This window comes from Rhodanobacter sp. OK091, from assembly GCF_900142825.1.
In the GTDB taxonomy this organism is placed as follows: domain Bacteria; phylum Pseudomonadota; class Gammaproteobacteria; order Xanthomonadales; family Rhodanobacteraceae; genus Rhodanobacter.
The window spans coordinates 1-56,631 of record NZ_FRCH01000003.1 but is presented as its reverse complement, the minus strand read 5'-3'; the positions used below and the strand labels follow the sequence as shown (position 1 = coordinate 56,631).

Here is a 56,631-nt window from a genome sequence, read left to right as displayed (position 1 = left end):
TCGTCGAGGTACACGCCGACGCTCGGCTGGGATCCGGAATGGTTGGTGTTGCCGCCGCTGGCCACGCCACGCATGTAGATGGTGGCGAAGCCGGGACCGGTGGCGATGCCGCCGCCGCCCTGCTGGAAGGTGACGCTGGGCAGATACTTCACGTAGTCGTTGAAGTTCTGCACATGAAGCGCCTCGAGCTGGTCCGTCTCCAGCACGTTGATGCTGATCGGCACCTTCTGCAGATTCTCGGTGCGTTTCTGCGCGGTCACGTTCACCACGCTCAGCGTCGTGGTCTTCGATTTTGTCGCCGGTGTCGCGGTCGATGCTCCGGCCTGCCCCGCATCCTGCGCTAAGGCCGGCGCGGCCATGGCCAGACAGATCGCCGCCGCAAGCGGCAACCTGGCCAACCTGACCCGTTGCGCCCCCGTGATCTGTTTGAATCTATTCGTGTGCATAAGCCCTCCCCTCTAAAGTCCACGACTATCCATCGGATTCCGCCATTACTCCAATACCGGCACCTCCGGGTAGCTCTCCAGCACGGGCCCCAACGCCGATGCCAGAGGTCCCAACCATGGTGCGTAATGACGCCAGTGATCCACTCCCTCGCGGTAGATCGGCTGGCGCACCTGTTCCGAGCTGGCCGTGCGTACCGGCCGCGGATTCTGGAAGAACCGCAGGCACGACTCCTCGAACGGCAAGCCACAATACTCAAGCAGGCGACGCACCTCGCCCTCGGTGTCGTCGACCATGCGCTCATACACGACGCGGTGGACGCGCCCGGGCAGCACGGCGTCGAAATGCGCCATCAGCGCCACGTAGTCGCGGTAGTAGCGCCCTACGTCCTGCAAGTCGTAGCTGAAGCTCTGCCCGCGCGCGAAATGCTGCTTGAAGGCCGAAAAGCAGCAGGCCAGCGGGTGGCGGCGCGCATCGATGATCTTCGCGTTCGGCAGCATCAGATGGATCAGGCCGACGTGCATGAAGTTGTTCGGCATCTTGTCGATGAACAGCGGCGCCGAGGTCTTGCGCTGGATCCGGGTGTGAGCGAGGTAGCGTTCGCCCAGCGCGCGCAGGGCATCGGCATCGAGCGCCTCCAGCGCGCCGTGGTAGGGCATGGCGCTGTCGGCGTCGCCCTGCATGCGCAGCAGACGCGTGATCGAGGTGACCTCGGGCAGCTCCATCGTGCCCTCGACCTGGCTGTGGCTGGACAGGATCTGCTCGATCAAGGTGGAGCCGGCACGCGGCAGCCCGACCACGAAGATCGGATCATGCGCCGGACTGCCGGCACCCGCACGGGCGGCAAAAAAGTCGGAGGTGTAGTGCGCGCGGATGTAGCGCACCCGCGCACTGGTGTCATCGGCGCTGTAGTGCAATTGCCCATGGCGGATCGCATTGCCCTGGGCGTAATGCCGGAAGGACGGCTCGTACTCGCCGGCGTCTTCCAGCGCCTTGCCGACGGCAAACTCCAGATGCAGGCGATCATCTTCTGCCAGATCATCCTCAGCAAGATCCGCACGCGCCAGCTGCCGGCGCATCGCGGCAAGCTCGTCAGCGCTGAAGCGGAAGGTCTTCAGATTGGCCAGGCTCCACCAGACTTCGCCGAATGACGGCTCGAGCTCCAGGCTGCGGCGATAGGCGGCAATGGCGCGATCCGTGTGCCCGGCGGTTTTCAGCGCATGGCCATAGCTCACCCACACTTTCGCATTGCGCGGGTAGTGCTCCAGCAAGTCGGCATAGATGCGGATGGCGGGCTCGTAGTCGCCGATCCGGCACAACACCACCGCCTTGAGATTGCGGCAGCCCAGATGCCCCGGATCGGCCGCCAGCAATTGCTCGATCTGGACCAGCGCCTGTTCCGGCTGATTACTGCGATGCAAAACCAGTGCGTAGTTCTGGCGCGCTGCCTGGAAACTGGGAGCCAGTTCCAGGCAGCGCTCGAGCAGATGCAGCGCGTCCTCGTTGCGGCCCAGCCGGGCAGCGACCTCGGCGAACATGCGGATCGCCGCCACATCCGTCGGCGCCTGCTTCAGGTGCTCGCGCAACAAAGCCTCGGCCTCGGGGATGCGGTTCTCGACCAGGGCGACGGCAGCTGTCAGCAAGCGCGGATCGCGCGTGGAGTAACGCACGTGGCTGGCGTACGCCGCGTCCGCCGCTTCCTGTTCGCCGGCCGCCATCAGATGGTCGCCGAGCGCGCGCCAGGCTTGCGGCAGATCGGGCTTCAGCGCCACCGCACGGCGCAACGCCTGGATCGCTTCCTGCCCTCGCCCGCGGTCGCCCAGAGCCAGCCCCAGGTCGAAATGGATCATGGCCCAGTTCGGCTGGGCCTGCGCCAGGGGAATCAGGATGTCGAGCGCGCCCTGCATGTCTCCCTGCAGTGAGCGCGCGGCGGCCAGCAACTGCAGCGCGGCCGGATGACCCGGCGCCACCTGCAGAATCTCGTCCAGCTGTTCGACTGCCAGTACCGGATCCCGCTCCAGCAGGCGTGCCGCATGGGTCAGAGCCTGTTCCAGCGTGCCGCTGGCTGTCATCCCCGTCACGGCCGACCTCGCCGTGACAATGCGCCCTGCCCGTACGGATCGAGGCTGGTGCGGCACAACCGGGGCACAGCGCGTTGCATGGACGGCAGCAGCTCCTCACGGGGTATCGCCGCAATCTACAACTGAATCCGACCGGTAGATAGTAGGTGTCGGCAAAAGTGTCGGGCAAGCGCGCTCAGCCCGCCTCGACCACCTGCTGGATTCGCTGCGCGATCGACGCATCCAGCCGGGGCAACAGCTCCAGGGCATCCAGGTTCTGCTCCAATTGTTCGCGCCGGCTGGCACCCAGCATCACCGTGGAGACGTGCGGATTGAGCAGGCACCAGGCGATCGCCAGTTGCGCCAGGCTGGTGCCCAGCTCATCGGCGACCGGCTGCAGAGCGCGCACCTTGCCGATCCGCTCCTTGCTCAGCGCGCTCTCGCGCAGCCACTCGTAACCGGGCTGGGTCAGCCGTGAATCGGCCGGCACGCCGTCGTTGTACTTACCGCTCAGCAGCCCTGACGCCAGCGGCGACCAGATCGTGGTACCCATGCCGTAGGCCTCGTACAACGGCGCGTATTCCACTTCCACCCGTTCGCGGTGCAGCAGGTTGTACTCGGGCTGTTCCATCACCGGCGCGTACAGATGGTTCTCGCGCGCAATGCGATGCGCCTCGTGGATCGCCTCGGCCGGCCATTCGCTGGTGCCCCAGTACAGCACCTTGCCCTGGCGGATCAGCGTATCCATCGCCGCCACGGTTTCCTCGATCGGCGTGTCCGCATCGGCGCGATGGCAGAAATACAGGTCCAGATAGTCGACGCGCAGGCGCTGCAGCGCCTGCGTGCAAGCCTCCATCACATGCTTGCGCGACAGCCCGCGCTGGGTCGGCAGCGGCTTGTCGACCGCGCCAAAAAACACCTTGCTGGAGACGCAATAGCTGTCGCGCGGAAAGCGCAGGTCGGCCAGCACATCGCCCATCACCTGCTCGGCCACGCCATGGTTGTAGATCTCGGCGTTGTCGAAGAAGTTGACCCCGCGATCGTGCGCCAGCGCCAGCAGCTCGCGCGCCTGTGTGCGACCCACTTGTTTGCCGAAGGTGACCCAGGCGCCGAACGACAGCGCGGACAGTTGCAGGCCGGATTTTCCGAGGCGGCGATAAAGCATGGGGAGGCTCCGGTGGTGGGGAAGACCGGCAGCATGCCAACAGTCGTGCCGCCGCGTCCAATCCCTCGTCGAATTCTTGCGCAGCGGGCACCTGCCGTCATGCGCGCAACGGCGTAGTCTTGAGGTTCCCCTCTCGCCGGAGTCCGTCATGTCAACGATCAAAGGCTGGGCCGTCAATGCCGCCGGTCAACCCCTCGAACCGGCCACGTTCGACGTAGGCGCCCTCGGCGCCGAGGAAGTCGAAGTGACTGTGGACTACTGCGGCATCTGCCATTCGGATCTGTCGATGATCCACAACGAATGGGGCAACGCGCGCTATCCCTTCATCCCCGGCCACGAAGTGATCGGCCGGATCACCGCGCTGGGCGCGCAGGCGAAGGGGCTGAGCGTTGGCCAGCGTGTCGGCATCGGCTGGACCGCGGAAAGCTGCATGCACTGCCGCCCATGTTTGTCCGGCGACCAGAACCTGTGCGCGTCGTCGGTGGCGACCATCGGCGGCCACCACGGCGGTTTCGCCGACAAGGTGCGCGCGCATTGGGCGTGGACGATTCCGCTGCCCGACGGCATCGACCTGGCCAGCGCCGGTCCGCTGCTATGCGGCGGCATAACCGTACTCAAGCCGTTCCTGGCCTATGACATCAAGCCGACGGCGCGAGTCGGCGTGGTCGGCATCGGCGGTCTCGGCCACATGGCGATCAAGTTCGCCGCGGCATGGGGTTGCGAAGTCACCGCGTTCACCTCCACCGCAGCCAAGGCCGACGAGGCGCGCGGCTTCGGTGCGAACCATGTGGTGGCCAGCCGCGACTCCGATGCGATCAAGGCGATCGCCGGCACGCTCGACCTGCTGCTGATCACGGTGAACGTGCCGATGGACTGGAACGCGCTGCTCTGGACGCTGGCACCGAAGGGGCGCATGCATGTGGTCGGTGTGGTGCTGGAACCGATCCCGGTGCCCGCCTTCGCGCTGATCGCCGGCCAGCGGGATGTCTCCGGCTCGCCCAGCGGCTCGCCGGTCGATATCGCCCGCATGCTGGACTTCGCCGCCCGCCACGACATCCGCCCGCAGGTGGAGATGTTCCCGATGGCCAAGGTCAATGAGGCACTCAAGCACCTCGCGGATGGCAAGGCACGCTACCGCATCGTGCTGGAGGCTGAAGGCCGCTGATCAACGCCGGGATTGCAGCCCTGGCCCTCTTTAAGCCAGCCATCTTAAAGATCGAGCGCGGCGAGCCGATACGAGTAAGCGGTCATTGATTCCAATGGGCGCTTGCTCGGTAATTCGCTGCCATGATTTTACGTTTTCGTGATCTTCGCATCGCCGTCAGACTCGGTCTGCTCGGTGCACTCATGCTTGCTGCAACGATCATCGTGGCCGTGGGAGGTTGGCAGGGCCTGACCAAGACCCACGCACTCGAGCTCAGCTCGAGGCAGAAAATGGCCGCTTTCGCCACGGCGGTAGATACCGCGCGAGTGGCGCAGGTGGGCTTCAAGAAGCAGGTGCAGGAGTGGAAGGACCTCCTGCTGCGTGGCGGTGACCCTTCGTCCTTCCAGAAATACCGTAGTGCCTTCACCGACGACAGCGATAAGGTGAGCGCTGATCTTGCGGCTCTCAAAGATCAGATGGCGAAGCTCGGAATTTCCACGGCTGGAGTGGAAACTGCCATCGCCACACATGCCGATCTGCAGACCAAATATCTGGCGGCACTCGCACACTACGACACCAAGGATCCGGCCACGGCACATGTGGTCGATGGCCTCGTCAAAGGCATCGACCGCCCGCCGACCGCTGCCATCGACGATCTCGTGGCCGCGATGAAGAGGAGCTCTGCCGCGGCATCCGCTCTTGTCGATATTGAAAGCGACAAGACCGCGCGCGGTGCGCTCCGCCTTCTCGTTTCCGCTTCGGTGTGCGCGCTGCTCGCCGGCGCGCTCGCCACCTGGCTGTTGACGCACAGCATCACCGTGCCGATCGGCCGAGCGGTCAAGCTGGCGCAAGCCGTTGCACAAGGAAATTTGTCGGAGCAAACAGAGGCGTCCAGCTGCGACGAAACCGGCATGCTGCTGGCCGCCCTCGGCGAAATGAGCGACCAATTGCAGCGCGTAGTCGGCGCCATTCGAAAAGAATCGTCTGAAATATCCTCGTCGACGCAGCAGATCGCCAAAGGAAACCTCGACCTTTCGGCACGTACGAGCGAGCAGGCGGCCGCGCTGGAAGAAACCGCCGCCACGATGCAGGAATTCACGGAAAGCGTGAGCTTCAATGCCAAAGGCGCGCGGGAGGCAAGTGTCTTGGCGGAGTCGGCGTCGGAGACCGCTCGCCAGAGTAGCGGCGCCATGTCCGAGGCCGTCGCGGCGATGGCGCAGATTCGTGGCGTTTCAAGCCGGATCGCCGAGATCACCGAAATGATGGACCGGCTGGCCACCCAGACACATATTCTGGCGATCAACGCAGCGGTAGAAGCGGCACATGCCGGCGAGGCCGGTCGCGGTTTCGCCATCGTCGCGGGCGAAGTGCAGTCCCTTGCACGCAATTCGCGCGCGGCTTCCGGGCAGATTCGCTCACTCATCGACGAATCGGTCGCCATCGTCGCGAGCGGAACCCAGCGCATCGGTGACGCGGAGTCGATGGTCGGGCAGTTGCTGCGAGGCGTCGACGAGGTTGCCCGGACCGTGGGCGCCATCGCTCGGGGAAGCGTCGAACAAGCCTCGGGAATTCAGCAAGTCAACCGCGCGGTGAGCCAGATGGATCAGGTAACCCAGAATAACGCCGCCCTCGTGGAGGAGGCAGCGGCAGCCGCCGACGCCGTTCAACAGCGCGCGCTTTCTCTCGTGCACAGCGTCGAGTTCTTCAAACTGGCACCCGACGCGAAAGCTGCCTGACCGTATCGGGACTCAAGCACGGTTCGTGCGCAAGATGGGCTCCACCAACGCCCGGTATGCGCCATCCGCTTCGCCCGCACTCGGTGCTGGCCGGCATTGCAGCCACCAGTCGATGACCACGAGGAACGTGGTGACGAGGTGTTTCGCCAAAAGTTCGGGCGGCATGGCAGGCATGGCCTGATCGAGTGGCGCTCGCCGGATATCGGCTTCGACCTGTTCGATCAGCAACCTCTCAAGACGCCGATGAACCTGCCGAAGGCCAGGCCGCGGCGCATCGACCGGCACGTGCTGGAGGTGTGCCTCGATGTGCTGCAGCATGGGAAGGCTGAAACAAAGCAGCCTGTCGACCGTATCGGATAATTCAGGCAGCCGATCGCGCGCGGCGGCAAGCACATGCCGGATGCTGCTGAGCAGCAGCTCTTCCTTGCCGTCGAAATGCGCATAGAAGGTCGATCGCGCCACGTTCGCGCGCGCAAGAATTTCCTTCACCACGATGGCGTCATAACTCTTCTCGTGGATCAATGTCGCCAGTGATCGATGCAGCAGAAGCTTGGTCCTGCTTACTCGGGAATCGGTCTTTCGCATGTCGCTCATCGGAGTCTGCCTGTGCTGGTCCGAACTGTTCCGGTTCGAACATTTCCGGACACCGCGCGGCTTCTTGTCCGGAATAGAACAATCCAGCCGCCGCTGTCCTTCTCGTGTCGCCCAGTCGGTATCACATTAGCGCACCACCGCAGAAGCGGCGATCGCATGGCAGCTCGATCATGACCGAATCAACACCCGCCACGAAAGGGCTCGTCCTGCATTCTCACGCGCGCTACTACGACTTCGTCGTGCGCATGCTGACGCTCGGACATGGCGGCACGTTGCACGAACGGCTCGTCGAGCTCGCGAGACTGGCTCCCGGCGAGACCGTCCTCGATGTGGGCTGCGGAACGGGCTCTCTTGCCCTGGCCGCAAAGGCCCGCGTTCGAGCGGACGGCACTGTGCACGGTATCGATGCCTCGAAGGAAATGATCGAGCAGGCCTCCCGCAAGGCGCAAAGGCGCCGTACACCGGTGGATTTCCGGATCGCCACGGTGGAAGCGCTACCGTTTCCGGACCGCAGCGTCGACGTCGTGTTCAGCACCTTGATGCTCCACCATCTGCCGCGGCCGCTTCGGCGCGCATGTGCGGGCGAGATAGGGAGGGTACTCAGGCCCGGCGGGCGCGTTCTCATGGCGGACTTCCAGGCGCCGGCGCGCCAGCGCGGAGGGTGGCTGGGACGCCTTCATCGCCACGGCTCCGTCACGGTGGAGGAAGTGCGCGAGCTTCTCGTCAGCACCGGTTTCCGCGTGCTGGAAAGCGGTCCCGTCGGCGTGGGCGATCTGCATTTCACCCTGGCTACATGGGAGGAAAATCGATGAGCCATGGCCGCCGAAAACTTCCCAGCTGGCTGTTTGTCATCGGCATCGCCTTGGCGATTGCCGTACACGCCGCGCTGTTCCTTCGCCTGGGCACATACGTAACGACGGCGGGCGCGCTCGTCGCCGCCGCACTGGTTATCGTTGCCAAGCACCTCGGCCTGGCCCGATGGTCGCGTCGAAAAACGCAGCGCTCCGATAACGCAGCGATGCACGACGATGAAGCGTCGCCGTGACGGCTGTGCTGCCGCGGCTGGCGAAGCGCGGCAGTGCTGGAAGATCTGAGGACGCCCCGATCTATTCAACGCAGGCATCACCAGTTCTGTCTGCCCGCGGAGCAAGGTGCGTCGACGCACGCGGGAGCGGCCAGAGACGGGCGCAGCTTTAAGGAGCGAGGAAGATAGGTTGGCCGCCTGTCGAGGAGGTGCACTGCGGAGATATGCGTGGACAGAATCGGCCTCAACCGATTGAAAACAAATGATAAGCGATTCAGGGGCGGCTTCATCTAAAGGTTTAAAGCAGCCTGTCCATGCTGCTTGGAGGATCAAACGGCTGGGTGTCTGTGTGGCGTCCAGCCGTTTTTCGGCAGCGCTGGCGATGGGCCCTTCATCGGAAGAATCCCAAGGTTTCATTGGCCATTTCAATTTTCGAATCCGCAAACGTCTTAAGGAGACCACAGCAACCACGCGGATCGAGCGCCTTGAACGAACTGAACAACCAAGCCGGGGTCGAGGCCATCGAAGCCAGCGGCACTTTCGTAGCAAGCGGTTACATGAATGCCGTGTTGCGCGCATTCGATGGCGGCCTGGGCGCTGTCGTCGGCGCTCTCCGTGCCTTGATCGCCGGGCAGCTTGCCAGCTTGCGCGATCCGGATCGCTCCCAGGCGGTGGCGAACTTCCTGCGTTCGTTGCGCGATCGCATGGATTGGCGCGGCAGTCCGGCCACCCGCCGCAAGATGGCCGCCAAATACATCGTCCGCGTGCTAGGCATGCCACGACTGCATGGCCGATATCTGGGATGGGTGTACGGCCACCCTGGCATGTGCGCCTACCAGCGCCGCGATCCCCGCGTGCTGGAGCGCCATTTCCACCGCTACATCCATTTGCGGTGGGATCGGCGTTTACGCCTGCAAAGCATTCGGCAGCATTACCGATTCGCACTCGCCCGCTTGCCCAGTGTGTTGTTCGAGGCGATCTACATCTATGGGAACGCGACGCTGGGCAGTTTGACCTTGAAGGACGGTACCCAGCTGAAACTTTGCCTGCGGCCACCGATCTTCATGGGATGCGAGGGTGAGTTGTGCATACAACTCAGCGACGCCGACGATCATCCGGTCTACCGCCTCATCCTGAGTGTGATCGATGACCGGCCCACGATCGCGATCGGCTGCATCCAGGGACCAGATGGTGCGAACGGCAAGGACAGGGTTCGCGACCTGACACGGAATATGCATGGCATGCGACCGAAGCAGTTGATGCTTTCACTGGCTTATGCGCTGGCCCGGCACTGGGGCATCGAGCGTATTTTGGCCGTGAGCAATGCCGCGCACCCCTTGCGCCGGACCCGCGACAAATTCCAGGCCGATTACGACGCGTTCTGGCTGGAGCAGAAGGGCCGAGAGGTGGGAGATGGCTGGTTCCTGCTTCCGGAAACACTGAGCCGGAAATCCGAATCGGAGGTCCCAAGCCATCATCGCTCCGCGTTCCGGCGGCGCGAGACCATGCGCATCGAAGCCGAGAGATTGCTTGTCGATGCACTTGAAACAGGTCTCCCGAGACGAAGCGCGGCTCTCGTGGAGGAAGAGCTAGAATCAAGCAGGCTCTTTCAACATGGCAGCCTGGGATCATCGTGGATAGGTTAGGCAAGGCCGGCGATGCCGGTACCGATGTTGCGGGGTCACCTGCACATGCCGTGCAGGTTGCAGAGCTGTTCCGCGAGCACAATCGCGCATTGATCGCTTTCCTGCACTGCCGGCTCAATTCCCAATCCGATGCGCAGGAACTCGCACAGGAAGCATACCTGCGCATGCTCACGCTGGAGCATCCCGAACAGGTGGGCTCTTTGCGCGCCTACCTGTTCCGGATCGCGGCGAACCTCGCCGTCGACCGATTGCGCATGCGCAAGGTGCGAAATGACAAGGTACGAGACGATATGCTGATCGAACAATCGACTGAAGATCTACACCTCGCCCCTGTTCCCGAGCGGCATGTGTCGACCATCGAACAGTGGTGCGAGTTGCGCAGGGCGTTGCGTGAGTTGCCCGCGAAGACCAGTCAGGCCTTCGTGATGCATGTGATCGAAGGGCGCGACTTCAACGTCGTCGCGCAAACCATGAAACTGAGTGAGCGCATGGTGCGCTATCACGTCACCAACGCGCTGGCGCACTGCCGCACGCGGGTCGACGAACTGGAGATGCCGTGATGGACAAGAGCATGGATGAGAAAATCTTGCACACAGCCGCCGATTGGTGGACGCGCCTGCGCGATCCCAACGGCGCAGGCGCGACGATGGAACAATGGCTGGAATGGACCAGTGCCGACGAGCGCCACCTTGAGGCTTTCGAGCGTGTGACCGAACTCGGCAACCAGCTTGGAACGCTGGATGACGCCACGCGGCAGCAGTTTGTGCGCGAGTTTGCCCGGCCGGGTCCCGTGCGGCGGCGCTGGATTCCGCTTGCGGCCGCAGCTTCCGCCGCGCTGGCGCTGGTCGGGGGCTATTTTGCATGGAATGGATTTGCAGCCAATACGGCGCCGCAGGTCTATGTCAACGCGGTGGCCCAGAATCGGAACATCACGCTACCGGACGGTTCGACGGTCGCACTGGGTGGGGCCTCCACGCTGACCATGCGCTTCAGCCACGGCGAACGCCATGTCGAGCTGGGCGGTGGCGAAGCGTTTTTCCAGGTCGTGCACAACATGCAGCGCCCCTTCGTGGTCACGGCGGGCAAGGTGTCCATTCGTGATGTCGGTACGGCTTTTGACGTGCGTCGCACCGGGCAACGCGTGACTATTGCCGTGACCCAGGGCCGTGTGCAGATTGCCGACCACGGTGGTGCGCCGGGTTCGAATGCGACGGGCACGGGCAGCCTCGAAGCCGTCGCCGGTCAACTGGTGTCTTACGATCCGGCCACGTCCGCCATGAGCATCGGCAGCATCACGCCCGAGCAGGCCACCGCCTGGCGAAGTGACCGGCTGGAATTCATCAACGAGCCGCTCGGCGTGGTGATCGCCAACGTCAATCGCTACAGCACGCGCCCGGTGCACATCGCCGATGCCGATCTCGAAACGCTTACCTATACCGGTACCATCAAGACGGGCGCCATCGATAGCTGGCTGGATGCCTTGCCGCAGGTCTTCCCCTTGCGTGTCAGCGAGAATGCCGGCCAGGTGATTCTCGCCAACCCGGAACGCAAGTAGGGGCAATCATTCCCCGCAAGGTTCGCGAAGGCATGGGTTGGCCGATGGCATGCTGATCCAGACGACAGGTATGCCGTGTGCCATTTCCCTTGGACGCATGTCAGACTCGCCATTTTCGCTGGGGGAAAGCGACTGTCATGGGCCGGGTTGCGTTGCTGTTCGTCTGCGGCTGTGTGTGGGTATCGTCTGTCGCACTCGCTGCCGCAGCAACACCGGCGCGTACGGCCTTGGCAACGCCGCAGATTCATTTCGCGATCCCGCCGCAGGCACTGTCCACCGCGTTGATCGCATTCGGCAAACAGGCCAACGTACAGGTGCTCACGGCGGGCGACACGACCGCCGCCTTTCGCTCAGGCGGCGTGAGCGGCACATTCACCCCGGATGCTGCGCTCGTCAGGCTGTTGCAAGGTTCAGGGTTGAGCTACGCGTTCATCGATGCGGGAACCGTGGTCGTGAAGCCGCGTCCACCTGAGTCGACAGGCTCGCCCTCTGCGGGAGCGACATCCACCCAGGCGAGCGTTGCGTATGCCAAGCTGCTTGCACCGATACGCGCCGAGGGCGTGGTCAAGCAAGACACGGGCTACATGTCCGGCATCACCAGCAGCGCCACCCGCACCGATTCCGATCTGATCGATGTGCCGCAGGCGATCAGCGTCGTCACGCGTGACCTGATGGATTCGCAACAGAACCGCACGGTGGCCGATGCGGTTCGCAATGTCGCGGGCGTGCAATACATCGACAGCGCCGATAGCTTGCCCAGTTTCCAGATACGCGGTTTCAACCCCGGTAACGGCATGACCGACGGCATGCCCAACAGCATCGCGGCCCTGGGCGACTTTCCGCCACTGATCGGCGTCGCGCGGGTCGAGGTGCTGAAGGGACCGGAGGCAATCCTGGGCGATTCCATAGGCAACGCCGATTTTGGTGGCCTGATCAATGTGGTGATGAAAAAGCCGCAGAGCCGCCCTGTACACGAGCTCAGCTACAGCGTGGGCGAGTACGGCGATACGCAGGCAGGCCTCGATCTGGCGGGTCCGCTGGGCAACAGCAAAGAGCTGACCTACCGACTGGTGCTCTCCGGCGAGTATGCCGATCGCACTGCCCAAGGCTATCGCGGCCAGCGCAGCAGCTACTTGGCGCCGTCGATCGGTTGGCAGAACGCGACGACGAAAATCATCGTCGGCGTCGAGCGCATCCTCAACCGATTGCCTATTCCCGATCACACTATCCTGCTGAATGGCTCCCTTTTCTCGGCCTCGCCGCCCGGCATCCTGGTCGGCAACCCGAGCGACCACTCGACATACCAGACGAGCCGTTTTTACTACATGCTCGAACACCAGCTGGGCGATGTCTGGACGGTCCGCAGCCGCGGTCAATACGTACGACAGTCGACCAACCAGCAGCAGTGGATCCTGAGCAATCCCACTCCGGCCGGGGATGTGAATGCCACTGCGGACGTGTATCGATATACCGATGCGTACTACACCTTGCAGAACGACATCACCGCCACGTTTGGGCACGGGCTGCTGACGCACACGATCGTGGTCGGATTCGACTATTCGCGTTCATTGATCGGCAGCAGCGACGATGTTTTCAGCGACTTCGGTGGCGTGCCGTACAACATCTTCGCCGGCGCTCCGCTTCCGCCCGCCAGATCGGTGGTTCAACCGACCAATGACGACCATGTGCCTGGAAACCCGTGGTCGGCCAACAGCGGTCTGTTTCTACAGGATCAGATCGCGGTGGGTGAATATGGGGATGTCTTGTTGGCGTGGCGCCGCTCCGCTTACGAACTTTCGACCTACGACGTCGACGGCAATCCGTGGAATCTGCACAAGACACAGTGGGTACCCAGTATCGGCTTGGTCTATAAGGTCACACCCGATATGGCGCTCTATGGCAGTACGGCGAAGGGTTTCCAGCCAGACACCCTCCTGGGGAAAAATGGACGCCCGTTGGCGCCCGCTCTGTCGCGCCAGATCGAAGCCGGGACCAAGTTTGATTTGTTTCAGGACCACGCGCTCCTGACGGTTTCGTGGTATCGCATCCTGGTGGATCGCAGCTACGATTTGTCGTCAGTGCAGCCTCCCTATTTTTTCATCCCAGGCCCGGGCCAGACGAACAAGGGGATCGAGGTCGAATTCGCCGGCCGGATCGCGCCCGGCCTGGACATCACGACCAGCTACACCCATGCGCGCATCAGCAATCACGATGGGACACAGCCGACGGGTGCGCCCCGGCAGCATTTCAACCTGTGGGCCAGTTATGGATTCCAGAGCGCTGCGCTGCGAGGTTGGGGCGTGGCGGGTGGCGTGCATGCGCGTAGCCGCAGTCTGGGACAGACCACGGACGACACGTATTTCGATATTCCCGGTCAGGCCAGCGTAGATGCCAATGTGTCGTACCGCGCGAAAAACTGGGGCGCGGCGCTGGGAGTGAAGAATCTGTTTGGCCGCAATCTGCTCAGCGACAATTTTGACGAGACGTTTGTACCGCTGCACAACCGGCGCACTTTCCTGTTGACCGGCACCTACGATTTTTGAGTACGCAACATGCTGCTTCAGCGGATGACTCGTCCCAGCGCGCTGAATCCGGGAACGTCCGAGAAGAAATCAATAGCGACAATAGCCATTTCAATTCTCGATCCCACAAACGTCATAGGGAGGACATGGCATTTATAGGGTCAAGCGCCTTGAACGAGCAGAACAGCTCCATTGAAAACCAACATGTCCCATTAAAGTTCGATACTGGGGATCTCTTTCGGTTCAAGCTTGAGATGGCCTTCTCGATAATCGAAGAGTCTCCGAGACTCGATACGTTGTGCCATGCGTTCTACGCTGCTCAGAGCTTGCGAAGGTCAGAAGTACTGGCTCCTTTCAGGGGCTTCGCATGGCAGGAGCCTATCAATCGCCTATGTACGGCCAGTAAGAAAGCGGCCTCCAGGCGCGGTGGCGACGCCCGTCACGCCTTGCCACCCACGTAAGCGCCAAGCGCCTGCACCAGATGGCCGTACAGCAAGCGCACGCGTCGACTCGTACGCAGGTCTTCGTGCATCACCAGCCAGGTGTCGAGTTCCAGCGCAAACGCATCCGGCAGCAGGTGCACCAGCTGGCGATCGCGTCGCGCGATCGGGCACTGGCAGATGCCGATGCCGAAGCCGGCGCGGATCGCCGCCAGCTGGGCGAGGTCGTTGTCGGTACGCAGGGCGAAGTCCTCGCGCGAGAACGGCAACCGGCTGCGCAGGGCGCGCAATGCGGGCGTTTCGCGGTCGAAGCCGATCAAGGCATGCTGCTGCAGATCTGCCACCGTCCGGGGATGGCCGTACGTCTTGAGGTAGGCGCGGTGCGCGTGCAGGCCCAGCGGAATGCCGCCGATGCGGCGCGCCACCAGGGCAGTCTGCGCCGGGCGCAGCATGCGCACGGCGATGTCGGCATCCTTGCGCAGCAGATCTTCGGACTGATTGGACAGCGACAGCTCGATGATGATGCCGGGATGCTGCCGCCGGAACGCCGCCAGCATCGGCGGCAACACCTCGGCACCCACCACTTCGCTGCAGGTCAGGCGCACCACGCCGCGGATTTCGTGATTGCTCGCGGAGGCCGCGCGCCGCAGCGCCGCCGAAGCCGCGGCCATCGCTTGCGCGTGAGGCACCAGTTCGTGCGCGTTCTCGGTTGGCGTGAGCCCTAGCGGCGAACGGGCGAACAGCGCCACGCCAAGGTCCGTTTCCAGTTGCCGCATATGCCGGCCGAGGCTGGGCTGGGTCATGCCAAGCGCGCGTGCCGCGGCGGACAGGCTGCCCTCGCGCATGACTGCGAGGAAAGAGCGATACAGGTCCCAGCCGGGTTCGTTCATTGCCATGCATTTATGTATAGCAGAAGTTCGATCTTGGTGAGTTTTCATTGGATCACGCCGGGATCAAGCTGGACGCACCTCGAAAGGAAAACGTCCATGAACAAGCCACGTATTGCTTTGATCCTGGGAGCCACCGGCGGCGCCGGCGGCGAGATTGCCGCCGCCCTGCTGCGTCGCGGCTGGCTGGTGCGCGGACTGGTGCGCGATGTCACCAGGCCGCGCTTGTCGGCAGAGATCGCATGGCACGCCGGTGATGCGATGAATGCCGACGACGTGATGCTGGCGGCGCGTGGCGTCGACGTCATCGTCCACGCGGTCAATCCGCCGGGCTATCGCGACTGGCACAAGCTGGTGCTGCCGATGCTGGACAACACCATCGCGGCGGCACGCTCGGCCGGCGCGCGCATCGTGCTGCCCGGCACCGTCTACAACTTCGGCCCGGACGCGCTGCCGCTGCTGCGCGAAGATTCGCCGCAGCAACCGCTGACCCGCAAGGGTGCGATCCGGGTGGAGCTGGAGCGCCGTCTGCAACAGGCGTCGGCCGATGGCGTGCGCTCGCTGATCCTGCGCTGCGGCGACTTCTTCGGCCCGCACGCCGGCAACAATTGGTTCGCGGCGATGGTGAAGCCGGGCCGGCCGGCGCGCTCGATCAGTTATCCGGGCGAGCGCGAGCTGCGCCACGTCTGGGCCTACCTGCCCGACGTCGGCGAAACCGTGGCTCGCCTGCTGGAACGCGAGAACGAACTGGCTGTGTTCGAACGCTTCCACTTCGGTGGCCACTGGGTCGATGCCAGCGCCATGCTCAACGCGGTAAGGCACGCCGTCGGCGATCCGGAGCTGCCGCTGCATGCCTTCCCGTGGTGGCTGGCGACGCTGGCGGCACCGTTCGTCACGCTGTTTCGCGAACTGCGCGAGATGCGCTATCTATGGCGGAAACCGCTGCAGCTGGACAATCGCAAGCTGGTCGCGTTCCTCGGCAGCGAGCCGCACACCGGATTGGATCAGGCGGTCGAAACGACTCTGCGTGGACTGGGATGCATCAACCGCGAGGCGGGCGCCCCTACGGGAAGCCCGGCATCAACGTGACGCGACTCGCGCAGGCAGGAACGCACCCTGCACGCGATTTTGTAGGAGCGACTTCAGTCGCGATGCTTTTCCCGTCTTGAAGCCAAGAGCATCGCGCACTAGTGCGCTCCTACGACAGAAAATGCAGTCCGCCTGCGAGTACCACTGCGGCGAAGACGCCGGCGAGCACGTCGTCGATCATCACGCCCATGCCGCCTTTCACGCGCCGGTCCAGCCAGCTGATCGGCCACGGCTTCCATACGTCGAACAGGCGGAAAAGCACGAAGCCGATCGCCGGCATCCACCACGCGGCGGCGCCGTTCGGCAACAGTGCGGGAATCAGCAGCGGCAGCAGCGCGATCCACAGGCCGATGAATTCGTCCCACACCAGACTGCGGTGATCGTCCACGCCCAGCGCACGGCCGGCCACGTTGCACGCCCACACGCCCACGCCGAAACCGACCAGCAACACGGCCAGATACAGCGGCAGCGACAGTTCGCGCAGCAACAGCCATGGCAGCAGTGCGGCCAGCGAACCGAATGTGCCTTGCGCGACGGGAGCGAGACCCGAGCCGAAACCGCAGGCCAGCCAGCCGGCCGGCGTCGCCAGCAAGGCGCGGCGTTGTTCTCCACTCAGCGTTTTCTTCGCGCTCATGCGAAATGCTCCCAGCCCGGTCGATCCGTTGCCAGCCATTCGCCATCGGTGCTACGCACACGCACGCCTGCGCCTTCGACGATGCGGCCGATCTTGGTCACACCGCAGCCCAGTCGCGATAGGTCGGCCTGCACGTCGGCGAGCCGTTGTGCAGGCACGCTGAAGCACAGCTCGTAATCGTCACCGCCGCTCAGCGCGAACTGCAGCGCGCTGGCTTCGTCGTACAAGGCCATCAACGCCGGCGATCGCGGCAGCAGCGCAGCGTCGATCTCGGCACCAACGCCGCTGGCGACACAGATATGGCCCAGATCGGCGAGCAAGCCATCGGAGATATCGACGCAGGCGCTCGCCTGGCCGCGCAAGGCGGCACCGGCAGACAGACGTGGCGTGGGCAGATTGAGCCGCCCGATCAGGAATTCGCGCAAACCCGCGCGGCTGTCACCATCGTCCAGCGATTGCTGCAGCGCATGCAGTCCGGCGGCGGCATCGCCCAGCGTGCCGGTGACCAGCACCGCATCGCCGACTCTCGCACCGGCACGGGTGAGTGCCTTTCCCGGCGGCACGAAACCATGCACAGCCACGCTGATGGTCAACGGTCCGCGGGTGGTGTCGCCGCCGACCAGCGCGAGCCGGTGCGATTGGGCCAGCTTCGCAAACCCTTCGGCAAAGCCCTCGACGAAGGCGACATCGGCGCTGGGCAAGGTCAGCGCCAGCAGCGCCCAGGCGGGGTTCGCGCCCATCGCCGCCAGATCGGACAGGTTCACCGCCAGCGCCTTCCAGCCGATATCGGCAGCGGCAGTACCGGGCGGGAAATGCACACCCTCGACCAGTGTGTCGATCGCGACCGCCAGCTCCTGTCCGGCCGGTACCGCAAGCACGGCAGCGTCATCGCCGATCCCCAGCCGCACGTCGTCGCGCGGCTGGGTCGTGCGCTGACGGATCAGTTCAATCAGATCGAATTCCATCAACGAATCGCCCGAGGGGAAGCTGGCTAACGGGTAAAAACGAGGGCGGGACTGTCGTGGTAGACCGTTTCCTGCCACAAGCGGAAGCCGGCTTTCTCGGCAACCCGGATCGAGGGCAGGTTCTGGGGCGAGATGATGCACACCACGCGCAGCTCGGGAAAATGTTTCTGGCTCCACGCACTGATCGCCGCCACCGCCTCACTTGCGTAACCGTTGCCGTGCGCCTGCGGCGCCAGCACCCAGCCGAATTCCAGCATGCCTTGCAGCGACGGTTGTATGTCGCGCTTGAAATCGGCATAGCCGATATCGCCGATGTAGCGGCCGCTGCGCTTTTCCTCGACCGCCCAGCAGCCGTAGCCAAGCAGGCTCCATAGCCCGACATACTGCAGCAGGCGCTTCCAGACTTCCTCGCCCGTGAACGGGCGACCCCCGCCGATATAGCGGACCACCGCGGGATCGGACCAGATCGCCATACAGGTGGCGTAGTCATCCGCCCGGTGGGCGCGCAGCCGCAACCGCTCGGTTTCGATCACCGGCACCTGTCCGACGGACGGCGAATCTGCCACGACGAAGGACATCAGCCCCGCTTCTCGACCGCACGCAGGCTGCTGGCAAGCTTGTCCAGCACGCCGTTGACATAGCTGTGGCCGTGATCGGCACCGAACCGCTTGGTGACTTCGATCGCCTCGTTGATGACGACGCGGTACGGCACGTCGGGGCGATATTTCAGTTCGTACGCGGCCAGGCGCAACGCGGCGCGTTCGATCGGATCGATCTGCGCGACCTCGCGGTCGATATGCGGGCGCAGGCATTCGTCAAGCACGTCGACATTCGTTTCCACACCGTGCAGCAGATCCTCGAAGTACTCGAGATCGGCCACTTCCATGTCCTGCTCATGGCGGAACTGGTCGATCACCGCGTTCATGTGGCTGCCGCTCATCTGCCACGCATACAGCGCCTGCAAGGCGCGGCGGCGGGCGCGCGAGCGTGCGGCCAGATCGAGTCCCTGCGGCGGCTGACTCATCCCAGCTTCCCGTACAGGTTGACCATTTCCAGCGCGGCGATCGCCGCATCGGCACCCTTGTTGCCGGCCTTGGTGCCCGAGCGCTCGATCGCTTGCTCGATGCTGTCGGTGGTCAGCACGCCGAACGCCACCGGCACGCCGGAACTGTATGCGGCCTGGGCCAGGCCCTTGGCGCATTCGCCAGCGACATAATCGAAGTGCGGCGTGGAGCCACGAATCACCGCGCCCAGCGCGATCACCGCCACGTATTTGCCGGAGTTCGCCAGCTTGTGCGCGGCCAGCGCGATCTCCCACGCACCCGGTACGCGAACCAGCTCGATCGCGTCGTCCTTCACGCCGTGGCGCACCAGCGCATCACGCGCCCCGGCCACCAGCGGCTCGACCACAAAGCCGTTGAAACGGCCGGCGACGATGGCAAAGCGGCCTTTTGGCGTGGCGAAATCGCCTTCGATGATCTTCATGGGTTGCTGTTCCTGTGGGCGATAAGCCCATGCTGGTCGGCTATTTTACGGGTTTTCGACGGCGCTGACCGGCGCGGGCCGATCGAGGTGCGGATAGCCGGCGAAATCCAGCTGCGCAAGGCCGTCCGCCACCCGCAGCCGCGCCGGCGCTCCGAACGGCAAGGTGAGTTGGTCCATACCATGGCCGTGCGGCATGCCGGCCACGACGGGAATCCCAGCCACGGCGCGGATCTGCGCGAACGCCGCGTCCAGGTCATAGCCATTGTCGCGCGCACCGGGCTGGCAATGGCTGAAGTCGCCCAGCACCAGCGCCTGCTGCCGGCCAAGCACACCGGACAGATGCAGTTGATACAACCATCGCTCGATGCGGAACGGCGGCTCACCGACATCTTCGACGAACAGGATGCCGCCATCGATCTGCGGAAAATACGGCGTACCGAGCAGGCTGCACAGCACCGCGAGATTGCCGCCCCACAGCGGGCCTTGCACGTCGATACCGGCGGTCCCTGTGCCTGACCACGCCGCGGTGGATGCCGGTGAGGTCAAGGTGCGCCAGAAGTGCTGCCAGGTGAACTCACCGCAGGGCTCCTCCCCCAAGTCCGCCAGCAGCGGCCCGCTGAACGTGCACAAGCCGCTCTTTGCAAACAGCGCCAGCTGCAGCGCGGTGAAATCGCTATGCCCCACCAGCAGCGCGGACGCATCGACCAGCCGTTCGCGCAAGGCGTCGTAGTGCAGATGTGGCAGCAGGCGCGAGGCGCCGTAGCCGCCGCGGGTCACCAGCGCGATATCCGGCAATGTCTCCATCGTCGCCAGCGCGTTGATATCCGCTGCGCGTTCGGCGTCCGTGCCGGCGAAGCGCAGCTCCGTTCGCTCCAGTACCTCGAGGCCATCCACGACACAGCCCGCTTCACGCAATCGCGTCACACCACGCATCATCGCAGCGAGGTCACAGGGGTAGCCGGAGGGGGCGATCAGGCGGATGGTGATATCGGGCATGGCGGGACGTCGTCCGGAAAGCTCGAGTATGGTTTGCCGGGCATGGCGCCGCCATGGCGGGGCGATGTCCGGTACGAGGCTACACGTACTCCACTACCTCGAGTCCGAAACCAGCCAGACCGACCAGTTTGCGCGGCGTGCCGAGCACGCGCAGTTGGTGCACGCCGAGATCGGCCAGCATCTGCGCGCCGAGGCCGAGCTGACGCCACTCCTGCTGCTGCGCTTCCTCCGGCGCCTGCGTGCTGGGCTGGCGATTGAGACGGGCCAGCAGCGCCTCGGGCGTGTCCTCGCCGGACAGCACCAGCAGCACGCCGCGATCCTCGTCGGCGATGCGGCGCAGCGCCGAGGTCACGGTGAGGCCGAGATCGTCGCGCTGCAGATGCAATACGTCGGACAGCGTGTTGCGTACATGTACGCGCGTGAGCACCGGCCTGGCGTCGTCGACCACGCCGCGCACCAGGGCGAAATGCAGGCCGCGCCGGATCACGTCGCGATACGCATACAGGCGGAAGCCGCCGAACTCGGTCTGCACGTCTTCTTCGTGCACGCGCTGCACGGTCTTTTCGGTTTCCAGGCGATAGCGGATCAGGTCGGCGATCGAGCCGATCTTCAGGCCGTGTTTGGCCGCAAAGGCTTCGAGTTCCGGGCGGCGCGCCATCGAGCCGTCTTCGTGCAGCACCTCGATCAACACCGCCGACGGTTCCAGCCCGGCCAGCGCGGCCAGGTCGCAACCGGCTTCGGTATGGCCGGCGCGGGTCAGCACGCCGCCCGGTTGCGCGGTCAGCGGAAAGATGTGGCCGGGCTGCGACAAGTCCTGCGGTTTCGCATCGGCCTTCACCGCCACCTGGATCGTGCGCGCACGGTCGTGCGCGGAGATGCCGGTGGTGACGCCCTCGGCTGCTTCGATCGAGACGGTGAAGTTGGTGTGGTAGGCCGAGGTGTTGTCGCTGACCATCGGCTTCAGGCCTAGCTGCCGCGTACGCTGTTCGGTCAAGGTGACGCAAACCAGCCCGCGCGCCTCGCGCACCATGAAGTTGATGTCTTCCGCACGCACTTTCTCGGCGGCCATGATCAGGTCGCCCTCGTTCTCGCGATCCTCGTCGTCGAGGATCACCACCATGCGACCGGCGCGGATGTCTTCGAGGATTTCGGGAATGGTGTTGAAGGGCATGAGGTGAAGCCTCGGAATGGATGGATGAGAAGTGAGTGGAGAGGAGTGAGAAACGAGTGAAAGCCGCGGGCTAGCGCTCTTCTCTCGTTTCTCACTCCTCTCCACTCTTTTCTGAAGTCAAAAGCCGTGCTGCTTGAGGAACGCCTCGTCCAGCCTGGGCGTCTCGCCGCTGGACAGCAGCCGTTCGATGTAACGCGCCACCACATCCACTTCGATATTCACCGCGTCACCGACGCGGCGGGCATGGAACGCGGTGTGCTCGATCGTGTGCGGAATCAGGTTGACGCCGAAGCGATGTCCCGCGACTTCGTTGACGGTGAGGCTGGTGCCGTCGATGCATACCGAGCCCTTCGCGGCGATGTAGCGCGAGATGGCGGCGGGCACTTCGAACGTCCAGCGTTGCGAACGGCCATCCGGCACGATCGATACCACCTTGCCGAGGCCGTCGACGTGGCCCGAAACCAGATGGCCGCCGAGCCGGTCCGCGAGGCGCAATGCCTTTTCCAGGTTCACCGGGTCGCCCGCCTTCAACTTGCCCAGCGAGGTGAGCGAAAGCGTCTCGTTGGAAACGTCGGCGCTGAACCCGCGCGGTTCCAGCGTGATGGCGGTCAGGCATACGCCGGAGACGGCGATCGAGTCGCCCAGATGCACATCGGCGAGATCGAGGCCGGCGGTATCGACGGCTAGTCGCACATCGCCGCCACGCGGTTCGAGCCGTGCGATGCGGCCCACGGACTGGATGATGCCGGTAAACATCAGTGCACCTCCGGGCGGAGGGCGATGGACTGCATGAAGGCAATGGATTTCATGAAACGTTTCCCGCGTTGAACGATGCGAAAAACGCCTCAAGGCATGAGGCCAGGCGCACGCCGTGAGGCGTCCGCCGTGCCGTCTTCTCTTTATCCGGACTGTGAGGAAGCGGTCGCCCGTTTCCAGCCGTCGGCTCCGGCATTCGACCGGATCTGCTGACCTTCCGTGTGACCGGAAGCGCTCGCGGGCTCGTTGTCGGGCGTGAGCCCTTCAACCTACCGCCGGTGGGGAATTTCGCCCCGCCCTGAAGACGTCGTGTGCTGCCGGCAAGCCGGCTGCGGCAGTCTAGCACTCCCTCCGCCATCCGCAGCCGGGAAACAGTGTTCCATTCCGCGCACGATGGGGGCGGCGTTTCAATCCATGGTCAGCGCTGCCACCAGATCGTCGATCAAGTGCCGCAGCGCCGGCGTACGATCCGCGCCGGGCAACCACAACAAGTGGATCGGCGAGCTGCTCAGCGGCCAGTCCGGCAGCACTTCGACCAGACGCCCTGCCGCCACCAGCGGATCGGCCATGTAATCGCCCTGCATCGCGATGCCAACGCCGGCCAGTGCGGCATCGAGCACGGCTTGCGCGTCGTTGCTCGACAACACCGGATCGATCCGTACCGAACGCCGCCGGCGCTGCTGGCTGAACTGCCACAGCGTGCCCGTGCGCAAGCCGCTGAAAGCGATGCAGCGGTGCCTTTTCAGGTCGGCCGGGTCAACAAGCGGCGGCGCCGCAGTCAGGTAATCCGGTGCTGCGCATAGATAGCGCCGCATCGTGCCGACCCGCCGCGCCGCCAGTTGCGTGTCGGCGAGCTTGCCCACGCGCAGCGCCAGGTCGATCTTCGCCTCGACCATGTCGACGTACGCATCGTCATAGACCGTCTCCAGCCGGATCAGCGGATGGCGGCGCAAAAAAGAGGCCAGCAACGGTGCGATGCGGTGGCGGCCATAGGCTGCCGGCAAATGCACGCGCAACCGGCCCGCCGGCTCGCCGCGATGCGGGCGCAAGTCGGCCGCGAGATCGGCCGCGACATCCTCCAGTCGTTGGCAATGCGCCAGCAACTGCTCGCCGCGCACGGTCAGCGTCATCCGGCGGGTGGTGCGCAGGAACAATTTGCCGCCCACGGCATCTTCCAGTGCAGCGATGCGCCGGCTCAGCACCGATGGCGTGCAGCCGACCTCGCGCGCGGCCTGCGAGAAGTTCAGCCTTCTTGCAGCCGCGGCGAAGCCGCGCAACTCGCGCAAGCGGGTTGGCGTGAGTTCGAAGGATTTGTTCATTGAACGAATAAAAGATATGCCATAGCGATGGATTATCACTCGAACAAGCGACGTCCACCATGGCGGTATTCCTTCCATTCCTCTCAAGGATTACGTCATGCGCAGCATCCAGCTCACCGCGTTCGGTCCGGACCACCTGGATCTAGTCGACCTGCCCGCGCCGCGCCCCGGCGCGAACGAAGTGCTGCTGCGGATGGAAGCCGCCTCGCTCAATTTCCGCGACCAGATGCTGGTCCATGGCGATCTCTACCGCGGCGTGCAGCTGCCGATCGTGCCGGTGTCCGACGGCGCCGGCACGGTGCTGGAAGTCGGTGCCGCGGTAACCCGCTTCAAACCCGGCGACCGTGTCACCACCTTCTACAAGTCGCGCTGGCTCGCCGGCTCGATGCGGCCGGAATGGGAGGGCGCGGAAATCGGCGGCCCGTTCGATGGCGTGATGCGCGAGCTGGCCTGCTTCGATCAGTACTCGCTGGCACGCGCGCCGGCGCACCTCTCCAGCTTGCAGGCCGCCACTCTGCCGATCGCCGCACTCACCGCCTGGCAGGCGCTGGAGCAGGCACACGTCACCACCGGCCAGACCGTGCTGCTGCTGGGCACGGGCGGCGTATCCATGTTCGCGCTGCAGTTCGCCAAGCTGCGCGGCGCACGGGCGATCCTGCTCTCTTCCAGCGACGACAAGCTTGCGCGCGGCAAGGCGTTGGGAGCGGACGTGCTCATCAACTACGCCAAGCATCCTGCGTGGGGCCCGCTTGTTCGCGAGGCCAGCGGCGGAGTCGGCGTCGATGCGGTCATCGAGACCGTGGGCGGCGCCACGCTCGTGCAGTCGCTGGACGCCGTGCGCATGCACGGCTTCGTCGGGCTGGTGGGTTTCATGGGCGGGTTGGACGCCACCTTGCCGTTGAGCAAGGCGATCCTCAAGCGCGTGCACTTGCAGGGCATCTCGGTGGCATCGCTGGAGGAACACGAGCGCATGGTCACGGCCATCGAGGCGTGCGCAATGGAACCGGTCATCGACCGCGTCTTCGGCTTCGCGCAGTTACGCGAGGCCTTCGAGCACCTGGCCGCCGGTCGGCATTTCGGCAAGGTGGCGATCGACTTCCGGGCATGAGCCCGCTTCAACTTCAAGGAACTTCCGTCATGCATATCACCCTCGCCGCGGGCCGCTTCGTGCGCATGCTGCTTTCCGCTTTGCTGCTTTCCCTCGCGGTGTTGGCTCACGCAGCCGACGCGCCAACCGGCATCCGCCTGTACGTGATCGACTGCGGCCGCATCGACGCAAGCGACATGAGCTTGTTCGACGACAGCGGCGCGCTGGACGGCAAGCCAGGCACGATGTCGGTACCGTGCTTCCTGATCCGCCATCCGAAAGGCATCCTGCTGTGGGAAACCGGCCTGGGCGACGCCATTGCCGATCACCCGAACGGCATCGACTTTGCCCCCGGTATCCATGGCAGCGTGCGGATCAGGCTGGTCGACCAGCTCAAGGCATTGGGCCTGAAGCCGTCCGACATCGACTACCTGGCGTTCTCGCACTGGCACATCGATCACACCGGCAACGCCAACCTGTTCGGCAACGCTACATGGATATTGCAGCGCCGCGAGCTGGCAGCCGCGACCGGCCTCGCGCCGCCGCCGTTCGAATCACTGGCGCCGGTCAGTGCATACAAGAACGCAAAAATGCGCCTCATCGATGGCGACGCGGACGTCTTCGGCGATGGTAGCGTGCGACTGTTATCGCTGCCCGGCCACACACCCGGTCATCAGGCGCTGCAACTGCAACTGCCGCACGCCGGCGTGGTGCTGCTCAGCGGCGATCTCTACCACAGCCGCGAAGCCCGCCGTCTGCGGCGCGTGCCCAGGGTCAACGTCGACCGTGCCGCCACGCTGGCATCAATGAACCGGTTCGAAGCGATCGCCACGCGGACTCATGCAAAAGTAGTGGTCCAGCATGACCCGCGCGACATCGCCCTGCTGCCGCACTTTCCCGCTTATCTGCATTGAGATGTGGAGCGCGAGGCGGTCAGCTCGGCCGCAGACGCAAACGGATGTCCCGGCCCAGCATGCGCTGGTCGATCACCTGCAACTGCCAGCGCCCTGCCATGTCGCTGAGCGACGGCAAGTGCAGCAGCGGGCGCGCACTGTCGCCCAGCAGCAACGGTGCGACGTAGAGCAGCAGCTCATCGGCGAGGCCGGCGGCGAACAGCGCCCCGCAAAGGGTCGGGCCGGCTTCGACATGCACCTCGTTGCAGCCGCGCCCGGCCAGCAGAGCAAGCATGGCGCGCAGGTCCAGCGCATCGTTGTGTGTGGCCAGCTCCATCCGTTCGACCCGCTCGAAACGGTTGTCGGCACAGAATCCCGCTGCGCCGTGCAACACCAGCGTGGGCGCCGAGCCATCCAGTACATGGCTGCCGGCTGGCGTGCGCAGCTGGCGGTCCAGCACCACGCGCAGCGGCGGCGCGAATGCTTCGTGGTCTGGCAATCGCACGGTGAGGCGCGGATTGTCGGCCAGCACCGTGCCGCTGCCGCTGAGGATCGCCGAGCTGCGCGCGCGCCAGCGCTGCACGTCGGCCCGCGCGGCCTCGCCGGTGATCCATTTCGATTCGCCGTTGCTCAGCGCGGTACGGCCGTCCAGACTCATCGCCAGTTTCACCCGTACGAACGGACGGCCGCGCTCGATCCGGCTGAAGAAACCGATGTTCAGTTCGCGCGCGGCCTCGCGCAACAGGCCCACGTCGACGGTAATGCGGGCGGCGCGCAAGCTGGCCATGCCACGACCGTCGACCTGCGGAAACGGATCCTCGGCGGCGACCACTACGCGATTCACACCGGCCGCGATCAGCGCCTCCGCGCACGGTGGTGTGCGGCCGTGATGCGCGCACGGCTCCAGCGTGACGTAAGCGGTGGCGCCACGCGCACGAGTGCCGGATTCACGTAACGCGTACACCTCGGCGTGTGGCTCGCCTGCACGCTGATGGAAGCCCGTACCGACAACCTCGCCGCCATGTGCGATCACGCAACCGACCCGTGGGTTCGGCTGGGTCGTATAGAGGCCGCACTCGGCCAGGCGCAGGGCATGCGCCATGTGCTGGTGATCGAGCGCGCTGAACATGGGCATGGTCATGGACATGCGTGGCATTCTGGCAGATGCGTCAACGGCGGTGAGGCCGCGGGAATCAGTTCTTCTTGCCGCGCTTGATGTCGACTTCACCGAGCAGCGAAAGCTGCAGGGTCTCCAGTCCCGGAAGGTCGCGCTCCAGCTTCTCGATCTCCTCGCGGAACGCCTGCACGTCTTCGAATTTGCGATAGACCGAGGCGAACCGCACATAGGCCACCTGGTCGAGATTCTTCAGTTCGCGCATCACCAGCTCACCGAGCTGGCGCGACGGCACTTCGCGTTCGCCGCTGCGACGCAGATCGTTGATGATGGCGCGCACGGACGCGTCCACGTCATGACTGGCCACCGGCCGCTTCTGCAGCGCACGCTCGAAACTTACCCGCAGTTTGCGCTCGTCGAACGCCTCGCGCCGCTCACCGCTTTTCACGATCGTCGGCAGCTTCAGCTCGGCCGTCTCGAACGTGTTGAATCGCTCGCCGCACTGCTCGCATTCGCGCCGGCGACGCACGCTGCTGCCATCCTCGGTAAGACGCGAGTCGATGACGCGGGTGTCTTCGTGCTGGCAGAAGGGACAATGCATGATCAGCCGGCGGCTATCGCTGCCTGCACGAAGGCATGCACCGCGGGCGGCAATCGGCCCTGCAGCGCGCCGCGTTCATGCTGGAACAGCGTGGCGATGAAGAAGGGGTGATCGTCCAGCTCGACGCCGCGCACGTCGCCGGCGTCATCCATCGCATTGATCCGCAGCGGGCCGTTGTCGAGTACCTGCCGAAAATCGGGGCTCAGCCCGTAGTTGCAGTGATAGCCCTCAGCGATTGCCGTGGTGCCGTAGGCCTGTGCCAGCCGCGAATCCGCCATCAGTTGCACCGCATCGGTCACCTCGACCAGCGAACACAGCAGCGGCACGACCACCTGACGCGTTGCCTGCGGCGCCGTCTCGGCATGCTCGGCATCGGCCCAGCCCAGCACGTTGCGCGCGTATTCGATCATCGCGTGCTGGAAACCGCCGCAAGTACCCAGAAACGGAATGTGCCGCTCGCGTGCCACGCGGATCGCCGAGAGCGCGCCATCCATGCTGCGATACGGGCTGGCCGGAACGCACCAGAGGCCATCGAACTCCGCCAGCGCGGCGCCGGTGCCCACCTCATCGGTGGGCACCCAGACCGGCTCGATCGCCACACCACAGGCATCGGCGGCCATGCCCAATGCCAGCGGGATGGCACGATGGGCGACCACATCGTCGTTGCGGTCGCCGATCAGCCCGATCTGCAGCAGGTGCATGCGGGCAGACTCAGCCGTACACCGGGAACTTCTTGCACTGCGCCGTGACGTTCGCGCGTACCTTGGCGATCACCGCCTCGTCGCCCGGCGCATCCAGCACGTCGCAGATCCAGTTCGTCAGTTCGATGCAATCCGCTTCCAGATAGCCGCGGGTGGTGACGGCCGGCGTGCCGACGCGCAGGCCGGAGGTGACGAAGGGCTTGCGCGGATCGTTCGGCACGGCGTTCTTGTTGACGGTGATGTGCGCCTTGCCCAGCGCCTCTTCCGCGTCCTTGCCGGTCACATCCTTGCCTATCATGTCGACCAGCATCAGATGGTTGTCGGTGCCGCCGGAGACGATCTTGTAGCCGCGCTCGATGAAAGTCTTCGCCATCGCCCTGGCGTTCTTCACCACCTGCGTCTGGTAGACCTTGAACGCGGGCTCCAACGCTTCCTTGAACGCGACCGCCTTCGCCGCGATCACATGCATCAGCGGACCGCCCTGGATGCCGGGGAACACGATCGACTGCAGCTTCTTCTCGATCTCCTCACCCGCACCCTTGCTCACGATGATGCCGCCGCGCGGGCCGCGCAGAGTCTTGTGGGTGGTCGAGGTCACCACGTGCGCGTGCGGCAGCGGGCTGGGATACACGCCGGCGGCGATCAGGCCGGCGACATGGGCCATGTCGACGAAGAACAGCGCGCCCACCGAATCGGCGATCTGGCGCATACGCGCCCAGTCGACCACCTGCGAGTAAGCGCTGAAGCCGCCGACCAGCATCTTCGGCTTGTGCTCGGTGGTCAGGCGCTGCACTTCGTCGTAATCGATCAGGCCGTTCCCGTCGACGCCGTACTGCACCGCGTTGAACAGCTTGCCGGAAATATTGACCTTGGCGCCGTGGGTCAGATGGCCGCCATGCGCCAGGGACATGCCGAGAATCGTGTCGCCCGGCTGCAGCAGCGCCAGGTACACCGCCTGGTTCGCCTGCGAACCGGAATGCGGCTGCACGTTCGCGTAGTCGGCGCCGAACAGCTGCTTCAGCCGCTCGATCGCCAGCTTCTCGGCGATGTCCACGTACTCGCAGCCGCCGTAGTAGCGCTTGCCCGGGTAGCCCTCGGCGTACTTGTTGGTGAGCTTGGAGCCCTGGGCTTCCATCACCCGCGGGCTGGCGTAGTTCTCCGAGGCGATCAGCTCGACGTGATCTTCCTGGCGCTGGCCTTCGTCAGCGATGGCCTTGGCCAGTTCGTCGTCGTAGCCGGCAATCGTGCAGTCCTTGGGGAACATTCTGACCTCGTGAAGTGGCGGGTGGGCAAGAGCGAAAGTGTAGCTCCGACGGGCATTTCCGGCCACCGGTGAGCGTCCGCCCGGGGTGACCGCCACCCGCCGATACAACGCCGACACCATCACGTAGCTGATCACCATCAGCAGCAGCCATGCTCCCAGCTTCCCCAGCGGCACCATATGCCAGCCATGACGCTGGGCCGGATACAGCCAGGCCTTGCCCAGCGTGCCGGCGTTCTCGGCCAGCCAGATAAACGACGCCACCAGCACGAAACCCAGCAGCAGCGGCATTCGCCGATGCACACGGCGAATCCGGTAATGCACCTGGCAGGACCCGAACAACCACGCCAGCACGGCGAATAGCAGCCAGCGGATGTCCGGCAGATAGTGGTGCGTGAAGAAATTGGTGTAGATGCCCCCCGCCAGCACCAGCGTGGCGGCGAAAGGCGGATGGTGGGTGAAACGGAAATCGAACAACCGCCATGCCCGCGCGATATAGCTGCCAATCGAGGCATACATGAAGCCGCTGAACAGCGGCACGCCGCCCAGGCGCAGCAACGACGCCTCGGGATAGACCCAAGAACCGACCGACGTCTTGAACAGCTCCATCACCGTGCCAACGACATGGAACAGCAAGATCACCTTCGCCTCTTCCAGGCTTTCCAGCCGCATGCCGAGTAGTACCAGTTGGATCGCCAGCGCGGCCACAGTGAGAAAGTCATAGCGTGCCCAGGCCGCATCGGCTGGATACCAGCGCCAGCTGGCCAGTATCAGCGCCACCATCAGTCCTCCGAACAGGCAGGCCGAGGCCTGCTTCAGTCCGAAACAGACAAACTCATGGACGAACACCGCGAAACGCCCGTGCGGCCGTAGCCGCCTGGCCAGCCAGCGATCAAGCACGGTCAGGCGCCGCCAGCGCATCGTCGCGATACCCGTTTCCATGCGTACGACCCCTTTGCCGGATGACAGCCGAAGATCGACCGCCCATGTGGCAGGGGCCGTGCGACGGCAGGGCAATAGGCGGGCACTCGCCAGTCCGCATTTAATTACTAAAATGACAATATTTGAAATCTGTCATTCAATACATCATACTTCTCGCCCATCACCCCACGGGACCTTCCACGATGAAACGTCGAATTCTTGGTCATAACGGCCCGCAAGTTTCCGCCCTAGGCCTCGGCTGCATGGGCATGTCCGATCTCTATGGCAAGGCCGACCGCAATACGGGCATCGCCACCGTGCATGCCGCGCTGGATGCCGGAGTGACCCTGCTCGACACCGGCGACTTCTACGGCATGGGCGACAACGAACTGCTGCTGGGCGAGGCGCTGGCCGGGCGTCCGCGCGCGAGCTACCAGCTCAGTGTGAAGTTCGGCGCGCAGCGTGGCCCGGACGGCGCCTGGCTGGGCTACGACGCACGTCCAGCGGCGCTCAAGACCGCGCTGGCCTATTCGCTGAAGCGCCTGCGCACCGACTATATCGACGTCTACCGCCCCGCCCGGCTGGACCCGAACGTGCCGATCGAAGACACCGTCGGCGCGATCGCCGAACTCGTCCAGGCCGGCTATGTGCGCCAACTCGGCCTGTCCGAAGTGGGCGTGGAGACGATTCGCCGCGCGCACGGCGTGCTGCCGGTCGCCGACCTGCAGATCGAATACTCGCTGATCTCGCGCGGCATCGAGGATGCGATCCTGCCGGCTTGCCGCGAGCTGGGCATCGCCATCACCGCCTACGGTGTGCTTTCGCGTGGGCTGATCAGCGGCCACTGGGCGAAGGATCGCGGCGGCGACGCACGCGACTTCCGCCAGCACAGCCCACGCTTCCAGGGCGACAACCTCGAACGCAACCTGGCCCTGGTCGAGTTGCTGCGCCAGCTCGCCGAAGCACGCGGGGTCAGCGTGGCGCAGCTGGCGATCGCCTGGGTGCTCGCGCGCGGCGACGACATCGTGCCGCTGGTCGGCGCCCGTACGCCGGAGCGACTGAGCGAAGCGCTGGCAGCCCTGGACGTCACGCTGACCGCCGACGACCTCGCCGCCATCGAACGCGCCGTACCGCCGGGCGCGGCGGCAGGCGATCGCTACGCCGCACAACAGATGGCGATGCTCGACAGCGAACGCGACGCGCGCTGAATCCCATCGCCCCTCCCCGACTCTCACCCGAGGAAAACCACATGTACGCCATCATGGGCATAACCGGCCAGGTCGGCGGCGCTGCGGCCAGGCATCTGCTGGACAACGGCCAGCGCGTTCGCGCCATCGTGCGCGATAAGGCAAAGGCGGCGTCCTGGGCCGCACGTGGCGCCGACATCGCCATCGCCGAATGGTCTGATGCAAAAGCATTGGCCGCCGCGTTCAGCGGCGTCGACGGCGTGTTCGTCATGCTGCCGGCCAACTTCGCGCCCAGCCCGGATTTCGCCGAAGCACGCGCACTGCTGCAGACACTGGCCGCCGCACTTCGACAGGCGCAGCCGCCAAAAGTGGTCGCACTCTCGTCCATCGGCGCCCAACACAGCCATGGGTTGGGCCTGATCACCCAGCTGCACTTGCTGGAAAACGCACTCGACGCGCTGCCCCTGCCGCGCGCCCATGTCCGTGCCGCGTGGTTCATGGAGAACATCCATCGGGACGTGGCGCTGGCCCAGGACGAGGGCCGCCTCGCCAGCTACCTGCACCCGCTCGATCGTGCGATACCGATGGTCGCCACCGACGACATCGGCCGCACCATCGCATGGACGCTGATGGAAACGTGGTTCGGCCGCCGCGTGATCGAAGTGGAAGGCCCTCGGCGCTACAGCCCGCTGGACATGGCCCAGGCACTGGCCGCGGTGCTCGAGCAAGATGTCGAGGTGACGGCGGTACCACGTGAGCAATGGGCGGCCCGCTTCCGCAGCGAAGGCATGCCAGCCGATCGTACCGCCCCGCGCATCACCATGCTGGACGGCATCAACAGCGGCTGGGTCGCCTTCGCGGGCGGCACCACAGAGCACGTGTTGGGCCGCATCCCGTTGGGCTACGTGGCCGATGAACTCGTCAGCGCCGGGTATGGCGTGGTTGAATCGGCGGCATGAACGACTCCGTACTCACTCCCGAACGCATCCTCGCCGCCGCCGAGGATGTGCTTCGCCGTTACGGGCCAGGCAAGGCGACCGTGGTCGACGTGGCGCAGGCGCTTGGCGTCAGCCATGGCAGCGTGTATCGCCATTTCGCCAGCAAGGCGGCGCTGCGCGATGCCGTGCTGCGGGTCTGGCTCGAACGGATGATGGCGCCGCTGCGGGCCATCACGGCCGCGCGCTCCTCGCCGCCGACGCGGTTGCGCAACTGGCTCAGCGCGCTGCGCGAAGCAAAGCGCGACAAGGTGCTGGGCGACCCGGAACTGTTCGCCACCTATAGCGCGCTGGCCGCCGATGCGCGCGAAGTGATCGGCGAGCACGTCGATCACCTGATGCAACAGTTGGCGACCATCGTCGCCGCCGGTATCAAGAGCGGCGACTTTCGCCAGGTCGACCCTGCCGCCACCGCAAAAGCGATTTTCGACGCCACTTCGCGCTTCCACTACCCCGGCATGGCGCACCTGTGGGCCGACCCAGGCGAGGACGCCGCGTTTGCGCAGCTGCTCGACCTGCTGCTGACTGGCCTGGCGGCCGCCCCCGCTCCGGCAGGCCAGATGCCCGCAGTTGCGTCCGGAACGCGCCGCAAGACCGTGCGCCCGGACTGAAGGCCACAGCACCGGCGCCTTGCGCAGCCGCTATAATGCGCGGTTTGGCGAATTGCCTTTCCAGTGCCAGCCTCATCAGGCGGCGCGACGCACGCCTTCGGAGGCTCCATGAGTTCGCAATACATCTACACCATGAACGGGGTCAGCAAGATCGTCCCGCCCAAACGCCAGATCATCAAGGACATCTCGCTGTCCTTCTTCCCGGGCGCCAAGATCGGCCTGCTCGGCGTCAACGGCGCGGGCAAGTCCACCGTGCTGAAGATCATGGCCGGCGTGGATACCGACTTCCAGGGCGAGGCACGCGCGCAGCCCGGCACCAAGATCGGCTACCTGGCGCAGGAGCCGCATCTGGATCCCGAAAAGACCGTGCGCGAAGTGGTCGAGGAAGGCGTGGCCGAGATCCTCGATGCGCAGAAGCGTCTCGATGAGATCTATGCCGCGTACGCCGAGGAAGGCGCCGACTTCGACAAGCTCGCCACGGAGCAGCAGAAGCTGGAAAACCTGCTCGCCGCCAACGATGCGCACGCGCTGGAGCGGCAGCTCGAAGTGGCCGCCGACGCGCTGCGCCTGCCGCCGTGGGACGCCAAGATCGGTCCATTGTCCGGTGGCGAGAAGCGCCGCGTGGCGCTGTGCCGCCTGCTGCTGTCCAAGCCGGACATGCTGCTGCTGGACGAACCGACCAACCATCTGGACGCCGAATCCGTCGACTGGCTGGAGCAGTTCCTGCACGACTATCCGGGCACCGTCGTCGCGGTCACCCATGACCGCTACTTCCTCGACAACGCGGCCGAGTGGATTCTCGAGCTCGATCGCGGCCGCGGCATTCCGTGGAAGGGCAATTACACCGAGTGGCTGGAGCAGAAGGGCGAGCGCCTGGCTCGCGAAGAGGCCGCCGAGAAGGGCCGCCAGAAAGCACTCGCACGCGAGCTGGAGTGGGTGCGTTCGGCCGCCAAGGGCCGCCAGTCCAAGGGCAAGGCGCGCATCAACCGCTTCGAGGAACTGAACTCGGTCGAGTACCAGAAGCGCAACGAGACCAACGAACTGTATATCCCGCCGGGCGAGCGGCTGGGCCAGGAAGTGATCGAGTTCAAGAACGTCAGCAAGTCGTTCGGCGACCGCCTGCTTATCGACGATCTGTCGTTCAAGATGCCGCCGGGCGCGATCGTGGGCGTGATCGGACCGAACGGCGCCGGCAAATCCACCTTGATGAAGCTGATCACCGGTGTCGAGCAGCCGGACGAGGGCGAAGTGAAGCGCGGCCATACCGTGCAGCTGGCCTATGTCGACCAGTCGCGCGACAACCTCGATCCGAAGAAGAACGTGTGGCAGGAAGTTTCCGGCGGCGCCGACATCATCACCATCGGCCGCTACGAACTGCAGTCGCGCGCGTACATCGGCCGTTTCAACTTCAAGGGCACCGACCAGCAGAAGCTGGTGGGCAGCCTGTCCGGTGGTGAGCGCGGCCGTCTGCATCTGGCCAAGACCTTGATGCAGGGCGGCAACGTGCTGCTGCTCGATGAGCCGTCCAACGATCTGGACGTGGAGACGCTGCGCGCACTGGAAGACGCGATGCTGGAATTCCCCGGCTGCGTGATGGTGATCTCGCATGACCGCTGGTTCCTCGACCGCGTCGCGACCCACATCATCGCGTTCGAAGGCGATTCGCACGTCGAGTTCTTCCCCGGCAACTACAACGAGTACGAGGCCGACAAGAAGCGCCGCCTCGGCGAGGAAGGCGCGAAGCCGCACCGGGTGAAGTACAAGAAGCTGGCCTGAAAGCAGGAGTGAGTGGGGAGAAGTGAGAAAAGAGAGGAAGGCATGGGCGAACCGGCTTTCTCTCACTCCTCACTCCTCTTCGCTCACTTCTCAACCGGAGACACCGATGCATTTCATGCAGTCACTGCAGCAAGCCTGGGCCCGCAACGACTCGCTGGTCTGCGTCGGCCTCGATCCGGAACCGGCTAAATTCCCCGCTCATCTGCGCGGCAAGCCGGATGCGGTGTTTGAATTCTGCCGCGCGATCGTCGACGCCACCGCCGATCTGGTTTGCACGTTCAAGCCGCAGATCGCGCACTTCGCCGCGCTGCGCGCGGAAGACGCGCTGGAACGCCTGATCGCACATATCCACCAGCAACATCCCGGCGTGCCGGTGATCCTCGACGCCAAGCGCGGCGACATCGGCAGCACCGCGCAGCATTACGTCACCGAAGCCTTCGATCGCTACGGCGCGGATGCCGTGACGCTGAACCCCTATCTCGGTCGCGACTCGGTGCAACCGTTCCTCGATCGCGCCGACAAGGGCGTGATCCTGCTGTGCCACACCTCCAACCCGGGCGCCGCCGACCTGCAGGATCTCGACGTGGGTGGCAAGCCGCTGTACCAGCACGTGGCGCAGATCATCGCGCGCGACTGGAACACCCATGGCAACTGTGCGCTGGTCACCGGCGCGACCTGGCCCGAACAACTGGGCGAAGTGCGCGCACTGGTCGGCGAGATGCCGTTGCTGGTGCCCGGCATCGGCGCTCAGGGCGGCGATGTCGAGGCGGTCGTGCGCAACGGTCGCAACAGCAACGGCAGTGGCCTGCTGATCAGCTCCTCGCGAGCGATTCTGTATGCCGGCAACGGCGAGAATTTTGCCGAGGCCGCACGTACCGCCACGCAGGAACTGCGTGACACGATCAATCGGTACCGGCACGGCTGAACGCATGATGCGCCAGCCGGGCGCGAACAGATTGTCAGCCTGCGGCCATCTTCGCCGCCTGCAGCATCTTCGCCTTCAGGTCCAGCGCGTCGGCCGCATCCAGCAATGCGCGCGCAAAGCTGCGCACTTCGGCCGGCCGCAGGGCGTACCAGTTTCCCGTCTTGGTTTCGGACAGGTTGCGACCCGCACGCGATACGCAATGCGGCCGGAAAATCACCATGCCGGTGAGCGATTCCGAACTGATATCCGCAGAAACAATCTGCATGTGCGTTTCATCTTCTTTCTTCACCGAACTTCTCCCGGGCGGATAGCCGCCCTCGTGCAGCTTACGCTACCGGGAGTTCAGCGGTTGTTTGATGCAATGCCGTCGGTTCGGCGCGCGCCGGCGTTGTCAGCTGGCGACGCAGCCAGCGCTCGCATGGCGTCGACAGCCACCGCTCCACCGCGGCGCCCAGCAGCCAGCACGATGGCAGCGCCAGCAGATACCACAGCAAGCCCCATCGGTAATCGGCGCCGCTGAGTCGGAACAGCCGCACCACCGCAAACACCACGAACATGTGGCTGAGGTAGATCTCGTAGCTCAGGCGTCCCCACGAGCGCAGCCAGCCCAGTCCGCGCATGGGCTGCCCATGGCCAAGTGATGGCCGTTGCCGGCTGGCAAGCAGCAGGCACAGCGTCGACACAGTCAGCACCAGCAGATAGCCGTCACGCAGCGAATGCCACAACGCGGCGCCGTCCAGCATGACCGCCACCAGCCCAAGCGCCCCGAGCCAGCTCAGCAGGTTGACCGTGCGGCGCGGCGGCGTCCAGCGCGACGCCAACAAGGCGCCGAGCACGCCGACGGCGATCGCCGCCATGCCCGGCAGATAAGCCTTTTCCTGCCATATCTCGTTGCCGCTCAAAGCGGCATGGGTCCACGGCATGGACAGCGCGAGCAACAGCAGCATCGGCACCAATATCCAGAGCCGTCGCGTGAGCAGGCACACCAGCGGGAAACCGAGGTAGAACACCTCCTCGATCGACAGCGACCACAGTACGTCCCAATTGCCCGGTAGATAGCCGGTCTGTCCCTCGTACCAGTTCAGGTGCAGGCCAAGCGCCGCGATGATCGCGCGCGGCAGCGACTGGCCCGCGCGGGTGATCGTGTAGTCCGGCACCGCCAGCAGATGCAGCACGCTGAGTACGGCCACCAGCGCCAGCAGGCACGGCACGATGCGGGCGAAACGCCGCGCATAGAACGCGCGGTTCCAGACTGCCCCAGCGGCGCAATGCGTTGCCTGCGATAAGGAATCCCGAGATCACGAAGAACACGAACACCGCTTCGTAGCCGTTGTAGTTCAGCCGGCTCAGCAACCACGTCGGCAGCACATCGGCCAGCACGGTTTTTTTCAGTGGGATGCGCAGGCCGATATGGTTGAGCACCACCAGCACGATCGCCAGTCCGCGCAGCAGGTCGATGCCGGGATTGCGGGCGGTGGCGTCGGAGCGGATTTCCGTCTGGATGGTTGATACCGCTGGCGGCATATCGGTGAAGACCTTCTGTCGGGCGTGCCGCATCATCCGCGAGTGTTGAGCGAGCAGCAACCGCGGCGATCAGTCCCGCACGTCAACGCCTCGCCAGAACGCCACGCGTCCCTTGATCTGCGCGGCGGCCTCTTTCGGTTCCGGGTAATACCAGGCGGCCTGCGCATTGACGTTGCCGCCTACGATGACATCGTAGTAACTGGCCGTGCCTTTCCATGGACAAACGCTGTGGTGGTCGCTGGGACGGAAGTACTCACGGCAAAGCGAATCGGCGGGAAAGTAATGATTGCCCTCGACCACTACGGTGTCGTCACTCTGCGCCAGCACCACGCCTTGCCATATCGCGCGCATCAGTCGTCTCCGATGTCCTGCCCCGGAAACAGCACGTCGGTGTAGCCGAACTTGCTGAAATCGGTAATGCGGCTGGGATACAGCCGTCCGATCAGGTGATCGCATTCGTGTTGCACCACGCGGGCATGGAAGCCTTCGGCAGTACGCTCGATGCGCACGCCCTGCGGGTCGATGCCTTCGTAGCGGATCAGCGAGTAACGGCTCACCGAACCGCGCAGGCCCGGCACCGACAGGCAGCCTTCCCAGCCTTCTTCCATATCCTGCGACAGCGGCGTGATCACCGGGTTGAGCAGGACGGTGCGCGGCACTGCCGGCGCGTCGGGATAACGCTCGTTGCTGTCGAAGCCGAAGATCACCAGCTGCAGGTCGACGCCGATCTGCGGCGCGGCAAGACCGACGCCCCCGGCGTCATGCATGGTGTCGAACATGTCGGCGATCAACGCGTCCAGTTCCGCGCTGCCCAACATCGCGGCGGGCACCAAGGGGGCGATGCGCAGCAGGCGCGGATCGCCCATCTTCAGGATTTCGCGGATCATGTGGGCCTCATGGTGGAATGCCTTTACCTGACGAATTGTGGCCGATGCGATCCCAATGCAAGGCGCGCTGGTCGACGCTTCAACGACAAGGCACCGGGCAAAACCTCGTACCGATGGGTCGAACCCGCGAGCGGGTTCAGCCGCCGAACACCTTCTTCAGCAGATCGGTGGTGCGCGCGCCGGGATTGTGGCGGATCGACTGTTCCTGATCGCCGATCTCGGTGAACAGGCCGTCCAGCGTCTTCGCCGTCACGTAGTCGTCCAGATCCAGCGCGCTGCCGCCCTTGTTCGATTTGAGGCCACCCAGCGAACCCAGCGAACCCAGCGCGCCACCCAGTGCACCGCCACCGCTGCCTGAGGTGAATGCCTTGTACTTCTGGGTGACCCCGACACTGTCGGTGGCGTTGGCCACGATCGGATGGATGCGCGCGGTCAGCGCGTCGCCGGCCACGCGCCGGAAGAAATCGGTGGCCGCGTGATCGCCGCCTGTAAGGATGCCGCGTGCGTCGCTGAGCGTCATCTTGCGGATCGCGTCACCGAATATCTGCGCGACCTGCGGCACCGCCTTCTCCGCCGCACGATTCATGCTCTGCTCGAACGCGTCGACCTTGGCGCCCTGCCCCAGTTGCTTCGCCAGCTTGCCGGCTTGTTCGAGTTTTCCGGGCAGCGGAATACGCACCTTGCTGTTGTTCCAGAAACCGCCGTCGCGACCGAGACTGTTGATGGCGTTGGTGGTGCCCTTGGCCAGTGCCTCCTTGAGGCCGGAGGCGATATCGCTGTCAGGCAGGTTGCTGCCCAGCGAGGAGTTCGAACCGTGCATCGACGACTTGGCCTTGTTCAACAGGTCCTTGAACTGAGCGGAGCCAGCGGCGACCACCGGCAGCGTGGCCACAGCGAGAGCAAGACCCAACAGGCCGTGGCGAACCGGAATACGCATGAGAAACTCCTTGGTGGTCAGCAGAGCGGTCAGTGTACCTCCGCCGCAAATCGCCGGTGCCACCCGCCCGCACCGCGCCATTCGACCAAAGGCTAATGCCGGCAGACCCGGTTTGGCATTGACCCCCGCCGCCGACAGGACGACTCTTGCGCTATTGCCGAGGAGAGCCACTCATGCAAGCCGTCACCCCCAAGCCGAGTCCTGCAGCAAAGATCCTGTGGGTTGCCATCGCCATCGTCGGCGCGTTCTGTCTGAGCGTGGTCGCGCTGCGCCGCGGCGAACCGATCAATGCGATCTGGCTGGTCGCCGCCGCGATTTCCATCTTCGTGATCGGCTATCGCTTCTACGGCAAGTTCATCGAGCACTCGGTGCTGAAACTGGACCCCACCCGCGCGCCGCCCTCGGTGCTGCGCAACGACGGCCTCGACTATGTGCCCACCGACAAGTGGGTGGTGTTCGGCCATCATTTCGCCGCGATCGCCGGTGCCGGCCCGCTGGTCGGCCCGGTGCTGGCCGCGCAGATGGGCTATCTGCCGGGCACGCTGTGGATCCTGTTCGGCGTGGTGTTCGCCGGCGCGGTGCAGGACTTCATGATTCTCGGGCTTTCGCTGCGCCGCGACGGCCGCTCGCTCGGCCACATGTTGCGCGAGGAGCTGGGGCCGGTCGCAGGCGTGGTGGCGATGTTCGGCGTGCTGGTGCTGATGATGATCGTGCTGGCGGTGCTGGCGCTGGTCGTGGTCAAGGCGCTCACGCACAGTCCCTGGGGCACCTTCACCGTGGCCGCCACGATTCCGATCGCACTGCTGATGGGCTTGTACCTGCGCGTGTTCCGCCCGGGCAGGATTCTGGAGGTGTCGCTGATCGGCCTGGTGCTTCTATTGGCCTCGATCTGGTTCGGCAAGACCGTGGCCGATTCGGCCTCGCTGGCACCGCTGTTCGACTTCGACGCGAAAGCCCTGGCGTGGCTGCTGATCGCCTATGGCTTCTGCGCTTCGGTGCTGCCGGTATGGTTGCTGCTGGCGCCGCGCGACTACCTGTCCACCTTCCTCAAGATCGGCACCATCGCGCTGCTGGCGCTGGCGATCTTCCTCGCCGCGCCGACGCTGCAGATGCCTGCCGTGACCAAGTTCATCGACGGCACCGGGCCGGTGTTCGCCGGCAACCTGTTCCCGTTCCTGTTCATCACCATCGCCTGCGGCGCGGTCTCCGGCTGGCATTCGATCATCGCCTCCGGCACCACACCCAAGCTGCTCGCCAACGAAGGCCAGGCACGGCTGGTCGGCTACGGCGGCATGCTGATGGAGGCGTTCGTGGCGATCATGGCGCTGATCGCCGCCGCCTCGCTGCACCCGGGCGTGTACTTCGCGATGAATTCGCCGGCTGCCATCGTCGGCAGCACCGTGCAGGACGCCGCCACCGCGATCAGCCAGTGGGGTTTCGTCGTGACGCCGGACGAGTTGCTGCAGACTGCGAAGAACATCGGCGAATCCAGCATCCTCGGCCGCGCCGGCGGCGCGCCGACCCTGGCCGTGGGCATGGCGCAGCTGCTGCACAACATCATCCCCGGTGGCGGCATGATGGCGTTCTGGTACCACTACGCGATCCTGTTCGAAGCACTGTTCATCCTCACCACGGTCGATGCCGGCACCCGCGTGGGCCGCTTCATGATCCAGGAGATTGCCGGACTGATGTACAAGCCGCTGCAGGCCACCGAGTCGTGGACCGGCAACCTGCTGGCCACGGCGATCTGCGTGGGCTTGTGGGGCTACTTCCTGTATCAGGGCGCGGTCGATCCGCTCGGCGGCATCAACACGTTGTGGCCGCTGTTCGGCATCGCCAACCAGATGCTTGCCGCGATCGCCCTGATGCTGGCCACCGTGGTGGTGGTGAAGCTGAAACGCGAGCGCTACGTGCTGGTGCCGGGCGTTCCGGCGATCTGGCTGATCGTGTGTACGCTCACCGCGGGCTGGGAAAAGCTCAGCGGCCCGATCAGCTTCACCGCCGCCGCGCAGAAATATGCGCAGGCGATGCAGAACGGCAAGTTGCTGGCGCCCGCCAAGACACCGGCCGCGATGCAGCAGATCGTCACCAACAACTATGTCGACATGGCGCTCACCGGACTGTTCATGCTGCTGATCGTGGTGATGCTCGGTTTCTCGCTGCGCGCGCTGATCCGCGCATGGCAAACCAATCACCCGACCGCGCACGAAGAACCGTACGTGGCGCTGAGCAGCGTCGCCAGCTGAGGAGGCCGCCATGAACAAGCCGATGCAGGCGCTTGAATCGAGCTGGAAGTGGGCGGTGCAAACCGCCCGCCTCTGCTGCGGCGTACCCGACTACGATGCCTACGTGAAACATCTGCACGAGCATCATCCCGAACGCGAAGTGCCCAGCTACAAGGAGTTCTTTCGCGAACGGCAGGAGGCGCGCTACAAGGGCACGGGCGGGCGCTGCTGCTGAAACGGCGGCTTCGTTGTTGCAGGAGCGGCTGCAGCCGCGATGGCTCCAATAGCTCCAACCCGGAAAGCCATCGCGGCTGCAGCCCCTCCCAGGGAATCCGCGTACCGATCGCCGGCGCCATCGGGGGATGCCGGATGTCCCTCGACCAATCAGCCTCCGGCAGCCACAATGCCGCACTCCCCCGTGATCGCTCAGCATGCTCGCCACCCCGGCATTCCCCTCATGAAACTGATCCCTCCACCCGAAACACGTCACGGCGTAGGCCTGCGTGTCATCGCGATCTATGAGGCGGTCAAGACGGTCGGCCTGATCCTGGTGGCGATCGCGGCGTTTCATCTGGACCGTACCCAGAACTTCGAACAGCTGGTGCACTGGCTGGGGCATCTCTCGCTGGCCGACAGCAACGGCCTGCGCTGGAAGCTGGTCAATCTTCTGCAGGAGATGGGCCCGAGCAAGTTCGTCGCGATCGGCATCGTGGCGCTGGCCTATGCGGTGATCTTCGGTATCGAGGGGATCGGCCTGTGGCTGGGCAAGCGCTGGGCGGAATGGTTCACGGTGATCGCCACCGGCTCGCTGATCCCGCTGGAGCTGTATGAAACGCTGTACCACTTCGGCTGGCTCAAGCTGGCCACCCTGGTCGGCAACGTGGCGATCATCGTCTATCTGATACGCGTGGCGCTGCAGCCGCGCAGCTCTGGCTGAAACCGATCACACCTCGTGGTGCACGGCCTCGGTCGGCAGCTCGCCGGTGATGTCTCCACGCCGCGGCATCAGTTCGACCAGGTACATCGCGGCCAGGATGAGGCCGCCACCGAACAGCATGCGCCAGCTCAGCACGTCGCTGCCCAGCGCCACCGCGAACGCAGCGGCGAAGACCGGCTCGGTCGTCATCACGATGGCCGCGCGGGCGGCCGGCAGATGCGACTGCGCCCAGGTCTGCATCAGCATCGCCCCGGCACCGGCGATCAGCGCCATGTACAGCACGGCGAACCAGGCGCTGCGATCGGGCGGCAGCACCGGCCCCTGCGGCGCGGTGGCGAGCAGGCAGACCACGGCGATCGCCACCATCTGCACCGCCGACATGCCGAACGCCTCGCCCTGACGCGACCATTGACCGAGCCCGACGATGTGCAGCGCGTACAGCGCAGCCGAGGCCAGCGTCAGCCAGACGCCGAGATCCACCGAGACGCCGTTGAGCGACAGCAGCGCCAGCCCGGCGGTGGAAAGCAGTACCGCCAGCCACACCACGCCAGCCATGCGCTGGCGCAACAGCAGCATCGCCAGGATCGGCGTGAACACCACATACATGCCGGTAGCGAAGCCGCTGACGCTGGGTGCGATCAACGACAGCCCCCAGGTCTGCAGCAGCTGCCCTATCCCATAGACCCCGCCGAGCAGCAGGCCTCGCATGACTTGCTTGCGGCCAAGGCGCCATACCGGCCGGGCGAACAGCGCCAGCATCGCCAGCGCGGCGATGGCGAAACGCACGGCCAGGAAATCCGCCACCGGCATGCGCGCGACCACGTCCTTGATCAGCACGAAGGTCGAGCCCCATACCGCGGTCATCGCCAGCAGACCGAGCGTCGCCAGCGCGGTGATCCGTCGCGAAGCGGTCATCGACGCAGCAACCGCCGCAACAGCTGCCCGGGAATCTGCAACAGGAAGTGCGCCCAGATGCCCAGCCACACCGCGGCAGCCACCAGCGGGTTGCGTGCAGCCGGATCGTGCTTGCGGAACCAGCGCCACATGCCGCGATGCTTGTAGCGACTGACGAACACCGGACGATGCCGGCTGGAACTGCCCTTGCCGTGCAGCACGCGGACATCGCCGGCCAGCAGCACCTTGTAGCCGAGCTCGCGCACGCGGCGGCACAGATCCAGATCCTCGCAGTGCAGGAAATAATCTTCGTCGAAACCGCCGAGGCGCTGGAACATCGCGCGTGGCAACAACATCACCGCGCCGGACACCGCTTCCGCTTCCACTACCTCGGCGGGGATCTCCTGCTCCACATTGACCTTCTCGCCGGACCGGCCGAGCAAGCTGTTGAGCGAGCGCCGCAGCAGCGGATCGCGCCGCCATGAGGCTGGGTCGGCACGGCCGTCGGCATGGCACACCACCGCGCCGACCAAGCCGGCCTTCGGATGGCCGGCCAGCACGGCCAGCAATCGGCCCAGGTCGTCGTCGCGCAGCATGCAATCCGGGTTGAGTATCAGCAGCGCATGGCCATGGGCCTGCTTCGCGGCCAGATTCACCGCCGGGCCAAACCCGAGGTTCCTGTGGTTGTAGATCACCTTGAGCCGCGGATCGTGTTCGTATGCGCGCTCGATCGCCGGCGGCATGCCGTCATTCGAGGCGTTGTCGACCAGGATCAGCTCCAGCGACAACGTGCTGGCCAGCACGCTGCGCACGCATTCGCGCAATGCCGGGCCGCTGTCGGCGGACACCACGATCACGCTGAGCGCCAGCGAGAACGGCGATCGATGTTTTGCCGAAGTATCCACCGCGCGATTATGCGCGGAGATGCGCGACGGGAAAACCGCTCGCCGCGAAATAATCGCGATGGTCGTGCAGGGATGACGATTCGTGCTCAGTCCTCATCGTCCCGACCCAGCACGGCAGGCAACGCCAGCGGCATGTCGCCCTCGCGCCGGCTCAGCCACGGCTCCTCGCGATACCAGCCGCACAATTGCCAGCCGCGCAGGCGATGCTGTTGATGGCGTTCGCGATCCCACAGCACGATGCCGCGACCGTTGGGCATGCGCGCCCCGAACCAGCGTCCCGCCGGGCTGAACGCCGCTTGCGGTCCGGCACCGTCGATCCTGCTGCCGTCGGAGAACACGAAACCGTCGCCGCGATATTCCACGCGATGGGCGAGCGGATCGAGCAGCCCCGTCTCCGCCGATTGCCAGGCCGGCAACTGCAGCTCGATGATTTCCGCGGGCGGACCGATCGGCGCCATCGCCAGCTCGCGCCATTCGGCGGACGCCGCGGCGGTCGGATCGCGACGCCAGCTCCCATGTCGCCGGCTCCGATCCAGCCATGCCTCCAGTCCGGCCAGCAACGTATAGCCGGTCAACGCACCGAGCAAGGCCGCACCCCACGCGAACGCGTCGCCACCCAGGGTTCGCTGCACGGCGAACAGCACGCCCGGCAGCCCCCAGCGCAGTCCGCGCCGTATCAACGTGGCATGTTCGCCGGCCAGTCGATGCTGCAGCAGCAGCACCGCAGCGGCCAGCGCGAACAGCAGCGGCAGACCCAGCCACCACGGCAGCAGCCCGAGCAACACCGTCCAGGCCAGCGCCGGCAGCACGACATTCCAGCCAGGCCAGCGCGAGGCGGCCATGGCTCAGACGCGTTTCACGCGATGCGCGATCAGCCGCACCACACGCGCGCATTGCGGAACATGCGCATCCACGGTGAATCCTCGCCCCACTTTTCCGGATGCCAGCTCAGCTGCACGCTGCGGAACACGCGCTCGGGGTGCGGCATCATGATGGTCACGCGGCCGTCGGCGGCGGTGAAGCCGGCCAGGCCACCGGGCGAGCCGTTGGTGTTGAGCGGGAAGTTCTCGGTCGGCTTGCCGCGGTTGTCGACAAAGCGCGCCGCACCGTTCGATTTCGACGGGCTGCACGCCTGCGGAAAGCTGACCCGGCCTTCGCCGTGCGCCACCGCCACCGGAATCCGCGAACCGGTCATGCCCTTGAAGAACAGGCTCGGCGAATCGAGGATCTCCAGCGTGACCAGCCGCGACTCGTACTGCTCCGACGCGTTGCGCAGAAACTTCGGCCAGTGCTGCGCGCCGGGGATGATCTCCTTCAGCTGCGCCAGCATCTGGCAGCCGTTGCATACGCCAAGCGCGAACTTCGTCGGGTCGGTGAAGAACTCGGCGAACTGCGCGCGCAGCATTTCGTTGTACAGGATCGACGTGGCCCAGCCGCGACCGGCACCGAGCACGTCGCCGTAGGAGAAACCGCCACAGGCCGCGAAGCCCCGGAAATCGGCCAGCTTGATCCGGCCGCTGGCCAGATCGGACATATGCACATCGACCGCGTCGAAACCGGCCCGGGTGAACGCGGCCGACATCTCGACCTGGCCGTTGACGCCCTGCTCGCGCAGGATCGCGATACGTGGACGCGCGCCGCTGCCGATGAGCGCCGCCGCCACGTCATCGGCCGGATTGAAGCTGAGCTTCGGCGTGATGCCCGGATCGGCATCGTCGAGCCGCCATTCGCGTTCGGCATCCGCGCTTTGCGGATTGTCACGCAGGCGCTGCATGGCGTGGCTGGTTTCATTCCACGCCTCGAACAGCGTGCGCCAGTTCCACTTGAACAAGGTGTCGGCGCCGAGGAACAGCTTGATGCCGAGCTTCTCCTTCGGCCGACCGATGCGATAGCTGATGCCGGCCAGGTTGTATTTGATCAGCAACGCCTCGAACGCTTCGCGGTTCGCCTCGGCCACCTGCATCACCGCGCCGAGTTCCTCGTTGAACAGCGCGCGCAGCGTCGCCTCGGCCCAGCCGTTGAGCTGGATCTCCAGGCCGCAGTGACCGGCGAATGCCATTTCCAGCAAGGTGGTGATGACGCCGCCGTCGGAGCGGTCGTGATAGGCCAGCAGCAGGCCGTTCGCATTGGCCTCCTGGACCAGTTCGAACAGCGCCTTCAGTCGCTTCGCGTCGTCCAGATCCGGCGGCACGCCGCCGCTGCGGTTGAACACCTGGGCCAGCGCGGAACCGCCGAGGCGATCGCGTCCGGCACCCAGATCGACCAGCCACAGTTCGGAATTGCCGCGATCGAGCTTGAGCTGCGGCGTGAGCGTGCGGCGTACGTCGCTGACGCGGGCAAAGCCGGTGATCACCAGCGACACCGGCGATACCGTGCGCTGCGGCGTATCGCCGTCCTGCCACACGGTCTGCATCGACAGCGAGTCCTTGCCGACCGGGATCGAGATGTCCAGCTGCGGGCACAGCTCCATGCCGATCGCCTGCACCGCATCGAACAGCGCAGCGTCCTCGCCCGGATGATTCACCGCCGCCATCCAATTCGCCGACAGGCGAATTTCACCGAGATTGTCGATCGCCGCGGCAGCCAGATTGGTGATCGCCTCGCCGACCGCCAACCGCGCGGCATCGGCGCTGTTAAGCAATGCCACCGGCGCGCGCTCGGCCATCGCCATCGCTTCGCCGCCGTAGCCGTCGAAGTCGGCGATGGTCACCGCGCAATCCGCCACCGGCACCTGCCAGGGACCGACCATCGGATCGCGATGATTGAGGCCGCCGACGGTGCGGTCACCGATCGTGATCAGGAAACTCTTGCTGCCCACGGTAGGCAGGCGCAGCACGCGCAGCAGCGCCTCGTTCATGCCGATGCCGGACAGGTCCGGCAGCAGGTCGACGCGCGGCTTGATGCGTTTCGCGTTGCGATGCATGCGCGGCGGCTTGCCGAACAGCACGTCCATCGGCAGATCGATCACGGTCAGCCCGCGGCGGGGATCGGTGAGCACCAGCTGGCGCTCGACCGTGGCGTCGCCGACCACCGCATACGGGCAGCGCTCGCGTACGCACATCGCCTCGAACTCGGCCAGATTCTCCGGACCGATCGCCAACACGTAGCGCTCCTGCGATTCGTTGCTCCACACCTGCATCGGTGACAAGGAGGGATCGTCGCAAGGCAGCTTGGCCAGATCGATCCGGCCGCCGACGCCGGCGTCGTTGAGCAGTTCGGGAATCGCGTTGGACAAGCCGCCGGCACCGACGTCATGCACGCTGACGATAGGATTGTTTTCGCCGCGCGCGCAGCAGGCGTCGATCACTTCCTGACAGCGCCGCTCCATCTCGGCGTTGTCGCGCTGCACCGAGGCGAAGTCCAGCTCCTCGCTCGATGCGCCCGACGCGACCGACGAGGCGGCGCCGCCGCCGAGTCCGATCAGCATCGCGGGACCGCCCAGCACGATCACCTTGTTGCCGGGCTGCACCGCCCGCTTCAGCACATGGCCGGCGCGCAGGTTGGCCAGGCCACCGGCAAGCATGATCGGCTTGTCGTAGCCGCGGCGCAGGCCGGCTTCGCCGGTCTCGTGCTCGTAGCTGCGGAAATAGCCGCCCAGGCACGGCCGGCCGAATTCGTTGTTGAACGCGGCGGCGCCGAGCGGGCCATCGCGCATGATCTCGAATGCGCTGGCCATGCGCGGCGGCAGCGGGCGCTCCACTTCCCACGGCTGCGGATGGCCGGGAATGCGCAGATCGGATACCGAGAAACCGGTGAGGCCGGCCTTCGGCTTGCCACCGCGACCGGTCGCGCCCTCGTCGCGGATCTCGCCGCCGGCGCCGGTAGCCGCACCGGGCCACGGCGCGATCGCGGTGGGATGGTTGTGCGTCTCCACCTTGATCGCGTAGTCGATGCGTTCCTCGTGACCGCGCCACACGCCATCGGCGGGATCGGCGAAGAAACGCCTGCCGACACTGCCCTCGATCACCGCGGCATTGTCCGAATAGGCGGACAGCGTATGCGCCGGCGAATGCTGGTGGGTGTGCTTGATCATGCCGAACAGGCTCTTGTCCTGCTCCGCGCCATCGACCGTCCAGCTGGCGTTGAACACCTTGTGCCGGCAATGCTCCGAGTTCGCCTGGGCGAACATGAAGAGTTCGGCATCGGTCGGGTCACGGCCCAGTTCGGTGTAGCGCGCGACCAGATATTCGATCTCGTCGTCGGCCAGCGCCAGGCCCAGCCGTACATTCGCCTCGGCCAGCGCCGCCTGCGGATCGGCGCCGAGCGCGACATGCACCAGATCGCCGGGCGAGCCGGCCAGGAACAGGCCTTGGGCGTCTTCGATGCGTTCCAGCACGGACTGCGTCATCGCGTCATGCAGCACCGCCATGATGGCCGTGTGATCCGGCGCCTCGGCCGGCGGCAAGCCAGCGACCTGCCAGGCCAGGCCGCGTTCGACCCTGCGCAGATTGAAGCCGGGCACGTCGAAACCGGCGCCGTGCAGGATGTCGGTGGCCTTGCTCGACCACGGCGAGATCGTGCCCAGTCGCGGTACCACCCACAGCGTGGCCGCTTCGGGCTCCGCGTCCTTCGCTTCCAGCACGCTCAATAGCCGATGGCGCAACGCACCTTCCGGTGCGATGTCGGCGTCGATGAAATAGACGAACCACGACGCCTGCACGCGCACGCCACGATGCAAGGCATCCAGGCGGGCGTTGAGACGTTCGAGACGAAACGGCGAGAGGGCGCTCTGCCCGTCGAGTGCGATCATGCGGGGAACGGCTGCTATGCGGAGGAAACGCCTATTCTAGCCGATGCTGCAATACGGCATAAGCGCGGCGCTCATTCCAGCCTGCCACCCTTGCCCGCCCCGTCCTGTTGCGCGGGGCCGCACGCCCCGAAAAACCTCAGCTGCCCTTCTGCAACGCCTGCAGCAGCTGCTCCGGGGTGACATAGCCGCCCAGGGTGCTGCCATCAGGGCCGATGATCGTCGGGGTGCCGCTGACGCCAAGTCTCACGCCCAGTTCGAACTCGTCCTTGACCGGATTGGTACAACTGGCCGCCTTCGGTGCCTGGCCTTGTTTCGCCGCGGTGAACGCGGCTTTGCGGTCGCTGGCGCACCACACCGAAACCATCTCGGAATAGGTCTGCGTGGGCCGCCCCGCCGTGGTCGTCACGCCTTCGCGCGGCCACGCCAGGTATTCCACCGCAATGCCGGCCTTGTTGAAGGCGGCCACGTGCTCATGCAGCGCACGGCAGAAGCCGCAGTTGACGTCGGTAAACACGGTCACCGTGTATTTCGGATGCTCCGGAGCAAACACGATACGCTGGGAGGCTGGCACCTTGGCCAGCGCGTCCTTGCGGAAGCGGCTCCAGGCGGCATCGCTGACGTTCTGATGCTTGCCCAGGTCGATCAGCTCCCCATGCATCAGGTACTTGCCATCGGTGCTGACGTAGATCATCTGACCGCCGGCGATCACCTCATAGAAGCCCGCCATCGGCGCCGGTTCGATCGAGTCGACCTGTACGTTCGCCGACAGTCCCTTGATCGCCTGCTGCACCATCTGAGCGGCAGCCGGGGTAACCGCCGGATCGACGACCGGCGCAGCGCCGCTTTCGGCGGCGCCGGCATTCAGGGAAACCCCGCCGATGCACAGCGCCAGCAACAATCTCTTCAACATCGCCATCAACCTCTTCCGATTCGCGCGCAGGCTGCGGCCCGCCAACGAAGCATTCTCGCACAGACGGCTGAACGTTCCTCGGGCGCATCGGACGCAAGAGTGTGCTGCTCCTCCTCGCGTCCGCACAAACGTGATCCAGGCCTCCGTTCAATGGTAGATTTCCACGATTCGAGCGCCCGGAACGGCTTATCGCCATGGTTTTGCCGCGCACCGGTTTCCTCATCCAACGACTGAACTGCCAGGCGGAATCATCGTGATCATCTGTGCTCCCAACGTATTGACCGCCGAGGAACTCAGCGCGATACACAGCGAACTCCGCGGCGCCCCGTTCATCGATGGCGCCACCACGGCCGGCTGGTCGGCACGCGAGGTCAAGAAGAACCTGCAGGTCGACATCAGCACCGAAAGCTACGCCAAGTTGCAGGAAATCGTGCGCACGGCCTTTCTGCGCAGCGCCATGCTGCAGATGGCGACGTTGCCCTCCGCAACGACGCAGGCACTGTTCAACCGTTATGACGTCGGCATGACCTACGGCCCGCATGTCGACGCTCCCGTGATGGGCGGCATTGGCAACGCGGTGCGCAGCGATATCGCGATCACCGTGTTCCTGTCCGACCCGAAAACCTATGACGGCGGCGACCTGGTCGTGGATGCCAATGGCATGGACTGCGGGTTCAAGCTGGATGCGGGATCCGCCATCGCCTACCCGGCCAACTCCCTGCATCACGTCAGCCCGGTCACCCGGGGCGCACGCTATGCCGCCGTCATCTGGGTGCAGAGCCAGGTACGCGATGCCGGCAAACGCGAACTGCTGTGGGACCTGGACAACGCCAAGCGGCAGATCTTCAGCCGCGAAGGCAAGAGCGCCACCTTCGACGCCGTCAGCAAATCGCATGCGAACCTGCTGCGCATGTGGGCGGATGTATAAATAAACCGTTCGATCCGACGTGCGCCTTTGTCTGATCATATTGATGGTCGCGGGCCGGAAACAGGTTTGGCTTCGAAGCAGCCACTCTGAAAGGTCGAGATCATCAGCACCCGTGTGACAGCGGAACCGTACGCAGACCGAGCCCTCAAGGAGGGCTTCAAGCTCGAGACTCTGTGCCACGCACGACGCGCACCTGGACGGGCTCCGCGATGACCGATGAGTGTTTGGGCAGAAGCAAGGGCCGCTACCGCGGCCCTAACCAGAACGGTGACTGGCGCAATCTTGGCGCCGCATGAAACGCAACGGCAGATGGTCAATGGCAAGACGGGACATCATTCTCTCCGACGCGAATCGGAGCCTGGTTTTTGTGTGCCTATTGACCAGGGCGGCAAATGACGCCCCTTATCGGGGGTGAAGGTGGCGGCTGGCTGAGGTATTTCGGCCGGTAAAAAAGGGCAGAGCCGGCTTTCTGCGACGTTTGCCGCAGGAAAGCGCGCCCTGCCCCCGTCTCTCGCTACTGGTAGGTCGGAAGCTGCCGCACGAGGTGCGATGTGCCGGCCATGGGCAAACGCGCGGGTAGTGCGCGGTAGGTGGCGCGCTCCTCGCGCACGCCGGTTCGCGTGCCGCGCGCCGGCTCCAGCTTCTGCGCATTCACGTCGTCGATGATATCGCGCAGCTTCTGCGCATCGCGAACGATGGCATCGCCCATGATCGACAGCGTGACATCGGATAACTCGGCGTGATCGCTGCAGGTCACCACATGGCCATGGGCCCGGAGGCTGTCGAGCAGCCGGTTGATGTCGTCGAGCTGATTCAGGGTGACGCCATAGAGGCAGCGATTGCCGGCCTCATCCATGACCGGCTCGGCGACATCCGGTTCCGCGGCTTCGGTGTCATCCTTCGCGTTCGCGTGCGCATCGGCCTCGCATGCTGCCACCCTTTCGCCACGCTCGGCCGGCCAGGAGAGTTCGTTCAGCACCTGAGCGATCTGCTCCTCCAGCAGTTCCAGGCAGACCGCCACTTCGCCCGGGCGAATCTCCGCATAGCACTCCTTTTCCTCGACCGACGTGCGCGGTTGCGCGAGGTTGGCCAGGAACTCCACATACTCGCGCAGCTTCTTTAGCCGCAGCTGGCTGTCTTCCGGCAGGAAATAGCCCATCGTTTCCAGATCATCCGAATCTAACGTCGACATGGTCGCCTCCTAAGTTCCATAGAAGTGCCCGTCCACGGCATGACGACGGACGGGGTGTCGGGAGGCTCGAAACCGCTTACAGCCGGCGGGCGTATTCCCCTTGCGGGTGTTGTATTAGCCGCCCTCCCGACGCAGGCTTCGCGTCGGTTGCACCTACAGATGCAGGCACAAAAAACCCACCGGTTTGACGGAGGTGGGTACCGCTGTAAGAGGAGTTTCGAGGCTCCTTGCGAGCGAGTCTGCTATCGCGCGTGGGCGGTGTCAACCGCCGCGCGCAAAGAATGCAAAGAATTAAAGAATAGAGTCAGGAACAATTCTAGCGACTTGGCACGCTACTTAATTACCTCCGGCCCGTTATCCGGAAGTGAACCTGGAACCGTTCTCCAGCCCCACCCTGTTTTCGCGTTTACTTTCCTAATTCGATCCGCTTTTTTGAATTTTCCGAGCGCAAATCTTCATTGGAAGCGAAGAGACCTTCTGATCAAAAGCCCGGAATTCCTTCGCATTCTGATCCAAGTAGTAAACTTGTAGGCTGTAGCAAGGACTGACCACTCCATACATCTGCTCGACAAGTTTCAGGTCGAAGTGTCCACCGTAGAAACTACTTGGGTGCAGATCCAGATACGAATCTTCGTTAAGCGGCTCAGCATTAATTGTGCTCTGAAGCTCCTTCTCACGACCTTTCTCCTTGATCACAAAGTGAATAACGCCAATAAGTGGATCCATTGAAAGTGTCTTGTTAATTCTCACGTAACTGTCGGAGATGTTGTCAATTTTGATAGCGAGATCGCCTCCAGATCGCACTAAGGTCAGCTTAATGGCCGACGAACCAACTCCTTGCCCTGAGCAGATTCCCATCAAGAGCAAAAGCGTTACAAATATAATGAAAAATACTCTTTTCACTTTATTACTCCTCATAGCTGCTTATAAATACCATGATCAACCATACTTTTATTCGCCCGATAAGGGTCCGTCCCCTTATCGGGGCCTTAACGGTGCTCCTGCAGGGTGTAGCTTCTTGCACCACTGACACCACCCAAGCTCACCGTATCGAATAATGTCTCTGACCCCTTTGTTTCTGTTCCACTTTGTTTTGCATGAGGCAGGAAATAGATCAGAACTACCTTAAGTATCAAGTGCCTGCTTTACTCTTTTGCAAACTAGCTCCTGTAATTGATTTTGAAACGATTCACCTGCACCGTCCTTCAAATGTCCTAACTTGGATATATCCATCCCAGAATTTCCCCATTTTTCAACATAAAAATCTATCAATGCTCCAAAATAGTCCAACTTGTTAACCTGCACCATACACTCATGATCACCTTTACTTTCCTTAATCTCTAGGTATATCCAGTGCGGCATGGTAGCGATTATTTGATCCTCAGCTTCAATCAAATTAACGGGATTATGCGAGCTCTTATCATCTATTGAAAAACGAAAACACCCATCTTTCGGCATACGCTCATCTGTGCCGATGAATATAATTGACGAACCTCGAACGGAAATTGAGATAGTTCGCCTTTCACACCCATGAGCGCTTACATATGGGCATAACAAAAAGAGCAATATTATGGAAAGCATCTTTCGCATAGTAATTTACCCTCTGCACTTTTTCTGGCCTCAAGGCCGTTAATCAGGAATTGATTATTTTCACGCAGCCCAATGCACATAGTTGAAGAATCGAAGTAGCGCATTGAGCCGTCTGAGTCCGATAAGCGGACGGATGGAATTAAGTCACGTCAAAACCTGCTGAAGCCCTACATCGCACCGATCGTCGCACCTGCGGATTGACACATAAGTGCGTGCAATGCTGCCGTCATGCCTCGCCAAACCCGTCTGGAACTCTTGGGCACACCCCTCCACATCACCCAACGCGGAGTGAACCGCTGTGCCATCTTTGTGGATGAAGAAGATCGCCGGCATTACTACGAACTGCTGCGCGATGCGGTGCACGAGCATGGCATCAAGGTTCACGCCTACGTACACATGGGCAACCATGTCCACCTCCTCCTGACCTCGCCAGAGCGCGATGCGCTATCTCGCGCCATGCGTAACGTCGGTCAATGCTACGTCCAGGCGTTCGATCACCGACATCGCCGTTCCGGCACGCTATGGCAGGGCCGCTTCAAATCATGCCTCATCGACAGCGAACGCTACCTGCTGACCGTCTACCGTTACATCGAACTCAATTCTGTGCGCGCAGCAATGGTCGAGCGGCCCGAGCAACATCGTTGGTCAAGCGTCCATGCCAACTTGAATCAACGACCAGACGATCTGGTGACGCCCCACCCGGTCTATCTGGGACTGGACGTGGATCCGCATGTCCGCGCGGAGGCCTATCGCACATGGCTCCGCCAGGGCGTCAGCGACGACGATCTGCACCAGATCCGGCGACATCTGCAGCAGGAACGCGCACTCGGCGATGCCAAATTCCAGGCAATGGTCGAAAGAGCCCTTGGCCGGCCCGCCTTGGTTCGTCCACGAGGTCGACCGCCACGATCCGATGAATAAGACCGTGCTTATTCCCTCAGCTTAATTCCCTCCGTCCCCTTATCGGCAGCCATGGTCGAGGCCAAGACCCATCGCTTTGCCGGCACCCGCTCTGCCCACCGCCCTGCTCGCGCGCCATCAAAATTCGCCGGCAAATGAACCTGACCCCGTTCCACAAGCTTTCAACCCATCTGATCTAACTTAGCTGAAAGCATTTGACGACATTCATCGACCTCTATTTTTGTGCGACCTAAACGGGTCTCAAACTCCCAATCGTCTATACACTCCAACACCTCATTAAGTGCGTTACATATCGTAACAAGTTCGTCTCGTGACAACTTGATCTCTATATTCGTCATTATATTTCTACTATTTAAGACCGTTAAAATAATCCAACCCACGAGTTGGAATAAAAGCAGTACCACCATCCAGTGAATTTGGATCATGGATTACTACCGTCCCGCTTTGTGCGTCCCAATAGGCAACTCTACCTCTTTCCAAATCTCTAGTCGCTGTTGGATTCGTCATCACCCTTTCTATATGCCTTGCAAACTGCTCCTCTGTATTTATCCCAATATCCGCAAACTCTCCGCCATGCTTTGAAAAAGCGTGACCGGATGCTATTGCTTTAGCTTCCGAACTTATACCCTTGAATGGTAAGAATTCAACGACTCTACCAAATAACTTACCTAGACCTTCGGTGAAGGTGTTAATCGCGATAAATTTGACACCAAAAATGGCGGCCTTTTTCTCTGCCTCCGCCTGGTCTTGCATCATTTTATAACCGGCCCCTTTGACCTCATCACACTCAGCGCTACCATCGCAGCCTGGCGCATGTGGTGGTGCGGGTTTAGATATTTCTCCATTTTGGGAATTGGAAGAACCTCCGCCATCTTCTCCAGAGCCCCCAAAAATAAAGCTATCCGATTGAGCGCGACGCTCCATACAACGATAGCCACAATCATCCTTTCCCGTGGGGTCCGTATTTCCAATCGGATTATTATTACCGTAGTTGTACCGATTAAATTTGAATCCGCTACCCGCCGTCGGCATAACTGGATCCACACTCAAAAACCGCCCCACCGCCGGATCGTAATACCGCGCCTGCATATACACCAACCCGGTATCCGGATCGTTCACATGCCCGGTATATCCGGGCCCGTTCGGCGCCGGGCTCATGCTCGCCACCGCCGTGCCGTACGGCGCGTAGTCGTAGGTGGCGACGATGGTGCCGCTGGCATCGGCCTTGGCCAGCACGGTGCCTTGCGGATCGGTGTAGTAGTAGTGGTGCGTGCCGGCGTGTGCTACGTGGCAAAGCATCCACAGCATGGCCGTGGCGACTACCTTCAGGATGTGTGCTTTCACAGGGCTCGTCCTCACTGGTTCACCGTCGTCGGGGTCACCGACGCGCTCCATGCCGAGCACCCATTCGCGTTACATGCCTGTACGGCGACCGAGACGGTCGCACCTTGCACGGTGAACTCGGGGATGGATGTGGCTGCGGTGTTCGTTGTGGAGCAGGAGCTGCTTGGCTGGCAATTCTGGAAGTTGTAGCTCGTGGCACCGGCCACGCCCGACCAGGACCCGGTCAGCGTGTAGACAGTCTTCGGCGGGCGCGTGTCCGAGTAATAGGTGGCGTAGAGCGTCGCCGCGAGGCCCGTCGGCGTGGCCGGTATCAGCAATACACTGACGTTGCCGGTACCGCTCCATGGCCCGCAGCCCCCGGCATTGCACGCCTGCACGTGATAGCCGTACGTGCCATTGCCTCTTCCACTGGTGCCCCAGCTCGTATTGCCGTTGGCCTGCACCGTGCTCCAACCACCGCCGTTCACCTGCTCCTGCAAGGTGTAACTGGTGGCACCACTGACACCACCCCAGCTCACCGTGTAACTGCCGTTGGTGCTGCTGGCCGGCACACTCAGGCTCGGCGCGCTGGCCGGCGGGATCGTGACCGCCACGGTGTTGCTGGGCGTGTATTGCCCACTCCATCCGCTGCCGTTGACCGCAGTCACGTAGTAGATGTAGTTCCCCGATACTGTGGCCGTAACCTGGATACTGGTATTCGGGCCGCTGTACGCCTGCGTCCAACCACCTCCGTTGATGCTCTGATAGAGGACGTAGCTCGTGGCGGTGGGGCTAGCGGCCCAACTGATGGCGATAGGACCGTTGCTGCTCGCCGGTACGCTGATGCTGGCCGGTACCGGTGGTACCAGTAATACCGTCGTATTCCCCACCGCACTCCACGGTCCACAGCCCCCCACATTGCACGCTTGCACGTGGTAGCCGTACGTCCCGTTGCCGCGGCCGCTGGTGCTCCAGCTGGTCAGGCCGTTGGTCTGCACGGTGCT

Annotated in this window: 53 protein-coding genes, 3 pseudogenes and 1 riboswitch (1 of these 57 only partly in view); of the genes and pseudogenes, 21 read left to right on the top strand and 35 right to left on the bottom strand. The window is 64.0% G+C overall.

What is annotated here, in order from left to right; translation table 11 throughout:
• From BUA26_RS14945 to BUA26_RS14935, 3 genes are all read right to left on the bottom strand, one after another.
• Positions 1-446, bottom strand: partial view of a TonB-dependent receptor gene (locus tag BUA26_RS14945; RefSeq protein ID WP_178368610.1) — the 5' portion only. It extends 2,095 nt beyond the left edge of the window; 446 of the gene's 2,541 nt are visible here — the first part of the coding sequence; its start codon is at positions 444-446; the stop codon falls past the left edge of the window.
• 45 nt (positions 447-491) lie between these two features.
• The gene (locus BUA26_RS14940; RefSeq protein ID WP_072761682.1) at positions 492-2,525 is read right to left on the bottom strand and encodes a tetratricopeptide repeat-containing sulfotransferase family protein; all 2,034 of its coding nucleotides are present in this window, start codon (positions 2,523-2,525) and stop codon (positions 492-494) included.
• A 175-nt stretch (positions 2,526-2,700) separates the two neighbouring features.
• Positions 2,701-3,669: a potassium channel beta subunit family protein gene (locus BUA26_RS14935; RefSeq protein ID WP_072761681.1), complete on the bottom strand. Its 969-nt coding sequence runs from the start codon at positions 3,667-3,669 to the stop codon at positions 2,701-2,703.
• Positions 3,670-3,817: 148 nt separating this feature from the next.
• On the opposite strand from BUA26_RS14935, the gene BUA26_RS14930 reads away from it, so the two are divergent.
• Both BUA26_RS14930 and BUA26_RS14925 read left to right on the top strand, forming a co-directional pair.
• Positions 3,818-4,834 (top strand): NADPH-dependent aldehyde reductase Ahr, encoded by a 1,017-nt coding sequence (locus tag BUA26_RS14930; RefSeq protein WP_072761680.1) that lies wholly within the window; start codon positions 3,818-3,820, stop codon positions 4,832-4,834.
• Between the two features lie 122 nt (positions 4,835-4,956).
• Positions 4,957-6,549: a methyl-accepting chemotaxis protein gene (locus BUA26_RS14925; protein ID WP_072761679.1), complete on the top strand. Its 1,593-nt coding sequence runs from the start codon at positions 4,957-4,959 to the stop codon at positions 6,547-6,549.
• 12 nt (positions 6,550-6,561) lie between these two features.
• Here the strand turns inward: BUA26_RS14925 and BUA26_RS14920 are convergent, their stop codons facing one another.
• Complete coding sequence (locus BUA26_RS14920; RefSeq protein WP_255368397.1) at positions 6,562-7,134, bottom strand: TetR/AcrR family transcriptional regulator; 573 nt, start codon at positions 7,132-7,134, stop codon at positions 6,562-6,564.
• A 179-nt stretch (positions 7,135-7,313) separates the two neighbouring features.
• Between BUA26_RS14920 and BUA26_RS14915 the strand changes: the two genes are divergently transcribed.
• The 6 genes from BUA26_RS14915 to BUA26_RS14890 all read left to right on the top strand — a co-directional run bounded on the left by BUA26_RS14915 (position 7,314) and on the right by BUA26_RS14890 (position 13,911).
• Positions 7,314-7,955: a class I SAM-dependent methyltransferase gene (locus tag BUA26_RS14915; protein ID WP_072761677.1), complete on the top strand. Its 642-nt coding sequence runs from the start codon at positions 7,314-7,316 to the stop codon at positions 7,953-7,955.
• Entirely contained in the window at positions 7,952-8,188 is a 237-nt protein-coding gene (locus BUA26_RS14910) for a hypothetical protein (RefSeq protein ID WP_072761676.1), read from the top strand. The genes BUA26_RS14915 and BUA26_RS14910 overlap by 4 nt, the downstream gene beginning before the upstream one ends.
• Positions 8,189-8,652: 464 nt before the next feature.
• Positions 8,653-9,813 carry a VirK/YbjX family protein gene (locus tag BUA26_RS14905; RefSeq protein ID WP_072761675.1) on the top strand — a complete coding sequence of 387 codons (1,161 nt, stop codon included), beginning with the start codon at positions 8,653-8,655 and terminating at the stop codon, positions 9,811-9,813.
• Entirely contained in the window at positions 9,801-10,373 is a 573-nt protein-coding gene (locus BUA26_RS14900) for an RNA polymerase sigma factor (protein ID WP_072761674.1), read from the top strand. The genes BUA26_RS14905 and BUA26_RS14900 overlap by 13 nt, the downstream gene beginning before the upstream one ends.
• A gap of 11 nt (positions 10,374-10,384) precedes the next feature.
• Positions 10,385-11,368 carry a FecR family protein gene (locus tag BUA26_RS14895; protein WP_255368378.1) on the top strand — a complete coding sequence of 328 codons (984 nt, stop codon included), beginning with the start codon at positions 10,385-10,387 and terminating at the stop codon, positions 11,366-11,368.
• A 137-nt stretch (positions 11,369-11,505) separates the two neighbouring features.
• Complete coding sequence (locus BUA26_RS14890; protein WP_072761672.1) at positions 11,506-13,911, top strand: TonB-dependent siderophore receptor; 2,406 nt, start codon at positions 11,506-11,508, stop codon at positions 13,909-13,911.
• Positions 13,912-14,329: 418 nt separating this feature from the next.
• Here the strand turns inward: BUA26_RS14890 and BUA26_RS14880 are convergent, their stop codons facing one another.
• Positions 14,330-15,226, bottom strand: a complete 897-nt coding sequence (locus tag BUA26_RS14880) for a LysR family transcriptional regulator (protein WP_218587849.1) — start codon at positions 15,224-15,226, stop codon at positions 14,330-14,332.
• 90 nt (positions 15,227-15,316) lie between these two features.
• Here BUA26_RS14880 and BUA26_RS14875 point away from each other — a divergent pair, with 90 nt between their 5' ends.
• A complete protein-coding gene (locus BUA26_RS14875; RefSeq protein WP_072761669.1) occupies positions 15,317-16,306 on the top strand; it encodes an NAD-dependent epimerase/dehydratase family protein in 990 nt (329 codons plus the stop codon).
• 109 nt (positions 16,307-16,415) lie between these two features.
• Here the strand turns inward: BUA26_RS14875 and BUA26_RS14870 are convergent, their stop codons facing one another.
• From BUA26_RS14870 to BUA26_RS14830, 9 genes are all read right to left on the bottom strand, one after another.
• Positions 16,416-16,940 (bottom strand): phosphatidylglycerophosphatase A family protein, encoded by a 525-nt coding sequence (locus BUA26_RS14870; protein ID WP_072761668.1) that lies wholly within the window; start codon positions 16,938-16,940, stop codon positions 16,416-16,418.
• A complete protein-coding gene (gene thiL / locus BUA26_RS14865) occupies positions 16,937-17,905 on the bottom strand; it encodes a thiamine-phosphate kinase (protein ID WP_072761667.1) in 969 nt (322 codons plus the stop codon). The genes BUA26_RS14870 and thiL overlap by 4 nt, the downstream gene beginning before the upstream one ends.
• Before the next feature lie 26 nt (positions 17,906-17,931).
• Positions 17,932-18,483 carry a GNAT family N-acetyltransferase gene (locus BUA26_RS14860; protein WP_072761666.1) on the bottom strand — a complete coding sequence of 184 codons (552 nt, stop codon included), beginning with the start codon at positions 18,481-18,483 and terminating at the stop codon, positions 17,932-17,934.
• Positions 18,483-18,929: a transcription antitermination factor NusB gene (gene nusB, locus BUA26_RS14855; protein WP_072761665.1), complete on the bottom strand. Its 447-nt coding sequence runs from the start codon at positions 18,927-18,929 to the stop codon at positions 18,483-18,485. The genes BUA26_RS14860 and nusB overlap by 1 nt, the downstream gene beginning before the upstream one ends.
• Entirely contained in the window at positions 18,926-19,390 is a 465-nt protein-coding gene (gene ribE / locus BUA26_RS14850) for a 6,7-dimethyl-8-ribityllumazine synthase (protein WP_072761664.1), read from the bottom strand. Before ribE ends, nusB begins: the two co-directional genes overlap by 4 nt.
• A 45-nt stretch (positions 19,391-19,435) precedes the next feature.
• Entirely contained in the window at positions 19,436-20,386 is a 951-nt protein-coding gene (gene ldcA / locus BUA26_RS14845) for a muramoyltetrapeptide carboxypeptidase (RefSeq protein WP_072761663.1), read from the bottom strand.
• A gap of 79 nt (positions 20,387-20,465) precedes the next feature.
• Positions 20,466-21,557 (bottom strand): bifunctional 3,4-dihydroxy-2-butanone-4-phosphate synthase/GTP cyclohydrolase II, encoded by a 1,092-nt coding sequence (ribBA, locus tag BUA26_RS14840; RefSeq protein ID WP_072761662.1) that lies wholly within the window; start codon positions 21,555-21,557, stop codon positions 20,466-20,468.
• Positions 21,558-21,674: 117 nt separating this feature from the next.
• Entirely contained in the window at positions 21,675-22,313 is a 639-nt protein-coding gene (locus tag BUA26_RS14835) for a riboflavin synthase (RefSeq protein WP_072761661.1), read from the bottom strand.
• Between the two features lie 130 nt (positions 22,314-22,443).
• A riboswitch (FMN riboswitch) is annotated at positions 22,444-22,623 on the bottom strand.
• 97 nt (positions 22,624-22,720) lie between these two features.
• A complete protein-coding gene (locus tag BUA26_RS14830; RefSeq protein WP_072761660.1) occupies positions 22,721-23,632 on the bottom strand; it encodes a LysR family transcriptional regulator in 912 nt (303 codons plus the stop codon).
• A gap of 97 nt (positions 23,633-23,729) precedes the next feature.
• On the opposite strand from BUA26_RS14830, the gene BUA26_RS14825 reads away from it, so the two are divergent.
• Together BUA26_RS14825 and BUA26_RS14820 are read left to right on the top strand one after the other, a co-directional pair.
• Positions 23,730-24,740, top strand: a complete 1,011-nt coding sequence (locus BUA26_RS14825; protein WP_072761659.1) for a zinc-dependent alcohol dehydrogenase family protein — start codon at positions 23,730-23,732, stop codon at positions 24,738-24,740.
• Positions 24,741-24,769: 29 nt separating this feature from the next.
• Complete coding sequence (locus BUA26_RS14820; RefSeq protein WP_218587848.1) at positions 24,770-25,633, top strand: N-acyl homoserine lactonase family protein; 864 nt, start codon at positions 24,770-24,772, stop codon at positions 25,631-25,633.
• Positions 25,634-25,652: 19 nt separating this feature from the next.
• Here the strand turns inward: BUA26_RS14820 and ribD are convergent, their stop codons facing one another.
• The 5 genes and pseudogenes from ribD to BUA26_RS20625 form a co-directional block, all read right to left on the bottom strand.
• Complete coding sequence (gene ribD, locus BUA26_RS14815; protein ID WP_072761956.1) at positions 25,653-26,714, bottom strand: bifunctional diaminohydroxyphosphoribosylaminopyrimidine deaminase/5-amino-6-(5-phosphoribosylamino)uracil reductase RibD; 1,062 nt, start codon at positions 26,712-26,714, stop codon at positions 25,653-25,655.
• Between the two features lie 91 nt (positions 26,715-26,805).
• Complete coding sequence (nrdR, locus tag BUA26_RS14810; protein WP_072761658.1) at positions 26,806-27,327, bottom strand: transcriptional regulator NrdR; 522 nt, start codon at positions 27,325-27,327, stop codon at positions 26,806-26,808.
• A 2-nt stretch (positions 27,328-27,329) separates the two neighbouring features.
• Positions 27,330-28,028, bottom strand: a complete 699-nt coding sequence (locus tag BUA26_RS14805; RefSeq protein ID WP_072761657.1) for a CTP synthase C-terminal region-related (seleno)protein — start codon at positions 28,026-28,028, stop codon at positions 27,330-27,332.
• A gap of 10 nt (positions 28,029-28,038) precedes the next feature.
• Positions 28,039-29,292 (bottom strand): serine hydroxymethyltransferase, encoded by a 1,254-nt coding sequence (gene glyA / locus BUA26_RS20630; RefSeq protein ID WP_072761955.1) that lies wholly within the window; start codon positions 29,290-29,292, stop codon positions 28,039-28,041.
• A gap of 135 nt (positions 29,293-29,427) precedes the next feature.
• A pseudogene (locus BUA26_RS20625) lies at positions 29,428-30,210 on the bottom strand (DUF817 domain-containing protein); the annotation flags it as partial.
• A gap of 203 nt (positions 30,211-30,413) precedes the next feature.
• On the opposite strand from BUA26_RS20625, the gene BUA26_RS14790 reads away from it, so the two are divergent.
• The 5 genes from BUA26_RS14790 (at position 30,414) to pyrF (ending at position 35,704) form a co-directional block, all read left to right on the top strand.
• Positions 30,414-31,418, top strand: a complete 1,005-nt coding sequence (locus BUA26_RS14790; protein WP_072761656.1) for an aldo/keto reductase — start codon at positions 30,414-30,416, stop codon at positions 31,416-31,418.
• Between the two features lie 41 nt (positions 31,419-31,459).
• Complete coding sequence (locus BUA26_RS14785) at positions 31,460-32,356, top strand: NmrA family NAD(P)-binding protein (RefSeq protein ID WP_072761655.1); 897 nt, start codon at positions 31,460-31,462, stop codon at positions 32,354-32,356.
• A complete protein-coding gene (locus BUA26_RS14780; protein WP_072761654.1) occupies positions 32,353-33,003 on the top strand; it encodes a TetR/AcrR family transcriptional regulator in 651 nt (216 codons plus the stop codon). The genes BUA26_RS14785 and BUA26_RS14780 overlap by 4 nt, the downstream gene beginning before the upstream one ends.
• A 108-nt stretch (positions 33,004-33,111) precedes the next feature.
• Positions 33,112-34,779 carry an energy-dependent translational throttle protein EttA gene (ettA, locus tag BUA26_RS14775; RefSeq protein ID WP_072761653.1) on the top strand — a complete coding sequence of 556 codons (1,668 nt, stop codon included), beginning with the start codon at positions 33,112-33,114 and terminating at the stop codon, positions 34,777-34,779.
• Between the two features lie 106 nt (positions 34,780-34,885).
• Positions 34,886-35,704 carry an orotidine-5'-phosphate decarboxylase gene (pyrF, locus tag BUA26_RS14770; protein ID WP_072761652.1) on the top strand — a complete coding sequence of 273 codons (819 nt, stop codon included), beginning with the start codon at positions 34,886-34,888 and terminating at the stop codon, positions 35,702-35,704.
• Between the two features lie 34 nt (positions 35,705-35,738).
• Here pyrF and BUA26_RS14765 read toward each other — a convergent pair whose 3' ends face one another.
• From BUA26_RS14765 to BUA26_RS14745, 6 genes and pseudogenes are all read right to left on the bottom strand, one after another.
• Positions 35,739-35,969 carry a hypothetical protein gene (locus BUA26_RS14765; RefSeq protein WP_072761954.1) on the bottom strand — a complete coding sequence of 77 codons (231 nt, stop codon included), beginning with the start codon at positions 35,967-35,969 and terminating at the stop codon, positions 35,739-35,741.
• Between the two features lie 61 nt (positions 35,970-36,030).
• A complete protein-coding gene (locus BUA26_RS14760; RefSeq protein ID WP_255368377.1) occupies positions 36,031-36,915 on the bottom strand; it encodes an acyltransferase family protein in 885 nt (294 codons plus the stop codon).
• A gap of 106 nt (positions 36,916-37,021) precedes the next feature.
• A pseudogene (locus tag BUA26_RS20755) lies at positions 37,022-37,228 on the bottom strand (hypothetical protein); the annotation flags it as partial.
• A 69-nt stretch (positions 37,229-37,297) separates the two neighbouring features.
• Positions 37,298-37,579, bottom strand: coding sequence for a DUF427 domain-containing protein (locus BUA26_RS14755; RefSeq protein ID WP_072761651.1), 282 nt, complete (start codon positions 37,577-37,579; stop codon positions 37,298-37,300).
• On the bottom strand, positions 37,579-38,115 hold the full coding sequence (gene def, locus BUA26_RS14750) for a peptide deformylase (protein WP_072761650.1): 537 nt from the start codon (positions 38,113-38,115) through the stop codon (positions 37,579-37,581). The genes BUA26_RS14755 and def overlap by 1 nt, the downstream gene beginning before the upstream one ends.
• Before the next feature lie 136 nt (positions 38,116-38,251).
• Positions 38,252-39,052: a DUF4197 domain-containing protein gene (locus tag BUA26_RS14745; RefSeq protein WP_072761953.1), complete on the bottom strand. Its 801-nt coding sequence runs from the start codon at positions 39,050-39,052 to the stop codon at positions 38,252-38,254.
• A 173-nt stretch (positions 39,053-39,225) separates the two neighbouring features.
• Here BUA26_RS14745 and BUA26_RS14740 point away from each other — a divergent pair, with 173 nt between their 5' ends.
• From BUA26_RS14740 to BUA26_RS14730, 3 genes are all read left to right on the top strand, one after another.
• The gene (locus tag BUA26_RS14740) at positions 39,226-41,298 is read left to right on the top strand and encodes a carbon starvation CstA family protein (RefSeq protein WP_072761649.1); all 2,073 of its coding nucleotides are present in this window, start codon (positions 39,226-39,228) and stop codon (positions 41,296-41,298) included.
• A 10-nt stretch (positions 41,299-41,308) separates the two neighbouring features.
• A complete protein-coding gene (locus BUA26_RS14735) occupies positions 41,309-41,512 on the top strand; it encodes a YbdD/YjiX family protein (protein ID WP_072761648.1) in 204 nt (67 codons plus the stop codon).
• A 222-nt stretch (positions 41,513-41,734) separates the two neighbouring features.
• Positions 41,735-42,214: a DUF2127 domain-containing protein gene (locus BUA26_RS14730; RefSeq protein WP_072761647.1), complete on the top strand. Its 480-nt coding sequence runs from the start codon at positions 41,735-41,737 to the stop codon at positions 42,212-42,214.
• 6 nt (positions 42,215-42,220) lie between these two features.
• On the opposite strand, the gene BUA26_RS14725 is transcribed toward BUA26_RS14730, so the two are convergent.
• From BUA26_RS14725 to BUA26_RS14705, 5 genes are all read right to left on the bottom strand, one after another.
• Complete coding sequence (locus BUA26_RS14725) at positions 42,221-43,129, bottom strand: DMT family transporter (protein ID WP_072761646.1); 909 nt, start codon at positions 43,127-43,129, stop codon at positions 42,221-42,223.
• Complete coding sequence (locus BUA26_RS14720) at positions 43,126-44,013, bottom strand: glycosyltransferase family 2 protein (RefSeq protein ID WP_072761645.1); 888 nt, start codon at positions 44,011-44,013, stop codon at positions 43,126-43,128. Before BUA26_RS14720 ends, BUA26_RS14725 begins: the two co-directional genes overlap by 4 nt.
• An 86-nt stretch (positions 44,014-44,099) precedes the next feature.
• Positions 44,100-44,855 carry a hypothetical protein gene (locus tag BUA26_RS14715; protein ID WP_072761644.1) on the bottom strand — a complete coding sequence of 252 codons (756 nt, stop codon included), beginning with the start codon at positions 44,853-44,855 and terminating at the stop codon, positions 44,100-44,102.
• A gap of 29 nt (positions 44,856-44,884) precedes the next feature.
• Positions 44,885-48,763: a phosphoribosylformylglycinamidine synthase gene (gene purL, locus BUA26_RS14710; RefSeq protein ID WP_072761643.1), complete on the bottom strand. Its 3,879-nt coding sequence runs from the start codon at positions 48,761-48,763 to the stop codon at positions 44,885-44,887.
• Between the two features lie 136 nt (positions 48,764-48,899).
• Positions 48,900-49,670 carry a DsbC family protein gene (locus BUA26_RS14705; RefSeq protein ID WP_178368613.1) on the bottom strand — a complete coding sequence of 257 codons (771 nt, stop codon included), beginning with the start codon at positions 49,668-49,670 and terminating at the stop codon, positions 48,900-48,902.
• A gap of 256 nt (positions 49,671-49,926) precedes the next feature.
• On the opposite strand from BUA26_RS14705, the gene BUA26_RS14700 reads away from it, so the two are divergent.
• Complete coding sequence (locus BUA26_RS14700) at positions 49,927-50,601, top strand: Fe2+-dependent dioxygenase (RefSeq protein WP_072761642.1); 675 nt, start codon at positions 49,927-49,929, stop codon at positions 50,599-50,601.
• Positions 50,602-51,115: 514 nt separating this feature from the next.
• Here BUA26_RS14700 and BUA26_RS14695 read toward each other — a convergent pair.
• The 3 genes from BUA26_RS14695 to BUA26_RS20250 form a co-directional block, all read right to left on the bottom strand.
• Entirely contained in the window at positions 51,116-51,760 is a 645-nt protein-coding gene (locus BUA26_RS14695) for an XAC0095 family protein (protein WP_255368376.1), read from the bottom strand.
• A 447-nt stretch (positions 51,761-52,207) separates the two neighbouring features.
• Positions 52,208-52,696: a hypothetical protein gene (locus BUA26_RS14690; RefSeq protein ID WP_143154302.1), complete on the bottom strand. Its 489-nt coding sequence runs from the start codon at positions 52,694-52,696 to the stop codon at positions 52,208-52,210.
• A 222-nt stretch (positions 52,697-52,918) separates the two neighbouring features.
• A complete protein-coding gene (locus BUA26_RS20250; RefSeq protein ID WP_143154301.1) occupies positions 52,919-53,383 on the bottom strand; it encodes a hypothetical protein in 465 nt (154 codons plus the stop codon).
• A 228-nt stretch (positions 53,384-53,611) separates the two neighbouring features.
• Between BUA26_RS20250 and BUA26_RS14685 the strand changes: the two genes are divergently transcribed.
• Positions 53,612-54,304: a transposase gene (locus tag BUA26_RS14685; RefSeq protein ID WP_072761639.1), complete on the top strand. Its 693-nt coding sequence runs from the start codon at positions 53,612-53,614 to the stop codon at positions 54,302-54,304.
• A 348-nt stretch (positions 54,305-54,652) separates the two neighbouring features.
• On the opposite strand, the gene BUA26_RS14680 is transcribed toward BUA26_RS14685, so the two are convergent.
• Complete coding sequence (locus tag BUA26_RS14680) at positions 54,653-55,648, bottom strand: RHS repeat domain-containing protein (protein ID WP_178368608.1); 996 nt, start codon at positions 55,646-55,648, stop codon at positions 54,653-54,655.
• An 11-nt stretch (positions 55,649-55,659) separates the two neighbouring features.
• A pseudogene (locus BUA26_RS20475) lies at positions 55,660-56,631 on the bottom strand (RHS repeat protein); the annotation flags it as partial.

Coding starts and splice junctions, on each gene's coding strand:
- BUA26_RS14935 (WP_072761681.1), bottom strand. CDS start 3,669: ATGCTTTATCGCCGCCTCGGAAAATCCGGCCTGCAACTGTCCGCGCTG.
- BUA26_RS14930 (WP_072761680.1), top strand. CDS start 3,818: ATGTCAACGATCAAAGGCTGGGCCGTCAATGCCGCCGGTCAACCCCTC.
- BUA26_RS14925 (WP_072761679.1), top strand. CDS start 4,957: ATGATTTTACGTTTTCGTGATCTTCGCATCGCCGTCAGACTCGGTCTG.
- BUA26_RS14920 (WP_255368397.1), bottom strand. CDS start 7,134: ATGCGAAAGACCGATTCCCGAGTAAGCAGGACCAAGCTTCTGCTGCAT.
- BUA26_RS14915 (WP_072761677.1), top strand. CDS start 7,314: ATGACCGAATCAACACCCGCCACGAAAGGGCTCGTCCTGCATTCTCAC.
- BUA26_RS14910 (WP_072761676.1), top strand. CDS start 7,952: ATGAGCCATGGCCGCCGAAAACTTCCCAGCTGGCTGTTTGTCATCGGC.
- BUA26_RS14895 (WP_255368378.1), top strand. CDS start 10,385: ATGGATGAGAAAATCTTGCACACAGCCGCCGATTGGTGGACGCGCCTG.
- BUA26_RS14890 (WP_072761672.1), top strand. CDS start 11,506: ATGGGCCGGGTTGCGTTGCTGTTCGTCTGCGGCTGTGTGTGGGTATCG.
- BUA26_RS14880 (WP_218587849.1), bottom strand. CDS start 15,226: ATGGCAATGAACGAACCCGGCTGGGACCTGTATCGCTCTTTCCTCGCA.
- BUA26_RS14875 (WP_072761669.1), top strand. CDS start 15,317: ATGAACAAGCCACGTATTGCTTTGATCCTGGGAGCCACCGGCGGCGCC.
- BUA26_RS14870 (WP_072761668.1), bottom strand. CDS start 16,940: ATGAGCGCGAAGAAAACGCTGAGTGGAGAACAACGCCGCGCCTTGCTG.
- thiL (WP_072761667.1), bottom strand. CDS start 17,905: ATGGAATTCGATCTGATTGAACTGATCCGTCAGCGCACGACCCAGCCG.
- BUA26_RS14860 (WP_072761666.1), bottom strand. CDS start 18,483: ATGTCCTTCGTCGTGGCAGATTCGCCGTCCGTCGGACAGGTGCCGGTG.
- nusB (WP_072761665.1), bottom strand. CDS start 18,929: ATGAGTCAGCCGCCGCAGGGACTCGATCTGGCCGCACGCTCGCGCGCC.
- ribE (WP_072761664.1), bottom strand. CDS start 19,390: ATGAAGATCATCGAAGGCGATTTCGCCACGCCAAAAGGCCGCTTTGCC.
- ldcA (WP_072761663.1), bottom strand. CDS start 20,386: ATGCCCGATATCACCATCCGCCTGATCGCCCCCTCCGGCTACCCCTGT.
- ribBA (WP_072761662.1), bottom strand. CDS start 21,557: ATGCCCTTCAACACCATTCCCGAAATCCTCGAAGACATCCGCGCCGGT.
- BUA26_RS14835 (WP_072761661.1), bottom strand. CDS start 22,313: ATGTTTACCGGCATCATCCAGTCCGTGGGCCGCATCGCACGGCTCGAA.
- BUA26_RS14830 (WP_072761660.1), bottom strand. CDS start 23,632: ATGAACAAATCCTTCGAACTCACGCCAACCCGCTTGCGCGAGTTGCGC.
- BUA26_RS14825 (WP_072761659.1), top strand. CDS start 23,730: ATGCGCAGCATCCAGCTCACCGCGTTCGGTCCGGACCACCTGGATCTA.
- BUA26_RS14820 (WP_218587848.1), top strand. CDS start 24,770: ATGCATATCACCCTCGCCGCGGGCCGCTTCGTGCGCATGCTGCTTTCC.
- ribD (WP_072761956.1), bottom strand. CDS start 26,714: ATGGCGCATGCCCTGCGCCTGGCCGAGTGCGGCCTCTATACGACCCAG.
- nrdR (WP_072761658.1), bottom strand. CDS start 27,327: ATGCATTGTCCCTTCTGCCAGCACGAAGACACCCGCGTCATCGACTCG.
- BUA26_RS14805 (WP_072761657.1), bottom strand. CDS start 28,028: ATGCACCTGCTGCAGATCGGGCTGATCGGCGACCGCAACGACGATGTG.
- glyA (WP_072761955.1), bottom strand. CDS start 29,292: ATGTTCCCCAAGGACTGCACGATTGCCGGCTACGACGACGAACTGGCC.
- BUA26_RS14790 (WP_072761656.1), top strand. CDS start 30,414: ATGAAACGTCGAATTCTTGGTCATAACGGCCCGCAAGTTTCCGCCCTA.
- BUA26_RS14785 (WP_072761655.1), top strand. CDS start 31,460: ATGTACGCCATCATGGGCATAACCGGCCAGGTCGGCGGCGCTGCGGCC.
- BUA26_RS14780 (WP_072761654.1), top strand. CDS start 32,353: ATGAACGACTCCGTACTCACTCCCGAACGCATCCTCGCCGCCGCCGAG.
- ettA (WP_072761653.1), top strand. CDS start 33,112: ATGAGTTCGCAATACATCTACACCATGAACGGGGTCAGCAAGATCGTC.
- pyrF (WP_072761652.1), top strand. CDS start 34,886: ATGCATTTCATGCAGTCACTGCAGCAAGCCTGGGCCCGCAACGACTCG.
- BUA26_RS14765 (WP_072761954.1), bottom strand. CDS start 35,969: ATGCAGATTGTTTCTGCGGATATCAGTTCGGAATCGCTCACCGGCATG.
- BUA26_RS14755 (WP_072761651.1), bottom strand. CDS start 37,579: ATGCGCGCGATATGGCAAGGCGTGGTGCTGGCGCAGAGTGACGACACC.
- def (WP_072761650.1), bottom strand. CDS start 38,115: ATGATCCGCGAAATCCTGAAGATGGGCGATCCGCGCCTGCTGCGCATC.
- BUA26_RS14745 (WP_072761953.1), bottom strand. CDS start 39,052: ATGCGTATTCCGGTTCGCCACGGCCTGTTGGGTCTTGCTCTCGCTGTG.
- BUA26_RS14740 (WP_072761649.1), top strand. CDS start 39,226: ATGCAAGCCGTCACCCCCAAGCCGAGTCCTGCAGCAAAGATCCTGTGG.
- BUA26_RS14735 (WP_072761648.1), top strand. CDS start 41,309: ATGAACAAGCCGATGCAGGCGCTTGAATCGAGCTGGAAGTGGGCGGTG.
- BUA26_RS14730 (WP_072761647.1), top strand. CDS start 41,735: ATGAAACTGATCCCTCCACCCGAAACACGTCACGGCGTAGGCCTGCGT.
- BUA26_RS14725 (WP_072761646.1), bottom strand. CDS start 43,129: ATGACCGCTTCGCGACGGATCACCGCGCTGGCGACGCTCGGTCTGCTG.
- BUA26_RS14715 (WP_072761644.1), bottom strand. CDS start 44,855: ATGGCCGCCTCGCGCTGGCCTGGCTGGAATGTCGTGCTGCCGGCGCTG.
- purL (WP_072761643.1), bottom strand. CDS start 48,763: ATGATCGCACTCGACGGGCAGAGCGCCCTCTCGCCGTTTCGTCTCGAA.
- BUA26_RS14695 (WP_255368376.1), bottom strand. CDS start 51,760: ATGGGCTATTTCCTGCCGGAAGACAGCCAGCTGCGGCTAAAGAAGCTG.
- BUA26_RS20250 (WP_143154301.1), bottom strand. CDS start 53,383: ATGCGAAAGATGCTTTCCATAATATTGCTCTTTTTGTTATGCCCATAT.
- BUA26_RS14685 (WP_072761639.1), top strand. CDS start 53,612: ATGCCTCGCCAAACCCGTCTGGAACTCTTGGGCACACCCCTCCACATC.